This is a genomic window from Mycobacterium sp. 852013-51886_SCH5428379 (genome assembly GCF_001665575.1).
In the GTDB taxonomy this organism is placed as follows: Bacteria; Actinomycetota; Actinomycetes; order Mycobacteriales; family Mycobacteriaceae; genus Mycobacterium.
Genome location: NZ_LZSU01000032.1, coordinates 1 through 55,762, shown reverse-complemented (window position 1 = coordinate 55,762; position 55,762 = coordinate 1). Strand labels below are relative to the sequence as shown.

The window sequence follows — 55,762 nt, the reverse complement described above, 5'->3', positions numbered from 1 at the left end:
ACCCCCGAAGCGTGGGCGGTGTGGGAGGTCATCTTCGCCAAGTACGCCGCGCCGGGGATGTGCAATCCCGACGACCCGGAGCCCTGCACTTCAGGAACACCGTCACAAGCGCAGATCGACAACGACCACCGCAGCCTGGCCCAACGTCAACACGACGCGATGCTCGCCGTCGGGCGGATCGCGCTGATGAGCGGCGAACTCGGACACCTCAACGGACTGCCGGTCTCGGTCATCATCCGCACCACTCTGCAGGACCTGGAGTCCCGCGCCGGTGTCGGCACCACCGGCGGCGGCACCGTCATACCCATCGCCGACGTGATCCGGATGGCCGGCCACGCCAACCACTACCTCGCGGTGTTCGACGGCGCGACGGGATCGGCGCTGAACCTGTTCCGCGCCAAACGCATCGCCTCTCCGGCGCAACGGATCATGCTCATCGCGCGCGACGGCGGATGCACCAAACCGGGCTGCACCGTGGGCGCCTACGGCTGCCAAGCCCATCACGTGGACACCGACTGGTGCGACGGCGGCAACACCAATGTCGACGAACTCGGCCTGGCCTGCGGGCCCGACAACCGCAGCGTCGACCAGGACGGCGGCTGGACCACCCACATGAACGACCACCGCGAGGTCGAATGGACCCCGCCAGCCGGATTGGACACCGGTCAGGCGAGGCTCAACTACTACCACCGCCCCGAACGGCTGCTAGGCCCGGAGGACGAACAGGAACACACAGATGAACCGGGCGAACCCGGCGGACCCGCACCGCCCGAAGACCAAGCGGCCTGACGGCGGGTACAAGCTGCCGGTCACCGGGCAAGGATGCTGGCAGCCTCGACCGCTTCCTGCATTCCCCGGGTCGCCAGCTGATCGGCCAACTCGTTGTCGGCGACGCCGGAATGTCCCTTGACCCAGAACCATTCGACCTGATGCCGGGCGCAGGCCGCCTGCAGGCGCCGCCACAGGTCGGCGTTCTTCACCGGTTGCTTCGCCGACGTCATCCAGCCGTTGCGTTCCCATCCGAGAATCCACTTGGTGATGCCGTTACGGACGTAGGTGCTGTCTGTGTGCAGATGCACGACCACAGGTCGGGTCAGCGCCTCCAGCGCCATGATGGGTGCGGTCAACTCCATCCGGTTGTTGCTCGTCGCGCCGGGCTCCCCGCCGCACATCTCGCGGACGTGTTGACGCTGGCGCAGCACCGCACCCCAGCCACCGGGGCCCGGGTTGGGCCGGCATCCGCCGTCGGTGTGGATGACGACGACGTCTTCGGTCATGCGGTGAGGATATGCGGCGAGATCAGCGCGGTGGGGACCGACATTCCGTAGGCGCGGTGCCGCAGCGTGGTGATCCGCCGTCCGGGCTGCACCGCCTCCTTCACCGGCGCGATGCGGTCACCGAAGTACCGCGCCGCAGCGTCGATGTCGTCGACGACGTAGGTGATACCCCACAGCGTCGACGGCCCGTCGCCGGCGGTATCCGGCGCACCGACGACCTCGAGGATCACCTCGCCGAGCCGAAAGAAGATCTGACGGATCGGTCGTCCGCCGAGCCGGGCGTCGCGCTCTCGCCGCGGCTCCAGCCCCACGCCGGCGAGCGCCTCGACGGTGCGCGACAGATCCGCTGACATCAAGACGAGGTGATCGATCGCGGTGACGCCGTTCGGATGCACCGTCGGCGCCGGTGGATCCGCATCCGAACGCATGGTCGGGATGCCGTCCAGCGAACCGTCTCTCGGAAGACCCCGCAGCGACCATCCGACGATGCCGGCGCCGGGCGCACCGCGCAGCCGGATACGGACACCGCCGACGCGGCACACCGCATCCGCATCGACGTGGAAACCCGCCCGCTCCCAGCTGTCGGGTGCGTCGGCGACCTCGATCTCGACGACGGAGACGGTCCCTTGTGTCGGCAACGGTTGGTCCATGCCTCGAATGTCCCATCCTCGGGCTGGTTCGGCGACGGACCCGCCGAGTACGGTTCCCCCGTGCTCGCCGTCCTCGAAGCGTTCGCCGTCATCGGTGTGGTGATCGGCGTCGGCGCCATCGTCGGACGCACCGGCGTTCTCGGCGACAACGCCCGCGTGGTGCTCAACCGGGTCGCCTTCCACGTCGGCGTTCCCGCCCTGCTGCTGCTGACGTTGTCTCGGGCCACGCTCGACCAGATCTTCTCGCTGCCGCTGCTGGTGTCCGCGCTGGCCACCGTCTCGTCTTTCGGATTGTGCTTCGCGGTCTTCGCCCTGGTGCGTCGCCGCAGCAGGGGCGATGCCACCATCGCGTCCTGGACCGGTTCCTATGTCAACGCGGGCAACCTCGGTATTCCGTTGAGCGCCTACGTCTTCGGCGACACCACGACCGTCTCGGCGATCCTGCTGTTCCAGGCGGTGCTGATGGCGCCCGTCGGGATCGCGATCCTCACCTCCGACATCACGCCGCGGCCGTCGGCCGGTCGTCAGGTCCGCGAGTTGGTCACCAACCCGATCATCGCGGGCAGCGCCATCGGCCTGGTGCTCGCCGCCGCGAACCTGGAGATCCCCCGTCCGTTGGTCGGTCCGTTCGAACTCCTTGCCGATCTGGCGATCCCGACCGTGCTGCTGGCGTTCGGTATCTCGCTGACCGCGGGCATCGGCGACAAGGCGCGGGCCGATCGGGTCGACGTCGGCATCGCCTCGGCGGCGAAACTTCTCGTCATGCCCGCGTTGGCCTTTGTGCTCGCCCGCTGGGTGTTCGGTGTCGACGACGATCAGGTGCTGTTGGTGACGGTGCTGGCGGCGCTGCCCTCCGCGCAGAACATCAACGCCTACGCGTCGGTGTACCGGCGCGGTGAGTCGCTGGCCCGCGAGGTCACCCTCATCACCACCGCGGCGTCGGTGCCGGTGATCGTCGCCGTGGTGGCCGTACTGGGTTAGCCCGGAAGGTGGCGCCGATCGTTGGGCGCTGTGCGCGGCACTCGGCCCAGCGCCACTCCGAGCGCGACCATCCCGACCCCCAGCCCGAGATGCAGCCAGTTGTCGGCGGTGTTGACGGGCACGAAGTTCGCCGGCGAATCGTGGTCGATGAGCATTCCGTACAGGAACAGCAGCAGATAGGTGACGCCGCCGCCGATCAGGAAGAACCGCGCTCCGTTGAACGTCCCGTGTAGGGCCAGCCCGAGCACCCCGAACAGCAGGTGCACCGCGTTGTGCAGTCCGGAAACCTCGAAGAGCCCGAGCAACTTCGCCTCCGAGTGATGGCCCGCGAACGTCAGCGTGTCGTAGTTCGTGGTGATGCCCGGGATGAAGCCCAGGATGCCGACCAGCAGGAACACCGCACCGACCGCCGCGGACGCCTTCTGTACGGTCGCCTTGCCCGCCGTCGGGGCGGCTGCCGGTGTGCCTTGGGTGCCTGGAGTGGCCATTCAGATTCCTTCCCTCGTGTGCTGACGGAGTCCGCTACTCCGGTTTGAGTACCCGGGCCAGCCCCTCGCAGTCGGCGACCGTCACCGTGAGGTTGGGGTGGCGTACCCGTCCGGTCGGCTCGATGCCGGGCACCGGCACCTCGAACAGCACGCACACCCCGCGATCGCCGTTGGTGGCCAGCGTGATGCCGCGGTCGGCCATCGACATCCGCGCGCCACCGGCGGTGCGGACGAACGAGAACGGGCCGGTGACGCGCACGGCGACGATGTTCTCCAGCGACGACTCCACGTGCCACGGACCGAAGAAGCAGATCAGCCTGCCGTCGTGGACCACCACCTCCGAGGTCGACGGGTGGATCCCGAACGGTGCGGCAGCGAGCTGATAGGACCGGGTGAACGCGAAGGGGAAGGTCTGATCGGTCACGCCACCGGCTACCCGCGTCGATCCCGCCGTAACCGGTTCAGTTGATGGTGACGCCGCCGTCGACGACGACGGTCTGCCCGGTCACGTAACCGCCGGCGTCCGAGACCAGCCACACCAACGTCGCCGCCAGTTCCTCCGGATCGCCCATCCGGCCCAGCACCACCCGCGGCATCATGCTGTCGAGGTAGCCCGGCCGGTACTGCTCGGTCATCTCGCTCTCGAAGAAGCCCGGCGCGATGGCGTTGACCCGGATGCCCTTACGGGATCCCCACTGCTGTGCCAGATCTCGCGTCAGCCCGGCGATCGCGGCTTTGCTCGCGCTGTAGGCGGCCTGGGGCAGCGCCGCGGTCGTGATGCCGAGGATGCTGGAGATGTTGACCACCGAACTGCCGGGCTGCATCACCCGGCCGCAGGCCTGGGCCGCCCAGTAGGACCCGTTGAGGTTGACATCGACGACGGCCCGGAACTCCTCGGGCGTCTCGCGCGAGGCCGGCACCGCGGTGCCGACGCCCGCGTTGTTGATTAGCACGTCGACCCGGCCGAACTCGGTCATCGCGGCATCCACCATGGCCTGGCACTGCGCCGGGTCCGAGACGTCGGTGGCCACGGTCAGCGCGCGGCGGCCGGTCGCGCGGACCAACTCCGCGGTCCCCGCCAGTTTGTCGGCGCGACGCGCGGCGAGCACCACGTCGGCGCCGGCCTCGGCGCACCCCTTGGCGAACGCCACTCCCAGACCCGAGGAGGCGCCGGTGACGATGACGACCCGGTCGTCGAGACGGAACTTGTCCAGAACAGCCATGACGTCATCCCACCACACGGGTGTTGACGGCTGTCAACGCCTCTGGGATCGACCCGTACCCGGCCGGTCAGACCTTGGAGATCACGTTCTCGGCGAACCACTCGAGGTTGCGGATCTTGGCGTCGAGGGGTTCGGTGTCCGGGCCGGTGATGTAGGGGATGCGGAAACCGACGATCACATCGGTGACGCCCTTGTCCTCCAGGCGTTTGACGCCGTCGACGGTGAAGGCGTCGACCGAGATCACGTGGATCTCGAACGGGCCGGTCTGGCCCTGTTCCTCACGGAACCTGTTGAGCTTGGCGATCAGCGCGTCGAGTTCCTCCGGATCGCCGCCGCCGTGCATCCAGCCGTCGCACCGCGCCGCCCGCCGCAACGCGGCGTCGGCGTGGCCGCCGACCAGAATCGGCACCGGCTTCGTGGGGGCAGGTGTCATCTTCGTCTTTGGGATGTCGTAGAACTCGCCGTGGAACTCGAAGTACTCGCCGGTGGTCAGGCCGCGGATGATCTCGATGCACTCGTCCATCCGCTTGCCGCGCTTGGCGAACGGCACGTTCATCAGCTCGTAGTCCTCCTTCCACGGGCTGGTGCCGACGCCGAGTCCGAGCCGGTTGTCGAACAGCGCGGCCAGCGACCCGGCCTGCTTGGCCACCAGGGCGGGCGGCCGGATCGGCAGCTTGAGGACGAAGAAGTTGAACTTCAGCGTGGAGGTCACCGCGCACAGAGCCCCCGCGAGGACGAAGGACTCGATGAACGCCTTGCCGTCGAGGAACTCCCGGCTGCCATCGGGGGTGTACGGATACGTCGAATCGGATTCGTACGGATAGGCGACGCTGTCGGGAATCGTCATCGCGTGGTAGCCGGCCGCTTCGGCAGCCTTGGCCAACGGGATGTAGTAGGTCGGGTCGGTCATCGCCTCGGCATAGGTGAACCGCACAGCGCCTCCTCTTGTCGTTGCCCCGAATACTAGAACCTGTTCTAGTTCCATGTTTGAAGATTCGGCCCGAGGGAACGAGACCGGCGTGAGTGCCGCGAAGCAGTTGTACAAGCCCCTGTCCGTCGCCAGCAGCGTCCTCGGCGGTCTGCTCGCCGGCAAGATCTTCACCGAGGTCTACCACCGGGTGAACCCGTCCGGCGGGGAGCCGCCGGATCCCACCGACCTGTCGACCTCGACCCGCGACATCTTCATCGCCGCCGCGGTCCAGGGTCTGATCGTCGGGGTGGTTCGCGCCGCGCTGGCTCGCGGGCAGGCCAAGGGCTTCCATGCCATCACCAAAGAGGACCCTGAGGTCTGAGTGTCCGATCTGGTCGCCGACGCGCTCGTCGCCCGACTGCGCGACTGGGACGTCGAACGGGTCTTCGGATACGCCGGTGACGGCATCAACACCCTCCTCGGGGCCATCCAGCGCGCCGGCGCACCCGAGTTCGTCTCCACCCGGCACGAGGAACTCGCCGCGTTCGCCGCCTGCGGCCACGCCAAGTACACCGGCAAGGTCGGCGTCTGCACGGCCACCCAGGGACCCGGCGCCATCCACCTGCTGGCGGGTCTCTACGACGCCAAGCTGGACCGGCGGCCGGTCGTCGCCATCGTCGGCCAGGTGGTCTCGACCGCACTGGGCAGCGGTTACCTCCAGGAGGTCGACCTGCACGCGCTGTTCAAGGACGTGTGCGGGCAGTACGTGCAGACGGTTTTCGCGCCCGAGCAGGCGCTGATGGCCCTGGACAACGCCATGCGCACCGCGATCGCCACCTCGACGCCGACCTGCCTGATCATCCCGCACGACGTTCAGCAGGCGGAGATGCCCGACGAGTTGCAGCACAGCCACGGTGTGGTGCCGTCGTCGGCGGTGTCCGCACGGGGCCACCTGACGCCCGCCGAGGAGCAGCTGCGCCGGGCCGCGGAGGTGCTCGAAGCCGGCGAGAAGGTGGCGCTGCTCGTCGGCCGGGGTGCGGCAGGCGCCACCGAGGAGATCGCGCGGCTGGTCGAGCATCTCGGTGCGGGAGTGACGGTTTCGCTATTGGGCAAACCGGTCCTCGATGAGGGCGAGCCCTGGCACACCGGCGTGATGGGGCATCTCGGCACCACCGCGAGCGCCCATCTCATGGCCGAATGCGACACGCTGCTGATGGTGGGCTGCAACGACCCGTGGACAGAGTTCTATCCGGCGCCCGGTCAGGCCAGGGCCGTGCAGATCGACATCGAACCGAGAGTGGTCGGAGCGAAGTATCCTGTCGAGGCACCCGTGATCGGCGATGCGGCACTTGCCCTTTCGGCCCTGCTGCCGATGCTGGCGGAGAAGAAGCGCGGCTGGCAGCAGCAGGTGCGCGAGTGGACGCGGCGCTGGCACGACGAAGCCGCCGCCCGCGCTCTCGTACAGACCTCCGACGCCAACCCCGAAGCCGTGGTGCGGGCACTGTCGGACCACCTGCCTGCCGACGCGCGGGTCGCCGTCGATGTCGGATCATCGGTCTACTGGTACGCCCGGCACGTGCGGCTGCCGCGGGGCGTGCCCGCCCACGTCTCCGGCTACCTCGCCTCGATGGGCTGCGCGCTGCCGTACGGTCTGGCCGCGAAATACGATGCACCGCAACGGCCGGTGGTCGCCCTGATCGGCGACGGCGCAATGCAGATGAGCGGTCTGCTCGAACTGGTCACCATCGCCGACCGGTGGCGGTCGTGGGACGATCCGCGCTTCGCGATCCTCGTCCTGCACAACCAGGACCTCACCGAGGTGTCGTGGGAGCAGCGCGAGATGGAGGGCAATCCGCGCTTCGACGCTTCCCAGGACGTCCCGTCGTTCCCGTACGCCGACTACGCCGAACTGCTCGGCCTGCACGGGATCCGGATCACGTCGTCCGACCAGGCCGACGACGCCTGGCGGCGCGCGCTGAGCGCCGACCGGCCGACCGTGATCGAGGCGATCGTCGACTCCACACCGCTGCTGCCTCCGCTGATGCCGGAAAGCAAGATGGAGAAGGTGATCGGCGCGCTGGCGCGGGAGGACGGCGCCTGACCGTTTCGGCGCCGGGCGGCCCGGGTATCGACCGGTATGGCCGAGACCGAAACCGTGGACCGGGAACGCATGCCCGATCCCGACGACCCACGGAAACCCGATTCGCCGGCCGATCTGACCAAACGATCGTGGCTCTACATCCTGCGCAAGACCGCCCGCGAGTTCACCCAGGACCAGTGCACCGATCTGGCGGCGGCGCTGACCTACTACGCCGTGCTCTCGCTGTTCCCGGCGCTGCTGGTCGTCGTGTCGCTGCTCGGCGTGTTCGGGCAGGGCCGGCGCACCACTGACGCCGTGCTCGAACTGGTCGGCGATGTCGCCCCCGCCTCGACGGTGGACACCCTGCGGCCGACGATCGAGCAGCTGGTCGCCGCGCCGTCGGCCGGCGTCGCCCTGGTGATCGGCATCGTGGGCGCCCTGTGGTCGGCGTCGGGTTACGTCGGGGCGTTCGGCCGCGCGATGAACCGGATGTACGAGATCGACGAGGGCAGACCGTTCTGGAAACTGCGCCCGCTGCAGTTGGTGCTCACCCTGGTGGCGCTCGTGCTGGCCGCCGCAGTGGCGTTCATGCTGGCGGTCAGCGGACCGATCGCCGAGGCGGTCGGCAACGTGATCGGGCTGGGCAGTCAGGCGGTGACGGTGTGGAACATCGTCAAGTGGCCGGTGATCCTGCTGTTCGTGGTCGCCGTCGTGGCCGTGCTCTACTACGCGACGCCCAACGTCAAGCAGCCGAAGTTCCGCTGGATCAGCATCGGCGCCGCGGTGGCGATCGTCTGCTGGGTCGTCGCCTCGATCGGGTTCGGTCTCTACGTCTCGAACTTCGCCAGCTACAACAAGACCTACGGCACGCTGGCCGGCGTCGTCGTGTTCCTGCTGTGGCTGTGGATCACCAACCTGGTGCTGCTGTTCGGCGCCGAACTCGACGCCGAACTCGAACGCGGCCGCCAGCTGCAGGCGGGTATGCCCGCCGAACGGGAACTGCTGCTGCCGCCCCGGGACGACCGCAACGTGAAGAAGATGGCAGAAGCGGAGGAGAAGGACGTCAAGATGGGCCGGACCCTGCGCCGCAGCAGGGGCCGCGACAGCTAGCCGGCGCACCCCGTCGCGCATACTCGCTTGCGTGACCCGACGGATTCACGTCATCGGTATCGGCGCCGGCGACCCGGACTACGTGACCGCCCAGGCCGTCTCGGCGCTCAACGACACCGACGTCTTCTTCGCCATGGACAAGGGCGAGACCAAAGACGACCTGGTGGCGCTGCGCCGCGACATCTGCGCGCGGTTCATCGACGAGCCCACCTACCGCTTCGTGGAGCTGCCCGACCCGAAGCGCGCCACGGACGGCGAGTACCGCACGGTCGTCGCCGACTGGCACGCCGAGCGGGCCCGGCGGTGGGCAGCGGCCATCGAATCCGAACTCGCGCCGGACGGCGTCGGCGCCTTCCTCGCCTGGGGCGATCCGTCCCTCTACGACAGCACCCTGCGCATCCTGGACCTGGTGGCAGAGCACGTGCCGTTCGAGTTCGACGTGATCCCCGGCATCACCGCGATCCAAGCGCTGACCGCGCGTCACCGCATTCCGCTCAACGACGTCGGCGAACCCGTGCTGGTGACGACCGGCCGGCGGCTGCGCGAACAGGGGCTGACCGGCTCCGCAGTGGTCATGCTCGACGCGGACTGCTCGTTTCGCACCTGTGCACCGGAGACCCGGATCTGGTGGGGCGCCTACCTCGGCACCCCCGACGAACTGCTCGTCGCCGGCACCGTCGGCCGCGACGGCGCGCACATCGCGGAGTTGCGGGCTCGCGCGCGGGAGCAACACGGCTGGATCATGGACACCTACCTGCTGCGGGCCTGAACCTGGCAGGATCAGTCGGTATGGCCTTCTTGCTGCGCGCCGCGCTGACCGGCGTCGCACTGTGGATCGTCACCCAACTGATGTCGGGTATCGAATTCGTAGGCGGCGACTCGACGTGGGCGCGCGTCGGCATCATCTTGGTCGTCGCCGTGGTGTTCGGCCTGGTCAACGCCGTCATCAAGCCCATCGTGCAGATCGTGTCGATTCCGCTGTACATCCTCACGCTCGGCCTGTTCCACGTCGTGGTGAACGCGCTGATGCTGTGGCTGACCGCCTGGATCACCGAGCACACCACGCACTGGGGGCTCTACATCGACGACTTCTGGTGGACCGCGATCTGGGCGGCCATCCTGCTCTCGATCGTCAGCTGGCTGCTGTCCGTCGTCACAGGCGGCCTCACCGCCGACCGATGACCGGCACACTGGAACCATGCCCGAACTGCCCGAGGTCGAAGCTCTGGCCGACCACCTGCGCCGCCACGCCGTCGGCCTGACGATAGGACGCATCGACGTCTCGGCGTTCTCGGTCCTCAAGACGTTCGACCCGCCCATCACCGCCCTGCAGGGCCGCGAGGTGACCGACGCCCACCGCTGGGGGAAGTACCTCGGCCTGGCCGCGGGGGAGCTGCTGCTCATCACGCATCTGTCGCGGGCCGGCTGGCTGCGTTGGTCGGACAAGCTCGCGCCGGGGCCGCTCAAACCGGGTAAGGGGCCGATCGCGCTGCGGGTACACCTGGGCACGCCGGGGGAGTCCCTACGGCCGGATGTCGCCGCCGGGGCGGCTCCGGGTTTCGACCTGACCGAGGCAGGCACCCAGAAACGGCTGGCGGTCTGGCTGGTGGACGATCCGGCGAAGGTGCCCGGCATCGCCGCCCTCGGCCCCGACGCCCTGGAGCTGACCGCCGAGGACCTCGGCCGCGTCCTGGCCGGGCAGACCGGAAGGATCAAGACCGTCATCACCGACCAGAAGGTGATCGCCGGTATCGGCAATGCCTACAGCGACGAGATCCTGCACGTGGCCCGGCTGTCGCCGTTCGCCACTGCGGGCAAGCTGACAGACGCGCAGCTGGCCGCCCTGCACGACGCGATGATCTCGCTGCTGACCGATGCGGTGTCGCGGTCGGTCGGACAGCAGGCCGCGACGCTGAAGGGGGAGAAGCGTTCCGGGCTGCGCGTCCACGCCCGTACGGGGCTGCCGTGTCCGGTGTGCGGCGACACCGTCCGCGAGATCTCGTTCGCCGACAAATCGTTCCAGTACTGCCCGACATGTCAGACCGGAGGCAAGGTGCTGGCCGACCGGCGGATGTCCCGACTGCTCAAGTGAGAGCTTGCCGATACGCGGGCTGGGTATCCAGCACGCCATGACGACCTTCTCAACCGCACATCCCCGGGTCGAGCCGCTGCTCACCGAGTTGGCGCAGCGCGTCCCGGCGGCCGACACCAGCCGCCACCGCGACATCGTCGACGCGATGACCGGACAGCAGCTCGGTCAGGTACCGCACTGCACCGCCGACGACGTGGTCGCCGCCGCCGCACGGGCCCGCGCCGTGCAGGCCGAGTGGGCGGCGCGCCCGGTGTCCGAACGCGCCGCGGTCATGCTGCGGCTGCACGATCTGGTGCTCGAACACCAGGACGAGGTGCTCGACCTGATCCAGCTCGAGAACGGGAAGGCCCGCAGGCACGCCTTCGAAGAGGTCATCGACGTCGCGCTGACCGCCCGCTACTACGCCCATATCGCGGAGGAGGCGCTGCGGCCGAAGCGCCGCCAGGGTGTGCAGCTGATGCTGACCGAGGTGTGGGAGCACTACCACCCCAAAGGCATCGTCGGCATCATCTCGCCGTGGAACTATCCACTGACCCTCGGCATCAGCGATGCCCTACCCGCGATCGTCGCCGGAAACGCTGTGCTCGCGAAACCCGATGACCGGACCCCGTTTTCGCACCTGTGGGCGGTGCGGCTACTGGAGCGGGCCGGTATGCCGCACGGGCTGGTGCAGAGCCTCACGGGGCCGGGCCGCGAACTCGGCACATCGATCATCGAGCAGTCGGACTACCTGATGTTCACCGGGTCGACGAGCAGCGGCCGCGTCGTCGCCCAGCAGGCCGCCGAACGGCTCATCGACTACTCGATGGAACTCGGCGGCAAGAACGCCCTGCTGGTCCTCGACGACGCCGACGTCGACAAGGCGGCCCGCGGCGCAGTGAAGGCGGCGTTCTCCAACGCCGGCCAGCTGTGCATCTCCATCGAGCGGATCTACGTCCCCGGCGCCCTGTGGGACCAGTTCATCGACCGTTTCGTCCGATACACGAACGAACTCAAATTGTGTGCGGCGCTGGACTATTCAGCCGACATGGGCACCCTGATCAACCAGACACAGCTCGATACCGTGATCGGGCACGTTGACGACGCGGCGAACAAGGGCGCCACCGTCCTGGCCGGCGGCCGCGCCCGGCCGGAGATCGGTCCGTTCTTCTACGAGCCGACGATCCTGTCCGGGGTGACCGACGGTATGGACGCCTACCTCGACGAGACCTTCGGCCCGGTGGTCTCGGTGTACCGCGTCGACTCCGAGGAGGAGGCGATCGCCAAGGCCAACGACAGCCGCTTCGGCCTGAATTTCAGTGTCTGGACGACCAATCCGCAGCGCGGTCGCGAGGTTGCGGCGAAACTGCAGGCGGGCACCGTCAACGTCAACGAGGCCTACGCCGCGGCATGGGCGTCGGTGGACGCGCCGATGGGCGGCATGAAGGACTCCGGGGTGGGGCGCCGCCACGGCGAACACGGGATGCTCAAATACACCGAGGCGCAGACGATCGCCGTCGAACGCGGTCTACCCGTGGGCGTTCCGCCGTGGCTGCGCGCCGACCGCTACGCCAAGGTGATGACCGTCGGCCTGAAAGCGCTGCGCCGCATACCCGGCGTCAAGTAGATCGCTGCCTAGGCGGTGCGTCCGCGCTCTGCTCGGTAGTGCCGCACCAGCGCGTCGGTCGAGGTGTCGGACTGCTCGGCCGGCGACGCGTCGTCGGTGAGCACCGGCAGCAGCGCCTTGGCCTGGGTCTTGCCGAGCTCGACGCCCCATTGATCGAAGGAGTCGATCCCCCAGATCACGCCTTCGGTGAATACCTGGTGTTCGTACAGCGCGATCAGCTGCCCGACGACCGACGGAGTCAGCTTGGTCGCGAGAATGCTTGTCGTAGGCCGGTTTCCGGGCATGACCTTGTGCGGGACGACGTCGGCGGGGGTATTCTCTGCAGCGATCTCCTCGGCGGTCTTGCCGAACGCCAGTACCTGGGTCTGGGCGAAGAAGTTGCTCATCAACAGGTCGTGCATGCTGCCGGTGCCGTCGGCGGTCGGGAGATCGTCGGTCGGCTGGGAGAAGCCGATGAAGTCGGCGGGGACCAGCCGAGTCCCTTGATGCAGCAGCTGGTAGAAGGCGTGCTGGCCGTTGGTTCCCGGCTCGCCCCAGAAGATCTCCCCGGTGCCGGTGCCGACCGGCGTACCGTCTGCGCGCACCGACTTACCGTTGGACTCCATCGTCAGCTGCTGCAGGTAGGCCGCGAACCGCGACAGGTCGTTGGAGTAGGGCAGCACCGCCCGCGACTGTGCGCCGAAGAAGTTCGAGTACCACAGGCCGACCAGACCCAGCAGCGCCGGCGCGTTGGATTCCAGTGGGGCCGTGCGGAAGTGCTGGTCGACGAGGTGGAAGCCCGCCAGGAACTCGGCGAACCGTTCCTTGCCGATCGCGGCCATCACGCTCAGCCCGATCGCGCTGTCCACCGAATACCGGCCGCCCACCCAATCCCAGAAACCGAACATGTTGGCGGTGTCGATGCCGAATTCGTCGACCAGCTTCTTGTTGGTCGACACCGCGACGAAGTGCTTGCTCACCGCATCCCGTCCTGCAGCGTCTCCCAGTCCTTCAATCAGCCAGCGCCGGGCGGCGGTCGCGTTGGTCAGGGTCTCGAGCGTGGAGAACGTCTTGGACGCCACGATGAACAGCGTGGTCGCCGGATCCAGCCCGTCGAGTGTGGCGACCAGATCGGCCGGATCGACGTTGGAGACGAAGCGCGCCGAGACACCCGCGTCGGCGTAGTGGCGCAGCGCGTCGTAGACCATCACCGGGCCGAGGTCCGAGCCGCCGATGCCGATGTTGACCACCGTGCTGATCCGCTCGCCGGTCGCGCCGGTCCACTCGCCGCTGCGCAGCCGGTCGGTGAAATCACCCATCCGGTCCAGCACCTCGTGCACGTCGGCGACGACGTCCTGACCGTCCACCTCCAACGTCGCGCCGCGCGGCAGCCGCAGCGCGGTGTGCAACACCGCCCGGTCCTCGGAGGTGTTGATGTGCGCGCCGGCGAACATCGCGTCCCGCCGCTCCTCCAGACCGGCGGCGCGGGCCAGGTCGACGAGCAACCCCAGCGTCTCGCGGGTGATGCGGTGCTTGCTGTAGTCGATGTACAGGTCGCCGACAGACACCGTCAGCTCCGTACCCCGGGCCGGGTCCTCGTCGAACAGCTCCCGAAGATGCGTCCCGGCGATCTGTTCGTGGTGGCTCTGCAGGGCCCGCCACGCCGGGGTCGCCGCAATGTCGGGAATCTCTCGGGACTCGGAATCCATGCCCAAACCCTAGTGCGGAGACCGGAAAATCGGCGTAGAGAATGAACGTATGGACACCACCGCGCTGCTGAACTCCGTCCCCACCGGTCTGTGGATCGGCGGTGAGGAACGCCAGGGGAAATCGACGTTCAACGTGCTCGATCCCAGCGACGATCAGGTGCTCGTCGCGGTCGCCGATGCGACGGCCGACGACGCCATCGCCGCACTCGACGCCGCGGTGGCCGTGCAGGACGAGTGGGCCGCCACGCCGGCACGTAAACGCGGCGAGATCCTGCGATCGGTGTTCGAGACCATCACCGAGCGCGCCGACGACATCGCCGCGCTGATGACGCTGGAGATGGGCAAGGTCGTCGCGGAGAGCAAGGGTGAGGTGACCTACGGCGCGGAGTTCTTCCGGTGGTTCGCCGAGGAGGCCGTCCGGATCGGCGGCCGCTACACCCCGAGCCCGGCCGGGACCGGGCGGATCATCGTGACCAAGCAGCCCGTCGGCCCCTGTTACGCGATCACGCCGTGGAACTTCCCGCTCGCGATGGGCACCCGCAAGATGGGGCCCGCGTTCGCCGCCGGCTGCACGATGATCGTCAAGCCGGCCCAGGAGACGCCGCTGACCATGCTCTACCTGGCCAAGCTGTGCGACGACGCCGGTCTGCCCAAGGGTGTGCTGTCGGTGCTGCCCACCAGCGACCCGGGCGCGGTGACCAGCGCGCTGATCGACGACGGCCGGCTGCGCAAGCTGACGTTCACCGGCTCGACCGGTGTAGGGAAGGCCCTGGTGAAGCAGTCGTCGGACAAACTGCTGCGCACGTCGATGGAGCTGGGCGGGAACGCACCGTTCATCGTGTTCGACGACGCCGATGTCGACGCCGCCGTCGAGGGCGCGATTCTGGCCAAGATGCGCAACGGCGGCGAAGCCTGCACGGCGGCCAACCGCTTCCACGTCGCCAACGCGGTGCGCGAGGAGTTCACCGAGAAGCTGGTGAAGCGGATGAGCGACTTCCCCCTCGGCAAGGGGCTCGACGAATCGTCGAAACTCGGCCCGCTGATCAACTCCAAGCAGCTCGACAAGGTCACCGAGTTGGTGTCCGACGCGGTGTCGCGTGGCGCGACCGTGGCCGTCGGTGGCGTCGCCCCCGGCGGTCCGGGCAACTTCTACCCGGCCACCGTGCTCGCCGATGTCCCCGCCGACGCGCGGATCCTCAAAGAGGAGGTGTTCGGGCCGGTCGCGCCGATCATCGGCTTCGACACCGAGGAAGAGGGCATCGCGGCGGCCAACGACACCGAATACGGGCTGGCAGCCTACGTCTACACCCAGTCGCTGGACCGCGCGCTGCGCGTGGCCGAGGCCATCCAGTCCGGCATGGTCGGCGTCAACCGGGGCGTCATCTCCGACGCCGCCGCACCGTTCGGCGGGATCAAGGAGTCCGGCTTCGGCCGGGAGGGCGGCACCGAGGGGATCGAGGAGTACCTCGACACGAAGTACATTGCGCTGACGCGTTAGCGCGGGCGGACATCGCGCTACGACCAACTAGCGCCCGGTCCGGAGCGCCTTCCCGATCGGCCGCCGCCGCGGCCATAGACTCCCGTCCTCGGAAGCGATTGGTGGAGGGCCTTCTCAGACGTGACTGCCGTGACTGCGGCGCCGGTGCGCGTCACCGGGCGATCCCGGTGGGTGGCGGCTCCGGCGACCCCTGCGCGCCGGGGGGCCGCGCGGCGGGACATCCCGGCGCTCGACGGGATTCGCGCCGTCGCCGTCCTGCTGGTGCTCGCCGACCACGGTGGGCTGCCGGGTGTCAGCGGCGGATTCCTGGGCGTCGACGTGTTCTTCGTCCTCAGCGGCTTCCTCATCACCTCGCTGCTGATCGACGAACTCGGTCGCACCGGCCGGATCGATTTGCGCGGCTTCTGGATCCGCCGCGCCCGCAGGCTGCTGCCCGCGCTGCTGGTTGTCGTCCTCGGTGTGGTGGCGCTGCGCGAACTGTTCCCGCCCGACGCCGTCACCGCACTGCGGGAAGATGCCGTCGCCGCCTTCTTCTGGGTGGCGAACTGGGCGTTCGTCGCCCAACACACCGACTACTTCGCGCACGGCAGCCCGCCGTCGCCGCTGCAGCACACCTGGTCGCTCGGCGTCGAAGAGCAGTACTACCTGGTGTGGCCGCTGCTGATCGTCGCGGTCGTCGGGATCCTGGCCTATCGGCGCAGCGCGCCCTCGCTGCGCGCGGTGCGGTTCTCGGTGTTCGGATTGGCCGTCGCGGGCGCCGCGGCCAGTGCGACCGCCGCGGTGCTGCTCACCTCGGACGCCACCGCCAACCGGGTGTACTTCGGCACCGACACCCGCGTCCAGGCGCTGCTGCTCGGCGCGGCCGCGGCGGCGCTGCTGGTGCGGGACTGGTCGAGCGTCACCATGGACACCCCGATCCGCCCGCGCTGGGGACGCTGGCTGGCCCGGGTCCTCTCCGTCGTCGGCGTGGCCGGCATCGCCGCGCTGGCGCATCTGGCGACCGGTACCCCCGACGAATACCGCGCCGGCCTGTTCACCGCGGCGGCGGTGGCCTCCGTGCTGGTCGTCGCGACCGTCGCCCTGGATCAGGGCGGCCCGGTCGCGCGGCTGCTCGCATGCCCGCCGCTGGTGCGGCTCGGCACCATCTCCTACGGCGTCTACCTGTGGCACTGGCCGATCTTCCTGCTGCTCAATGGTGAACGGACGGGCTGGTCGGGCTGGTCGTTGTTCGCCGCCAGGTGCGGGTTGACCCTCGTCGTCGCGATCGCGTCCTACTGGGTGCTCGAACGGCCGATCCGGCAGTGGCGGCCGGTCACCGTGCCGATGCTCCCGCTCGCGGTGGCCACCGCAGCGACGGCCGCGGTGGTGACCCTGACCGTCGTCCCCGTGGGCGGACTCCCGTCCGAGGACACCGGCACCGGCGATTCCTTCGACATCGCCTCGGCCGCGGCGGTGATGCCCGAGATCCCGGTCCATGTCGGCGGCACCGCGCGCACGGAGCCGGGCACCCAGACGGTCGCGGTGTTCGGTGACTCGATCGCGTGGACCCTGATGCGCTATCTGCCCGCTACGCCGGGCCTGCAGTTCGCGAACTACACGACGATCGGCTGCGGCATCGCCCGGGGCGGGCCCTACCGGACCACCGGGGAGACGCTGAACCAGAAGCCGGAATGCGACACCTGGCCGACGCGCTGGGCCCAACGCATCGGGTACGACCGGCCCGACGTGGTGCTGCTGATGATCGGACGCTGGGAGATGGTCGACCGCCTCAGCGGGGGTAAGTGGACCCACGTCGGCGACGATCGGTACGACGCCTATCTGCGCACGGAATTGAATCGGGCGTTCGACGTCCTCAGCTCGACGGGCGCGCGGATCGTGGCGACGACGGCCCCCTACAACCGACGTGCCGAACAGGCCGACGGGACTCTGTACCCCGAGGACGAGCCCGAACGCGCCGACGACTGGAACGAGCTGCTGCGCGAGGTCGCGAAGCCGCGCCGGAACGTCACCGTCCTCGACCTCAACGAGAAGATGTCGCCGCGCGGTTACTACACCACCCGCACCGACGGCATCCGGATGCGCAGCGACGGCGTGCATCCCACGCCCGAGGCCGTTGAATGGTTGACACCGTGGCTCACCGAGGCGCTCACGAAACCCGCGAAATAGCATTCCGGGCGGTCAAGACGGTCGCTTCGCAACCGGGAATGCTGTTTCGCGACCGGAGGGGGCCTAGTGGCCGAGGCGGCCGCGGCCGAGGCGCAGCAGCAGCATGGCGAGGTCTTTGCCCTCGGGGCCCAGCGCGCTGTAGCGCTCGATGACCTTCATCTCCCGGCTGTGCACCAGTCGGGTGCCGCCGGAGGCCATCCGCGCCTTGCCGATCAGCCGGGACACCTCGGTGCGGCGCTGGACCGCGGCGAGGATGGCGGCGTCGAGTTCGTCGATCTCCTTGCGCAGATCGTCGATATCCGGCACTGCTTCTGTGTCGACACTCATCTCGGACTCCTTGTTCTCGTGGTGGGGCGGTTGCGGTGTCATCCGGTCACGGGCCTCACACAAGAGAAGAGCCCCGGATCCGGAAGCGGACCGCGGGGCTGAAGGAAGCAGCTAGACCACGGGCACCGCGGGCCGGTACCCGTAGAAAAATCGCTGCTTGTTGAGCACGGTTGTCAGTGTGCCACCAACGGCGGCGCCGACGCAAAGAATGTCGTATCCCGGCGGTAAGTTGGGTCCGGACATGAGTGTTCACGTGACCGAACCGAGATCCGGCCTGGACGAGGCGCCAGAGCGGCTGCTCGACGGCCTCAATCCACAGCAGCGTCAGGCAGTCCTGCACGAGGGCACACCCCTGCTGATCGTCGCCGGCGCCGGGTCCGGCAAGACCGCGGTGCTGACCCGCCGGATCGCCTACCTGCTGGCCGCGCGCGACGTCGGGGTCGGGCAGGTGCTGGCCATCACCTTCACCAACAAGGCCGCCGCGGAGATGCGTGAGCGGGTGGCCGCACTGGTGGGCCCGCGGGCCAGGTCGATGTGGGTGTCGACGTTCCACTCCACCTGCGTGCGGATCCTGCGTAACCAGGCGTCATTGCTGCCCGGCCTGAACTCCAACTTCTCGATCTACGACGCCGACGACTCGCGGCGACTGCTGTTGATGATCGGTAAGGACATGGGGCTGGACACCAAGCGGTACTCGCCGCGGCTGCTGTCCAACGGCATCTCCAACCTCAAGAACGAACTCATCGGTCCGGAACAGGCGGCGGCCGAGGCGTCGGAGGCCGAAGAGGATCTGGCCCGGATCATCGCCGACGTCTACGCCGAATACCAGAAGCGGCTGCGCGCGGCGAACGCGCTGGACTTCGACGACCTGATCGGTGAGACGGTCGCGGTCCTGCAGCGGTTCCCGCAGATCGCACAGTATTACCGCCGGCGGTTCCGCCACATCCTGGTCGACGAGTACCAGGACACCAACCACGCCCAGTACATGCTGGTGCGTGAACTCGTGGGACACGACCTGCCCGAGGACGACGGCGTCCCGCCCGCGGAGTTGTGCGTGGTGGGCGACGCCGACCAGTCCATCTACGCGTTCCGCGGTGCGACCATCCGCAACATCGAGGATTTCGAACGCGACTACCCGAACGCGACGACGATCCTGCTCGAACAGAACTACCGCTCCACCCAGACGATCCTCAACGCCGCCAACTCCGTCATCGCCCGCAACAGCGGCCGACGCGAGAAGCGGCTGTGGACGGACTCGGGTCAGGGTGAGCTGATCGTCGGCTACGTCGCCGACAACGAACACGACGAGGCGCGCTTCGTCGCTCAGGAGATCGACCGCCTGGCCGATAGTCGGGACAGCTCCGCGTTCAACTATTCAGATTTCGCGGTTTTCTACCGCACCAACAACAGCTCCCGTGCGCTGGAAGAGGTGTTCATCCGCGCCGGCATTCCCTACAAGGTCGTCGGCGGCGTCCGCTTCTACGAGCGCAGGGAGATTCGCGACATCGTCGCTTACCTGCGGGTGCTCGACAACCCCGGTGACTCGGTGAGCATGCGGCGCATCCTGAACACCCCGCGCCGCGGTATCGGCGACCGCGCCGAGGCCTGCGTGGCCGTCTACGCCGAGAACACCGGCGGCAGCTTCAACGACGCCCTGCAGGCCGCCGCCGAGGGCAAGGTGCCGATGCTCAACACGCGCTCCGAGAAATGCATCAAGAGCTTCGTGGACATGCTCGACGATCTGCGCGGCAAGTTGGGCGACGAGCTCGGCGAGCTGGTCGAGGCCGTGCTGGACCGCACCGGCTACCGGACCGAACTCGAGGCCTCCAGCGATCCTCAGGACCTCGCGCGGCTCGACAACCTCAACGAATTGGTCAGCGTCGCACACGAATTCAGCATCGATCGGGCCAACGCCGCGGCGCTGGCCGAAGAACTCGACGAGCCGGTCGACGAGGACGTCCCCGACACCGGTGTGCTCGCCCAGTTCCTGGAGCGGGTCTCGCTGGTGGCCGACGCCGACGACATCCCCGAGCACGGCTCGGGTGTGGTGACGATGATGACCCTGCACACCGCGAAAGGCCTGGAGTTTCCCGTCGTGTTCGTCACCGGCTGGGAGGACGGCATGTTCCCGCACATGCGGGCCCTGGGCGACCCCACCGAGCTGTCGGAGGAACGGCGGTTGGCCTACGTCGGCATCACCCGGGCGCGGCAGCGGCTCTACCTCAGCCGCGCGAAGGTGCGCTCGTCGTGGGGGCAGCCGATGCTCAACCCGGAATCCCGGTTCCTGCGCGAGATCCCGCAGGAGCTCATCGACTGGCGCCGCACCGACCCCACCCCGTCCTACAGCGCGCCCGTGAGCGGGGCAGGCCGATTCGGTACGCCGCGGCCGTCGCCCGCGCGGGCCAGCGCCGGCAAGCGGCCGCTGATCGTGCTCGAACCCGGCGACCGCGTCACCCACGACAAGTACGGGCTCGGCCGGGTCGAGGAGGTGTCGGGCGTCGGCGAATCGGCGATGTCGCTCATCGACTTCGGCAGCGCCGGGCGGGTCAAACTCATGCACAACCATGCGCCGGTGCAGAAGCTCTGATCGCCGAGACTGCGCACAGATCGCGTTTTCGCGCAATTTCGTGATCTGAGAGCAGTCTCAACGGTGCGATGCCGGTCGCTACGCCGACTGCACCCAACGCCCCGTGCTGGGCAGTGCGGTGGCCACGATGGCCGCCAGCGGTAGTACGGGAATCGCGTAGACGAGCCAAGGGAACTTGGCCGACGCCACGAACAGGCTGGCGAAGATCAGCAGCCCGATCACGCAACCCACCACGATGAGCAGCCGCCCCATGCGGCGGCGCAGCAGCAGCATGATCAACCCGCCGATGGTCGCAGCCGCGGAGATCGCGGTGAGGAAACCGATCGCGACGCAGAACAACCGGTCGGTCCGCCACCACCCGGTGATCAGGTCGGTGGCGATGACGGCGGTGGCCCACCCCGACAGCACACCGAGGACCGCTGCGGCGATCGCGCTGCGTGCGTCGAGGCCTGGCGCGGCCGGCGGGATCTCCAGCGGCCGTGGACGGGGGATGTAGGACGTCTGCGGTTCGCTCGGCGGTACCGGGATCGCGCCCGTGGGGTGTCTGCGGATGATGCCGGTCGGCGGATCGTGACCCGCTAAGGGAATCGCACCGGTCGGATGCCTGCGGATGATGCCGGTGCGGGTGTCGTCCTGAGTGGGCGGCGGATCGGCAGCGCTCACTCAGCCAACATAGCTGCCGGTGGACAGGCCGCGCTTGGCCAGCCACCCGACCGGGTCCACCCGGTTCGAGCCGTCCTCCATGACCTCGAAATGCAGGTGCGGGCCCGTCGAATTGCCGCGGTTGCCCATCGTGGCGATCTGGTCGCCCGCCATCACGCGCTCGCCGAGCGAGACGTTCCAGGTGTTCAGGTGGCCGTAGAGCGTGACCGTGCCGTCGACGTGGCGCAGCTTGACCCAGGCGCCGTAGCCGGCGGTCGGGCCGACGTCGATCACCACGCCGTCCGCGGCGGCCAGAATCGGGGTGCCGATGGGGCCGGCGATGTCGATGCCGGCGTGCAGCACACCCCAGCGGTAGCCGAATCCCGACGTCCACACACCCCGGGTCGGCATCACGAACAGCGGTCGCAGCTGGCGCGCCTCGCGTTCGGCCCGCTCCTGGGCGAAGGCGGCGGCCTTGGTGACCTCCTCGGCGTGCACCGCCGAGTTCGTCTTCGACGCCACGGTGACGATCTGCATTCCGTCGACCGAACCGGTGATCGAGGCGCCTTCGACGGGCGTCTCGCCGGCGGCGAGCACCGTCTCGGCCGATGCCGGAGCGGGGGCGGAGTTGGCCATTGTGTAGGCGCCGGCGGCGGTGGCGCCTGCGGCCATCGCAGCGATCATCAGGCGGCTCTTGACCGGCCCCTCGGCGTCCTTGCGGTGCGCCCCGGTGCGGGCGCGCAGATCGATGATGTCGGTGGCGGCGCCGCCGTCGCTCACATCGGTGTGGCTGTCGCGGTAGGCGTGCGAGCTGCCCTTGCCCGACGGTCCGGCGTCGCCGGCCCTGGCGCGGAACTCGGCGGGCACGGCGAGGCGGACCGGGATCAGGTCGTCGGTGTCGTGCAGGTCGTCCAGCTCGGGGGCATGGATCACCTGAGCTTCGCGGTCGAACGTCGAGTTGTCCCGGAAGCCGAGGTCAGCCGCGGTGTCGACGAGTTCGCCGAACTCGTTGAACGGGATGATGTCGGTGACTTCGGCGGGTGTCTCCGCCGGTCGCGCAACGGTTTTCCGGTAGCGGGCGTCCGTCGTCGCTCCCGTGTGGGATCGGGACGAACGATGCGCTGCCAACTGAGAGGAATCCTTGCGTCGTGACCAGAACGTGACCTGTCGAGACCAGATGGCACGTTAACCAAATCCCAATGTTGGTGGCAACCTGTGGCGCTATTCCTGCCCATATTGTGAGGTGTATCACTTTGGGGGCGCGGTGAGATCTACCACAACGAAGGTGGGCGGTGCGAGACGCTGCGGGCCGTGTAGCTAAGGTTCCCCCAGCCCCTTGGGCGCAAACGTTCGGAGCTTCGATCGTCTCGTCCTACGGGCCCAGAGCCGTGCGACCTGGGAATCAACGACAGAAGACAGTGAGTCAATGGATCTTTTCGAATACCAGGCGAAAGAGCTGTTCGCCAAGCACAACGTTCCGACCACGCCCGGCCGGGTGACCGACACCGCCGAGGACGCCAAGGCGATCGCCGAGGAGATCGGCAAGCCGGTCATGGTCAAGGCGCAGGTCAAGGTCGGGGGCCGCGGTAAGGCCGGTGGCGTGAAGTACGCCGCCACCCCCGACGACGCGTTCACCCACGCGCAGAACATCCTCGGCCTCGACATCAAGGGCCACGTCGTCAAGAAGCTGTTGGTGGCCGAGGCCAGCGACATCGCCGAGGAGTACTACATCTCGTTCCTGCTCGACCGTGCGAACCGCACCTACCTGGCCATGTGCTCGGTCGAGGGCGGTATGGAGATCGAAGAGGTCGCCGCCACCAAACCCGACCGCCTCGCGCGCATCCCCGTCGACGCCGTGAAGGGTGTCGACGAGGCCTTCGCCCGTGAGATCGCCGAGAAGGGTCACCTGCCCGCCGAGGTGCTCGACGCCGCCGCGGTCACGATCGCCAAGCTGTGGGAGGTCTTCGTCAAGGAGGACGCCACGCTGGTCGAGGTCAATCCGCTGGTGCGCACGCCCGACGACCAGATCCTGGCGCTGGACGGCAAGGTCACCCTCGACGCGAACGCCGACTTCCGCCAGGAAGGGCACGCGGAGTTCGAGGACAAGGACGCCACCGATCCGCTCGAGCTCAAGGCCAAGGAGAACGACCTCAACTACGTCAAGCTCGACGGTCAGGTCGGCATCATCGGCAACGGCGCGGGTCTGGTCATGTCGACGCTCGACGTGGTCGCCTACGCGGGCGAGAAGCACGGCGGTGTGAAGCCCGCCAACTTCCTCGACATCGGCGGCGGCGCCTCGGCTGAGGTGATGGCCAACGGGCTCGACGTCATCCTGGGTGACGATCAGGTCAAGAGCGTGTTCGTCAACGTGTTCGGCGGCATCACCGCGTGCGACGCGGTCGCCAACGGCATCGTCAAGGCGCTGGAGATCCTCGGCGAGGAGGCCAACAAGCCCCTCGTCGTCCGCCTGGACGGCAACCGCGTCGAGGAGGGCCGCAAGATCCTCGCCGACGCCAACCACCCGCTGGTGGTCCTCGCCCAGACCATGGACGAAGGCGCCGACAAGGCCGCCGAGCTGGCCGCGAAGTAGAACGGAACGAATGACATATGTCTATTTTTCTTAACGCGGACTCCAAGGTCATCGTCCAGGGCATCACCGGCGGTGAAGGCACCAAGCACACTGCGCTGATGCTCAAGGCCGGCACCCAGATCGTGGGCGGCGTCAATGCGCGCAAGGCGGGCACCACAGTGTCCCACCAGGACAAAGACGGTAACGACGTCGAGATCCCGGTGTTCGGCAGTGTCGCCGAGGCGATGAAGGAGACCGGCGCCGACGTGTCGATCGCCTTCGTGCCGCCGAAGTTCGCCAAGGACGCGATCATCGAGGCCATCGACGCCGAGATCCCGCTGCTGGTCGTCATCACCGAGGGAATCCCGGTGCAGGACAGCGCTTATACGTGGGCCTATAACGTCGACAAGGGTGAGAAGACCCGCATCATCGGGCCCAACTGCCCCGGCATCATCACCCCGGGTGAGGCGCTGGTCGGCATCACGCCGAACAACATCACCGGCAAGGGCCCGATCGGCCTGGTGTCAAAGTCGGGCACGCTGACCTACCAGATGATGTATGAGCTGCGCGATCTCGGATTCTCCACCGCCATCGGCATCGGCGGCGATCCGGTCATCGGCACCACCCACATCGACGCCATCGAGGCGTTCGAGAAGGATCCCGAGACCAAGATCATCGTGATGATCGGCGAGATCGGCGGTGACGCCGAGGAGCGTGCGGCCGACTACATCAAGGCCAACGTCAGCAAGCCCGTCGTCGGCTACGTCGCCGGCTTCACCGCGCCCGAGGGTAAGACCATGGGCCACGCCGGCGCCATCGTGTCCGGTTCGTCGGGCACCGCGTCGGCCAAGAAGGAGGCCCTCGAGGCCGCGGGCGTGAAGGTCGGCAAGACGCCGTCAGAGACCGCCACGCTGGCCCGGGAGCTGCTCGAGAGCAAGTAGGCCCGAAACGCTCGAAGGTCCCCCGCACGCCCGGCGTGCGGGGGACTTCGCGTCTGAGGTGCCGGGCCCACGGGACGGGCGATTGGAACGCGTTCTAGTTTTCGGTTAGCCTGTCGAATTAACAGTTGCGAGGAGGTCTGTCATGGCGTTATCGGGGTCCTCGCGCGAGCGCACGTCCGTCGACCCGCGGACCCCGGTCCTCGTCGGTGTCGGACAGTTCACCGAACGCATCGACGACCCCGGCTACCGCGGCATGTCGGCCGTCGAACTGGCCACCGAGGCCGTGCGGGCGGCGCTCGCCGACACCGGCGCCGACGTCGACGCCGTGGCCCAGGCAGTGCACACGGTCGTCGGACTGCGGCAGTTCGAGATCTCCGGACCCATGCCGGCCACGCTCGGCAAGTCGAACAACTATCCCCGATCGGTGATGAAGCGCTTCGGCGCCGACCCGATGCGGGTCATCCTCGAACCCGTCGGCGGGCAGGGCTCGCAGAAGGTGGTCACCGAATTCGCCGGGGAGATCGCCGCGGGCCGGATCGAGATCGCGATGATCATCGGTTCCGAACCCGGATCCACCGCGAAATACTTCGCGAACCGGGACGACAAACCGGACTTCACCGAGCACATCGAGGGCCAACTCGAGGACCGCGGACACGGAATCTTCGACTACATCGACGAATACACCGTCAAACACGGACTGACCGGCGCGCCCGTCCAGTACGCGCTGCTGGACAACGCACGTCGAGCCCGCCTCGGACTCAGCGTCGCCGACTACCGCCGGTCGATGGCCGAACTCTTCGCGCCGATGTCGAAAATCGCTGCGAAGAACCCCTTCTCGTCATCGCCGGTGGAACGCTCGGTCGAAGAGATCGAGACCGTCACCGACGAGAACCGGATGATCTGCGATCCGTACACGCGGCTCCTCGTCGCCCGCGACACCGTGAACCAGGGCGCGGCCGTCATCCTGATGTCGGTGGCCGCAGCGCGCAAACTCGGTGTGCCCGAAGAGAAGTGGGTGTACCTGCACGGACACGCCGACATGGTGGAACAGGCCCTGCTCGACCGGCCCGACCTCGGCGCGAGCCCCGCATCGGTGCACGCCGTGCGCGAGGGGCTGCGGATGGCGGGCGTCGGCGCCGACGACATCGCGACGTTCGACCTGTACAGCTGCTTCCCCTTCCCCGTGTACGTCGCCGCCGAAGCGCTCGGGATCGACGGTGACGATCCGCGCGGGCTGACGCTGACCGGCGGGCTGCCCTACTTCGGCGGACCCGGCAACAGCTACTCGCTGCACGGTATCGCCGAGACTGTCGCCCAGATGCGGGACCGCCCAGGGGCTTTCGGCTTCGTCGGCGCCAACGGCGGCATCATGAGCAAGTACTCGGTGGGCGTCTACTCCACCCAGCCCACGGAGTGGAAGCCGTCGACCAGCGTGCCGCTGCGTAAAGAGGTCGAGACCTGGCCCACCGTGCCGGTGACCAAGGATCCCGCCGGTACGGGCACCATCGAGACGTATTCGGTGCGCTACGACTGGCCGGTGCGCACCGGGATCATCGTGGGCCGGTTGGATTCCGACAATTCGCGGTTCATGGCCACCACCGAGGACGAGGAGCTGGTGGCGTTGCTCAGCGACGGCGATCCGCTCGGCGTGCGGATCGCGGTGACCTCGACCGAGGACGGGAACCGGGCCACGCTGGCGTAGCGCGCCTCAGAAGGTCCGGCTTCCGGACGGCTGCAGAACGAAGCCGTGCCCGTCGCCGCGGATGCAGGCGACCATGTCATCCGCGTCATCCGCGTCATCCGCGTCATCCGCGTCATCCGCGCCGACCGCGCACACGATGTCGTAGGTGTCGTTGGTCAGCTTTTCGCCAACGTTCAGGACGGCGGGGGAGCCCGGAACGCACGGCGTACGCGTCGTCCGGATCTGGAACCCGCCGCCGTCGGCATCGACGGACCCACAACCGCCCGGCGGCACGGGAACACCCGGAAGGGGGCCCGTGCACCAGGTCGCCGCGCCGGCGGCGCAGTTGACACCGCCCGGCGTCTGGAAGAACAGATAACCCGTGGCCCAGCGTTCGGCAGGGGAGAACGGCCGCATGTACGCCGTCGGGTCGGCGCTGCTGAACCGCCCGAGATCCGGGAAGTCGGCGGGGCGAGCACCGGCCGGCGGGGTCAGTGCGGTGCCGACCGCGAGCGCGATCACGGCGGCGACGGCCGCTGATGGCGCTCGCATCGAGACGCTCACACCAGTGCGGCGAGCTTTCCTGCCAGCCGTTCCACGTACGCCGCGACCTCGGCCTCGGATTTGTCGGGCAGCCCGAACAGCACCTCGGTCACCCCGAGTTCGCGCCAGCGTGCGAGCTTGTCGGCGTCGGGTTTGAAGTCCAGCGCAACGATCTGCGGTGCGCCGTCCCGGCCGGCGGCCGCCCAGGTGTCCTGCAGCAGCTTGACCGGCGCGTCGATGTCGAAGTCCCGGGGTGTGGTGATCCAGCCGTCCGCGGAACGTGCGATCCACTTGAAGTTCTTCTCTGTGCCCGCGGCGCCGACCAGCACCGGGATGTGGGCCTGCACCGGCTTGGGCCAGGCCCAACTGGGCCCGAAGTTCACGAATTCGCCCTCGTAGGACGCCTCCTCCTGCGTCCAGAGCGCGCGCATCGCCTCCAGATACTCGCGCAGCATCGTGCGGCGACGCCCGGGCGGCACGTTGTGGTCGGCGAGTTCGTCGGTGTTCCAGCCGAACCCGACACCCAGGCTGACCCGGCCGCCCGACAGGTGGTCGAGCGTCGCGATCGATTTGGCCAGCGTGATCGGGTCGTGCTCGACCGGCAGTGCCACCGCCGTGGACAACCGCACCCGCGACGTCACCGCACACGCCGTGCCCAGCGAGACCCACGGGTCCAGGGTCCGCATGTAGCGGTCGTCGGGGAGCGTCTCGTCGCCGGTGGTCGGATGCGCCGCCGCGCGCTTGATCGGGATGTGGGTGTGCTCGGGCACGTAGAACGTGCGGAAGCCGTGGTCGTCGGCCAGTTTGGCGGCGGTGGCCGGGGCGATGCCGCGGTCGCTGGTGAAAAGCACGAGCCCGTAGTCCATGGCGAGAATTAGAACGTGTTTCAGTCGTCGAGCGCAAGGCGTTGCGCTGGTGAACCGGCACAGCGGGGTGAAAACCTGGACGCGGACGGCCACGCCGAACGCCGTTCGACGCGCCTTACATTCCCTCAGATCCTTAATCGTGACCGGCGCCGTCGCGGTTGCTGTGATGAGGCCATGACGACCGAACGCATCGCCGACCACGTCAAGTTCGCCTACTGGGTGCCCAATGTCAGCGGCGGCCTGGTCACCAGCGACATCGAACAGCGCACCGACTGGAACTACGACTACAACCGCAGGCTCGCGCAGACCGCCGAGAAGAACGGATTCGAATACGCGCTGAGCCAGGTCCGCTACGAAGCCAGCTACGGCGCGGAGTATCAGCACGAGTCGACGAGTTTCTCGCTTGCGCTGCTGTTGGCCACCGAACGCCTCAAGGTGATCGCCGCGGTGCATCCGGGTCTGTGGCAGCCCGGGGTGCTGGCCAAATTGGGCGCCACCGCCGATCAGCTGTCCGGCGGCCGGTTCGCCGTCAACGTGGTGTCGGGCTGGTTCAAAGACGAGTTCACCCATCTCGGCGAACCCTGGCTCGAACACGACGAGCGCTACCGGCGCAGCGCGGAGTTCCTGCAGGTGCTGCGCAAGATCTGGACCGAGGACGACGTGGACTTCCGGGGCGACTTCTACCGCATCCACGACTTCACGCTGAAACCGAAACCGCTCAACACCCCGCAGCGACCCAACCCGGAGATCTTCCAGGGCGGCAACTCGACCGCTGCACGGCGTAACGGCGGCCGCCACGCCGACTGGTACTTCTCCAACGGGAAGGATTTCGACGGCGTCACCGAGCAGATCGTCGAGGTCCGCGACCACGCCCGCGAGGTCAACCGGGAGGTGCGGTTCGGCCTCAACGGCTTCATCATCGCCAGGGACACAGAAAAAGAGGCGAAGGACGTCCTCAAAGAAATCATCGCCAAGGCCAACCGGCCCGCCGTCGACGGATTCCACGCCGCCGTCCAGCAGGCCGGAAACTCCACCGCCGACAAGAAGGGGATGTGGGCGGACTCGTCGTTCGAGGACCTCGTGCAGTACAACGACGGCTTCCGCACCCAGCTGATCGGCACGCCCGAACAGATCGCCGAACGCATCGCGGCCTACCGCAAACGCGGCGTCGACCTGATTCTCGGCGGCTTCCTGCACTTCCAGGAGGAGATCGAGTACTTCGGGGCCCGGGTGCTGCCGCTGGTGCGCGAGATCGAGGCGGCCGAGCAACAGAACGCCGACAGGCCCGTGCTCGTGGGTGCCTGAGCGCGCCGAGTTTGCCGCTTGCCGCCTGTGGCGGCCGGGTACTGATAGCCGTGCGATAGCGTGGGTGGTCGCCTCGCTCAGGCGGTCCGCGCACACATCGCGTCTAACCAAGCGTGTGCCCACGTCCGACGCCCGAAACAGCACAGGAGAGGTTCATGACCTACTCACAAGGCAGCCCCGGCTATCCGCCGGCCAACCAGCCGACCACCAACTTTTCCGCCCCGACCCAGCACTTCGGCAGGCCCGACGCCGGTCCGGGCACCGACGGGCCGAGCAAACTGCCCGCGTACCTGCTCATCGCCTCCGCAGTCCTCGGCCTGCTGATCTACCTGGTGAACTTCGGTCCGATCTTCCAGGTCACCACTCCCAACATCCTCGGTCAAGGCGGCACCACCAGCGGTTCGACGCTGGGGATCGGCATCGCCGTCATCGCCGCCCTGCTCGCCGGATTGCTGGCCGCGGTGAGCTTGCTGCCCAAGCAGCGCAACTACGTCGCCGTCGTCGCCGCGGTCTCGGTGCTGGCCTTCCTGCTGGTGATCGCCGAACTCGTGCAGAAGCCGTCGGAGGCGGCGATCGGCTGGGCGCTCTACGCGCTCATCGTGCTGTCGCTGCTGCAGGCCGGCGCGTCCGTCGCCTCCCTGCTGTACGACGCGGGCATCCTCAACCCGCCGACCCCGCGGCCCAAGTACGACCAGCAGCAGCAGTACGGCCAGTACGGTGGCCCGTCGACCTACTACGGCCAGCCGCCGAGCCAGTCCCACCAGCCGCAGCACCACCTCGGCCAGCAGGGTGGCCAGCAGGGTGGCCAGCAGCACCAGCAGAGCTCCCAGCAGCGGCCGGGATATCCGTCGCAGTACGGCAGCTACCCCGGCGGCCCGAACACCGGTGGCTTCCCGGCGGCCGGCCAGCAGGGCGGTCCGCCCACCCCGCCCACCGGTTTCCCCACCTACGGTCAGCCGCAGCAGCCGCAGCAGTCGGGCTCGGGTCAGAGCACCCAGGCCCAGCAGCCGCAGTCGTCGTCGCAGCAGTCTCCGCCGTCCTCCACGTCGTAAGCTGACCCGCGCGTGCGTGGCCAGCGCGCGCGCCAGCCTGCGCGAGGGGGCCAGTTAGTGGATCGGCCAGTCGGCACGCGCCAAGCGCGTGAGCTGCTGCGGGTGGCCTTCGGGCCGTCCGTGGTGGCGCTGGTGATCATCGCCGCGGTCACGCTGCTGCAACTGCTCATCGCCAACAGCGACATGACCGGTGCGTTCGGCGCCGTCGCGAGTATGTGGCTGGGCGTGCACCAGGTGCCGATCTCGATCGGCGGCCGGGAACTCGGCGTCATGCCGCTGCTACCGGTGCTGTTGATGGTGTGGGGCACCGCGCGGACGACGTCGGCGGCCACGCCACCGCGCGGTTCGTGGTTCGTCACCCGCTGGGTGGTGGCCTCGGCGCTGGGCGGTCCGCTGCTGATCGCCGCGATCGCGCTGGCGGTCATCCACGACGCGGCGTCGGTGCTCACCGAATTGCAGACGCCCTCCGCGCTGCGGGCGTTCGGCGGGGTGCTGGCCGTCCACGCGATCGGCGCCGTGCTCGGCGTCGGGTCACGGGTCGGCCGCACACTCGTGCGGACGACGTTCCTGCCGAACTGGCTGCCCGACGCGTTACGGGCGGCCACGGCGGGCGTCCTCGCGCTGGCCGGGCTGTCGGGGCTGGTCGCCGCCGGTTCGCTGATAGTGCACTGGTCGACGATGCACGAACTGTTCGGCATCACCGAATCTGCGTTCGGGCAGTTCAGTCTGACCGTGCTGTCGCTGCTGTATCTGCCGAACGTCATCGTCGGCACCGCCGCGGTAGCGGTCGGGTCCAGCGCACACATCGGGCTGGCCACCTTCAGCTCGTTCACTGTTCTGGGCGGTGACGTCCCCGCGGTGCCGATCCTGGCCGCAATGCCGACGCCGCCGCTCGGACCGGTCTGGGTGGCGCTGCTCATCGTCGCCGCCGCCGCCGCGGTAGCGGTCGGCCAGCAGGTGTCACGGCGCCGCGCGGTGCTGCCCGTCGCCGCGGCGAAGCTGGTGGTGGCGTCCGCGCTGGCCGCCGTCACCATGGCGCTGCTCGGGGAGGCCGGCGGCGGGCGGCTCGGCAACTTCGGCGAGGTGGGCGTCGACCAGACGACGTTCGGGCCCGCGGTGTTTCTGTGGTTCGTCTCGATCGGCGGACTCACGGTCGTGATGGCCGGCGGTATCGCCCGCCGACCGAAACCCGTCCGAGTGGCCGAACCCGACCCCGATCCCGACCCCGATCCCGAGGATGCGTTCGAGGAGGATCCGGACCCGGCCACCACGCCCATCCTCGACGCGGATACCGGACCGATCCCCAGCTCCGACGCCGCCGAGGAGCCGGTGCCACCGCCACCTGCACCGGAACCTCCGGAGCCCGCCGCCGGGCCGATTCCCGAACCGGAGTTCGGCCATGATCCGGAAGACCACTTCATCACCGACGCCGCCGACGACCCACGCCGTCCAGCCGACTAAGCTGCTGCAAGTGCAGCAACCGCTTCATGTGCCCCCGAGCGCACCTGCGCGGCTGGTGGTGCTGGCGTCGGGCACCGGTTCGCTGCTGGCCTCGCTGCTCGACGCGGCGGTCGGCGACTACCCCGCGCGCGTCGTCGCCGTCGGAACCGATCGGCAGTGCGCGGCACTCGACATCGCCGCCGCGGCCGACGTCCCCTCCTACACCGTGCGCCTCGGCCACCACCCCGACCGCACCGCCTGGGACGCCGCGATCACCGAGGCCACCGCTGAGTATCAGCCCGACCTCGTGGTATCGGCGGGCTTCATGAAAATCCTTGGCACACAGTTCCTGTCGCGGTTCGAAGGCCGGGTGGTCAACACCCATCCGGCGTTGTTGCCCGCGTTTCCCGGCGCGCACGCCGTTCCGGACACGCTGGCCTACGGCGTGCGCGTGACCGGATGCACCGTGCACCTGGTGGACGCAGGCACGGACACCGGGCCGATCCTGGCCCAGGAGGCCGTCACCGTCCGCGACGACGACGACGAGGCGACCCTGCACGAGCGGATCAAGGTGGTCGAACGGCGACTGCTGGTGGATGTCCTGGCCGCGGTGGCGACCCGCGGGGTGACCTGGACCGGACGAAAGGCGACCATAGGATGAGCACGACCGAGGGGCATCCCGGATCGAAGAAGCCGATCCGCCGCGCGCTGATCAGCGTCTACGACAAGACCGGACTGGCCGATCTGGCGCGGGGTCTGCACGAGGCGGGCGTCGCGATCGTGTCGACCGGATCCACTGCGAAAACCATTGCCGAGGCCGGTGTTCCGGTCACCCCCGTGGAGGACGTCACCGGTTTCCCCGAGGTCCTCGACGGGCGCGTCAAGACGCTGCACCCGCACGTGCACGCCGGCCTGCTCGCCGATCTGCGCAAACCCGAACATGTTTCGGCGCTCGAGCGGCTCGGTGTCGCACCGTTCGACCTGGTGGTGGTCAACCTCTACCCGTTCAGCGAGACGGTCGAGTCGGGTGCGTCGGTCGACGAGTGCGTCGAGCAGATCGACATCGGGGGACCGTCGATGGTGCGCGCAGCGGCCAAGAACCATCCCAGCGTTGCGGTGGTCGTCGAACCGAACGGGTACGACGGCGTGCTGGCCGCGGTCCGCTCCGGCGGCTTCACCCTTGCCGAACGAAAGATCCTGGCGTCGCTGGCATTCCGGCACACCGCGGAGTACGACGTGGCGGTCGCGACCTGGATGGGCTCGACCCTGGCTCCCGAGGAGCCGGCGCAGCAGCTGCCCGCGTGGGTGGGCGGCACCTGGCGGCGCGCCGCGGTCCTGCGCTACGGCGAGAATCCGCACCAGCAGGCCGCGCTCTACCGCGACAACACCGCGTGGCCGGGTCTGGCGCAGGCCGAGCAGCTGCACGGTAAGGAGATGTCCTACAACAACTACACCGACGCCGACGCGGCCTGGCGGGCGGCGTTCGACCACGAGGACATCTGCGTCGCAATCATCAAGCACGCCAATCCCTGCGGTATCGCGGTGTCGGCGGTGTCGGTGGCCGACGCGCACCGCAAGGCCCACGAATGCGATCCGCTGTCTGCGTTCGGCGGGGTGATCGCCACCAACACCGCGGTCAGCGTGGAGATGGCCGAGACCGTCGCCGACATCTTCACCGAGGTGATCATCGCGCCGGCCTACGAGCCCGGCGCGGTCGAGGTGCTGGCCCGCAAGAAGAACATCCGCATCCTGGTGTGCGCCCAGCCGCCCGAGACCGGGCTCGATTTCCGTCAGATCAGCGGCGGTCTGCTGCTGCAGCAGCGCGATGCACTCGACGCTGCCGGGGACGATTCCGTCAACTGGACGCTGGCCACCGGTGAACCCGCCGACCCGGCCACGCTCGCCGATCTGGTGTTCGCCTGGAAGGCCTGCCGCGCCGTGAAGTCCAACGCGATCGTGGTGGCCTCCGGTGGCGCGACCGTCGGCGTCGGCATGGGTCAGGTCAACCGCGTCGACGCGGCCCGGCTGGCCGTCGCCCGCGCCGGGGACCGCGTGCGCGGGGCCGTCGCCGCCTCCGACGCCTTCTTCCCGTTCCCCGACGGCCTGGAGACGCTGACGGATGCGGGGGTGCGGGCCGTGGTGCATCCGGGCGGATCGATGCGCGACGACGTCGTCACCGAAGCCGCCGCGACGGCCGGCGTCACGCTCTACCTGACAGGCGCGCGGCACTTCGCGCACTGAGGCGCCCGCAGCTACAGCAGCGGTTCGTCGTCCTCGAGCGGGGTCAGCGGCGGGCACTCGACGTGGTGCGCCCGGTTGCCGCCCTTGCTGCGCGCGATGATCACCGCGTTACGGGCGATGTTGAGCAACTCGTCGAGCACCTCGTACGGCGGCCGCTGCGCCAGGCCGCGCATCGGCGTGCTGACCACCCCGATACTCGCCGACGTCCGCGGCGGCGTCGACTTGATGGCGCTGCGGACCCGTTCGACCAGCGGTGAGCTGTCCGTCGTGGCGAAACTGTCGGCGATCAGGAACTCCGCCTGCGGGATGTGCGCGACGACGGCGCCCCGGCGGGTCGTCTCCCGCAGGGTCTGCGCGGTCGCCACGCGCGCCCGCTCACCGGCCCGGCGACCCTTGCTCTGCACCAGCAGGGCGAAGTTGTCGAGTTCGATGACGACCAGTACCAGGAAGCGGTCGTCGTCGCGGCTGCGGCCGGCGATCGACGCAGCCACCGCCCGCTGGAACGCCTCGCGATTGAAGAGACCGGTGAGCGGTTCGATGTCGCTGTTGAGGACATCGATGCCGAGGACGTGCACCAGCGTCTGACACACCAGCGGGGTGGCCAGGTTCACCACAATGAGGAACAGCAGCGTCGAGATCGCGAGGGCCAGATCGCCGTCGACGGCGATGGCCACGGCCATCACGGATGCGGTCACCGTGGCGATCGCGAAGTTGGCCGCCGCCAGGCGCGGGGTGTGGAAGAACGCGATGTACACGGCGAGGACGGCGAACGCCATCGCCCCGAACATGCCGTTGAGCGGATCGGCCTTGACCAGCGTCGCGGCACTGATCAGGATCGACGCGGTCACGGCGAAGACGACCGACTGCCGCTGGGTGAGCCAGCCCTTCCGTACCCACATCACCGCCATCACGGCACACCACCCGGAGACGAGGAGTGTGACCGCGGTGCCGACAGTTCCCGACGGCCCGGCCGGGCTGGGCAGGGAGATGAGCAGTGCGGCGGCGAAACCGACGAGCGCTACCGCGATGAGCCGGCACGTGGCGCGCTGCGCCCCTCGCGTTGCCAGGAACGCGGTCAGCCAGTAATAGTGATCCGGTTGGCGCCACCATTCGCGGACCGCGCTCAGCATCCTGTCCCCCAGACGTCGTCACCCGGTCGCGTGGCCTGGCCAGCAAACCGGTCGACTGTGCCGCACCATTGCACCACGGGCACCGGTCAGGGTGCCACGGCGGTCTGGCCGTCGACCGCCACACCCTCGTCCAGGCCCGGTGCCGACATTCCGGTGGTCGCGTCGTCCTCGGGGCCGGTGGTGACGACGGCGACGACAGAGCCGGCGACCAGCGCCACCACCGCGAGCACTATCGCGATGACCAGCAGCGCCCGGCGGCGCGGCCGCCGGGGTGGCGCGGCCGGGGCGAACTGGCCGCCCGGCATCGGCGCCCCCGACGGACTCCACGGCGAGAACAGCACCGGCGGCCCCTGCGTCGGGGACGTCGGGGGTTGCCCGCCGCCGCTCACGATCGGCGGGCCCGGATACGAGACGCCCGGAGGTGGGCCCGTCGGGGCGAGGGCGGGCGGCGGCGCGGCACTCTGCGGCGCGGCACCGGCCGCGGCCAGCGCCGCAGCGAACTCGTGGCAGGTGGCGAACCGCGCGGCCGGATCCTTGGCCAGTGCGCGGGCCATCGCCGCGTCGAATGCGCGCAATTCCGGTCTGCTGTCGCCGAGCCGGGGAGCCGGGGTGTTGAGGTGGTGGCTGATGATCACCGCCGGATTGCTGTGCGGGAACGGCGGCGCCCCGGTGAACAGCCGGTAGGCCGTCGCCGCCAGCGAGTACTGGTCGGCCCGGCCGTCGATGGGGTGTCCCATCAGCTGTTCGGGGGCGCTGTAGCTCATCGACCCGACCGCGATGTTCGACGACGTCAGCCCGGTGTTGTCGTCGGCGTGGCGGGCGATGCCGAAGTCGGCCAACAGGATCCGGCGCCGTCCCCGGTCGGGTCCGGTGATCAGGATGTTGGCGGGTTTGACGTCGCGGTGCAGCAGATGACGCTGGTGGGCGTAGTCGAGGGCGTCGGCGACCGCGAGCACGATCTCCAGCACGTCGGCCGGCGGAAGCCCGTTCGGATACCGCTCGACGAGCAACCGGGCGGCGTCGTGCCCGTCGACGAAGTCCATCGAGATCCACAGCCGGCCGTCGTACTCACCGCGGTCGTGCACCCCGACGATGTGCGGATGCCACAGCCCCGCCGCGTGGTCGGCTTCCCGGCTGAACCGCTGCCGGTACTCCTCGTCGGCGCTCACCGACGCCGGGAGCACCTTGAGCGCGTCCTGGCGGGGCAGCCGCGGATGCTGCGCGAGGTAGACCTCACCCATGCCGCCGGTGCCCACCAGTCGCACGATGGTGTAGCCCGCGAAGACCTCGCCGGTTTCGAACGGCATGGCCGCAGACTACCGGCGTCATTGTTCGCTCACGGGGGAAGCGGTGCCGCATCCGGCGCGCAGTCGTAGCGTGGTGTGGTGACCCAACCTCAGGATCTGCCCCGCACCGTCGGCGAACTACGTGCCTCCGGCCACCGCGAGCGGGGTGTGAAGCAGGAAATCCAGGAGAACCTGCTGGCCGGATTGTCCGAGGGCCGCGACATGTGGCCCGGCATCCTGGGTTTCGAGGACACCGTCGTCCCGCAGCTCGAACGGGCACTGATCGCCGGTCACGACATCGTGCTGCTCGGTGAACGCGGCCAGGGCAAAACCCGGCTGCTGCGGGCGCTCACCGGTCTGCTCGACGAGTGGACGCCGGTGATCGCCGGCTCCGAGCTGGGCGAGCACCCGTTCAGCCCCATCACCCCGGAGTCGATCCGCCGCGCTGCCGACTCGGGCGACGACCTGCCCGTGGCGTGGCGGCACCGCAGCGAGCGTTACACCGAGAAGCTCGCCACCCCCGACACCAGCGTGGCCGACCTGGTCGGTGACATCGACCCCATCAAGGTGGCCGAGGGCCGCAGTCTCGGCGATCCGGAGACCATCGCCTACGGCCTGATCCCGCGGGCGCACCGCGGCATCGTCGCGGTCAACGAGCTGCCCGACCTCGCCGAGCGCATCCAGGTGTCGATGCTCAACGTGATGGAGGAGCGCGACATCCAGGTCCGCGGCTACACGTTGCGTCTGCCGCTCGACGTGCTCGTTGTGGCCAGCGCGAACCCGGAGGACTACACCAACCGCGGCCGCATCATCACCCCGCTCAAGGACCGGTTCGGCGCCGAGATCCGGACCCACTACCCGCTGGCCCTGTCCGCGGAGGTCGGCGTCATCTCCCAGGAGGCGCAGCTGGCGGCCGACGTACCGGAGTACCTGCTGCAGGTGCTGGCCCGGTTCGCCCGCAACCTGCGCGAGTCCAGCTCGATCGACCAGCGCTCCGGAGTCTCGGCGCGGTTCGCGATCGCCGCCGCCGAGACGGTCGCGGCCTCGGCGCGGCACCGCTCGGCGATCCTCGGCGAGCAGGAGCCCGTCGCCCGGGTCTGCGATCTGGCCACCGTCGTCGACGTGCTGCGCGGCAAGCTGGAATTCGAGTCCGGCGAGGAGGGCCGCGAGCAGGCGGTGCTGGAGCATCTGTTGCGCCGCGCCACCGCCGACACCGCGCAGCGACTGCTCGGCGGCCTCGATGTCGGACCGCTGGTCGCGGCCGTCGAGGACGGGTCGCCGGTGACGACCGGTGAGCGGGTCTCCGCCAAGGACGTGCTGGCCGCCCTGCCCGATCTGCCGGTCATCGAGGAGATCGCCACCCGGTTGGGCGCCCAGTCCGATGGCGAACGCGCCGCGGCCGTCGAGTTGGCGCTCGAGGCGCTGTATCTGGCCAAGCGCATCGACAAGGTGTCCGGCGAAGGCGAAACCGTCTATGGCTAGCCACACGACGATCAAGCGGCGAGGGACGAGCCGCGTTGAGGAGTGCGGCCATGTCGCCTAGCCACACGACGATCAAGCGGCGAGGGACGAGCCGCGTTGAGGAGTGCGGCCATGTCGCCTAGCCGGTCGTCCCGGTATTCGCGCTACACCGGCGGGCCCGATCCGCTGGCCCCGCCGGTCGATCTGCGCGACGCGCTCGAGCAGATCGGCGAGGACGTCATGGAGGGCAGTTCGCCCCGGCGCGCTCTGTCGGAGCTGTTGCGGCGCGGCACCAAGAACATGCGCGGCGCCGACCGGCTCGCGGCCGAGGCCAACCGGCGACGTCGTGAGCTGCTCAAACGCAACAACCTCGACGGCACCCTGCAGGAGATCAAGAAGCTGCTCGACGAGGCCGTGCTGGCCGAACGCAAGGAGCTGGCCCGCGCGCTCGACGATGACGCCCGCTTCTCCGAGCTGCAGATCGAGTCGCTGTCGCCGTCGCCGGCGAAGGCCGTCGAGGAACTGTCCGACTATCAGTGGCGCAGCGAGGAGGCGCGGCAGAAGTACGACCAGATCAAGGATCTGCTCGGCCGCGAGATGCTCGACCAGCGGTTCGCCGGGATGAAGCAGGCGCTGGAGAACGCCACCGACGAGGACCGCCAGCGGGTCAACGACATGCTCGACGACCTCAACGACCTGCTTGACAAGAACGCCAAAGGGCAGGACACGCAGCAGGATTTTCAGGACTTCATGGCCAAGCACGGCGAGTTCTTCCCGGAGAACCCGCGCGACGTCGACGAGCTGCTCGACGCGCTGGCCAAGCGGGCCGCCGCCGCGCAGCGGTTTCGCAACAGCCTGTCCGCCGATCAGCGGGCCGAACTGGACGCGCTGGCCCAACAGGCGTTCGGATCACCGTCGCTGATGAACGCGCTCAACCGGCTGGACTCGCATCTGCAGGCGGCGCGGCCGGGGGAGGACTGGAACGGCTCGTCGGAGTTCTCCGGCGACAACCCGCTCGGTATGGGTGAGGGCGCGCAGGCGCTGGCCGACATCGGCGAACTCGAACAGCTCGCCGAACAGCTCTCGCAGAGCTACGCGGGCGCGTCGATGGACGACGTGGATCTCGACGCGCTGGCCCGCCAACTCGGCGACGACGCCGCGGTCGACGCCCGCACCCTCGCCGAACTCGAACGGGCGCTGATGAACCAGGGCTTCATGGACCGCGGCTCCGACGGCAAGTGGCGGTTGTCGCCGAAGGCCATGCGTCAGCTCGGTCAGGCCGCGCTGCGCGACGTCGCCCAGCAGCTGTCGGGGCGGCACGGCGAGCGCGACACCCGGCGGGCGGGCGCGGCCGGTGAGCTGACCGGCGCGACACGGCCCTGGCAGTTCGGCGACACCGAGCCGTGGAACGTCACCCGGACGTTGACCAACGCGGTGCTCCGGGCGGCCGGCGGTCAAGAGCGAAGCGTGCCGATGAGCATCACCGTCGACGACGTCGAGATCTCCGAGACCGAGACCCGCACCCAGGCCGCGGTGGCGCTGCTGGTCGACACCTCGTTCTCGATGGTGATGGAGAACCGGTGGCTGCCGATGAAGCGGACAGCGCTGGCGCTCAACCACCTCGTGAGCACCCGGTTCCGGTCGGATGCGCTGCAGATCGTCGCATTCGGCCGCTACGCACGGACGGTGACCGCCGCGGAGCTGACCGGTCTGGAGGGCGTCTACGAGCAGGGCACCAACCTGCACCACGCGCTGGCCCTGGCCACCCGGCACCTACGTCGGCACCCGAACGCCCAGCCCGTCATCCTGGTGGTCACCGACGGGGAGCCGACCGCCCACCTCGAGGACTTCGGCGACGGCGAGGGTTCTGCAGTGTTCTTCGATTACCCACCGCATCCGCGGACCGTCGCGCACACTGTCCGCGGCTTCGACGAAGTGGCCCGGCTCGGGGCGCAGGTGACGATCTTCCGGCTCGGCAGCGATCCGGGGCTGGCACGGTTCATCGACCAGGTGGCGCGGCGGGTGGGCGGCCGGGTGGTGGTACCCGATCTCGACGGTCTGGGGGCCGCGGTCGTCGGCGACTATCTGTCGTCGCGCCGGCGTCGCTGACACGCGCGACGCAAACGAGCGTCACCGATGTGGCGCGCCATGCGTTACGGTTTGCTGAATTCATCGCGTCCGGGGGTGGAATGCAGCGGGGAGGCTGTGGACGCGGGCTGTGTCGTTTCGTGCCCGGAGGGAAGAAGCTTGTCTGCGCCGTTGATGGGACGTGCCCGCCGGGCGTTGGTTCCCGCGCTGATCGGCGGTGCCGCGGTGGCCACCGTGGCCGCGGTCGGCGGCGTGGCGGTGATCAGCCCGGAGATCGTCGCCTCGACGATGAACGACTGGACGGCGCCGATCGCGGCGCGCGGTTCGACGGATGACCACGGCGACTTCTACCGCAGCGCGCTCGCCGACAGGCGCGGACCCGTCTCCGTCGACTTCCACGCCGGTCCATCCGGTCTCGGGCCGACGCCCGGCCACGCCATCCGCGACGAGGTGGTGGTGGCCTCCGGCTGGGGGACCGCCGATACCAGCCTGTTGCTGAACTACCTGGCCGATGCCGGTGACCCGGTGACGGGTACCGCGGTCTACGTCCTCGACAACAACGTCGCGCGGCCGAACGGCGGATTCGGCACCCGGTACCCGACTTTCGGACTCTTGGGAGCAGACCCGGCGCCCACGCCCGCGTCTCCGGGGGCCGAGGTCGTCGACGTCGGCTATGAGTACGACATGGACGGCAACGCGCCGGCGTACCTCCTCAACGGCGTCTCGCTGGTCAACTCACTGATGGCCCACCTCGACGCCAGATCGCAGCGCGACGCGGTGGACCTCCCGGTCTCCATCGGGGCAGACGGCACCGTCGTGGTGAGGGACGGGTGCGAAAAGGGCTGTCGAACGGCCGATGGTTTCGCGCGCATCGAACGCGTCGGAGAGACCACCTATGTGTCGTACGAAAGCGAGGATCTGCCGCTCACCCGTCCGTTGCGCCGCCTGGGTGGGGTGGCCGGCGCCCGCATCGCCGACGCGATCGATCCCGCGCTGCGCACTGTGGTGGACTTCGGCTATCCCGACAACGATCCGCTGGCGAATCCGGGTCGGTACACCTCCGCGCGGCTGGTGCCGACCGCGCGGCAGACGCGGGCGTTCGTCGACGACTTCTCCGTTGCTGTCCGCACCGGACTGAACACGATGTCCGCGCGCGGCGAGCCGGAACGCGAATCCGGTACCGGGCGGAGCCGCGCCACCCCGCGCGGTGCGGACACGCCGGGTCCGACCGGCGCGGCGCCTGCGCGGGGTCCGACCTCGAAGGGCGGCGTCGCGGGCGGTTAGGTGCTCTTGCGATGCTTGCGTTTGACGGCGACGCGGCCCCACAGGGCGAAGCCGCGGATGCGCACGTGCGGCGCTCCTGGCAAACCCTCGCCGGGCACGCTGTGGTCGAACGCGCCCATGACGCCGACACCGTTCAGATCGACGTTCACCTCCGGCGGCACCAGGATGGTCTGTCCGCCGAACACCGAGTAGGTCCGGACGTCGACCACCGGTGCGGTGAAGTCGGCGTACCGCAGGTCGACGACGCCGCTGCCCAGGAAGGCGACGGTGGTGAGCCGCCGGGGGACGTTCCACCGGCCGCGGCGTTCGAAGCCGCTCATGATGGCCAGGAGCAGGGTCGACGGGGCCGGACGGCACGGTCCGTTGCCCCGCAGGTTGGTCATGGCGCCGGGGAGATCGGCGCTGACGGAAGCCAACTCATCGTAGGTCTTGGCGGCGTACGCCTTGGTCAGCCGATCCTCGTACTCGTTCATCTGGAGGCGGCCCTGCGCGGCGGCATCGGTGAGGAACTGCGCGATCTGGATCCGATCGGTATCGGCAGCGCGCTGTGCTCCGTTCCGCGGCGTTGCAGGTGTGCTCATCGCCTACGAGGGTACGACGATCACTGGTACATGCAAGAGCGTTCATGAAACTGCTGCCGTGCCGCGTCGGCGAAGCTGCTAGCCGAGCGAAGCTTTGTCGGATCGACCTCGGTTGCCCACCCGAATTCCTCCGGAAATGCCGCTGCGGTGCGTGCTATCGGCGACTCGGGGGCGGCGGATGTGATGTTCAGCGCGGGGTCTGGTGGGCCGACCAGTTCGGCGCTCGCTTCTGCAGAAACGCCGTCATCCCCTCACGGGCTTCCTCGGAGACGAACAGCGCCGCGGACTGGGCCGCGAGGTCGTCGGCCGCCCGGTCGAACGTCTCCAGCACTGCCGCGGTGGTCAGGGCCTTCGATGCCGCGAGCCCCTGTGGTGAGCCACGGCCGACCTCGGCGGCGAGCGCGGCGACGTCGGCCTCGACGTCGGCGGAGGCGATGCTGATCAGCCCGATCGCAGCGGCCTCGGCGGCGCCGAACTTCTCCCCGGTGACGAAATAGCGACCCGCCGCGCGGGCCGTCATCTTCGGCAGCAGGGTCAGCGAGATGATCGACGGGGCGACACCGATGCGGGCCTCGGTCAGAGCGAACGTGCTGTTCGTCCCTGCGACCACGATGTCGCAGGCGCCGACCAGCCCCATTCCACCCGCGCGGACGTGCCCGTCGATCGCGCCGATCACCGGCACCGGCAGGTCCAGGATCGCCCGCAGCGCCGCCGTCATCTCTTGCGCCCGGTCCAGCGCCGCCGCGGCCGGGTCCGCACCGGAGGATTCGGACAGGTCCGCGCCGGCGCAGAACGTGCCGCCGGTGTGGCCGAGCACCACGCAGCGCACGTTCGGATCGGCGGCGGCCGCGCGTAGACCGGCATGCAACTGCTCGACCAGCGCGGTCGACAGTGCGTTGCGGTTGTGCGGGGAGTCCAGTGTCAGCCGGGCCACCGCGCCCTCGACGCGGTAGTGGACGCGAGCGCTCATCAGTAGGACTTCGGGAGGCCCAGCGACGTCTGTGCGACGAAGTTGAGGATCATCTCCCGGCTCACCGGGGCGATCCGCGCCAGCCGGGACGCCACCAGCGACGCCGCGACACCGTACTCCTTCGTCAGGCCGTTGCCGCCCATGGACTGCACGGCCTGATCCACCGCCCGCACCGACGCCTCACCGGCGGCGTACTTGGCCATGTTCGCCGCCTCGGCTGCGCCGACGTCGTCGCCGTGGTCGTACAGCGCCGCCGCCTTCTGCATCATCAGCTTCGCCAGCTCGAGCTCGATGTGGTTCTGCGCCAACGGATGCGAGATGCCCTGATGCGCGCCGATCGGGGTCTTCCACACCTGGCGGGTCTTGACGTAGTCGACCGCTCGGCCGACCGCGAAGCGGCCGATGCCCACCGCGTTCGCCGCACCCATGATCCGCTCGGGGTTGAGCCCGGCGAACAGCTGCGCGATCGCGGCGTCCTCCGAACCGACCAGCGCGTCGGCGGGTAACCGCACGTCGTCGATGAACAGCTGGAATTGGTTCTCCGGACTGATGATCTCCATGTCGATCTTCGTCCAGTGCAGCCCCGGAGTATCGGTCGGCACGACGAACAGCGCCGGTTTGAGGTTCCCCGTGCGGTGGTCGGCCATCCGGCCGACCACGAGCACCGCCTGGGCCTGGTCCACGCCGGAGATGTAGGTCTTCTGACCGGTCAGGATCCAATCGTCACCGTCGCGGCGGGCGGTGGTGGTGATCCGGTGCGAATTCGAGCCGGCATCGGGTTCGGTGATGGCGAACGCCATCGTGATCGAGCCGTCGGCGATACCCGGCAGCCAGCGCTGCTTCTGGTCCTCGGTGCCGAACCTGCTGATGATGGTGCCGTTGATGGCGGGGGAGACCACCATCATCAGCAGTGCCGATCCGGCGGTCGCCATCTCCTCCATCACCAGCGCAAGCTCGTACATGCCGGCGCCGCCGCCACCGTACTGCTCGGGCAGGTTCACCCCGATGAAGCCGAGGCGGCCTGCCTCCTCCCACAGCTCGGTGGTGTGCTCGCCGGCCCGCGCCTTCTCCAGGTAGTAGTCCTGCCCATAGCCGCCGGCCATCGCGGCGACCGCCTTGCGCAGCGCCTGCTGTTCGTCGGTCTCGACGAATCCGGTCATGGTTCTCCTCCAGGGTTGTCCACACGGGCGAGGATCGCCCCGACCTCGACCTGCTGGCCGGGTGTGACGTTCAGTTCGGCGAGGACGCCGTCGCCGGGGGCGGCCAGCGTGTGCTCCATCTTCATGGCTTCGAGCCAGATCAGCGGCTGGCCTGCGGTGACGGTGTCGCCGACGGCGGCGCCGACGCGGACCACGGCGCCGGGCATCGGCGCGACGAGGGAGCCCTGCGCGACGGCGGCGTCCGGGTCGGGGAAGCGCGGCATCGCCGTCAGCTGCACGGCGCCCAGCGGTGAGTCGACGAACACCTCGGTGCCGTACCGGCAGACGTCGAACCGGGACTCGACCGCACCGACGCGCAGCACCGTGTGGTCGGGTGCCGTCGTGACCACCGTGACGTCGGAATGGCCGGCGATGTCCACACCGCGGCGGGTGAACCGGTACTGCACCTCGAGATCGCCGCCGTCGGCGTCGCCGAAGCGTTTGACCTGGTGGCCGGAGGCGAGGTTGCGCCAGCCGCTGGGAGCGGCGGCGAACACGGTCGCCGCGGCACGGTTGCGGGCGGCGTCGGCGAGTGCGGCGGCGACGGCCGAGAGGTCGGCCGCGCGGGCGTGCCGGGCGGGCGCGCTGAGTGCGGACAGGCCGTGGGTGTCGAAGAACGCGGTGTCGGTGGCGCCGTCGAGGAAGGCCGGATGACGCAGCACGTTGACCAGCAGATCGCGGTTGGTGCGCACGCCGTGCACCCGGGTGCGGGCCAGCGCGTCGCTGAGCCGGGCCGCGGCCTGCCGCCGGGTGGGCGCATACGAGATCACCTTCGCCAGCATCGGATCGTAGAAGATCGACACCACGGAGCCGTCGACGATGCCGGTGTCCACCCGCGGGCCCGCGGGCACCTCGAAGCGGTGCACCGTCCCGGCCTGGGGCTGCCAGTTCTTCGCCGGATCCTCCGCGTACAGCCGGGCCTCGATGGCATGGCCGCGCGACGGCGGTGGTGCGGGATCAAGGCTGCCGCCCTCGGCGACCAGCAGCTGCAGTTCGACGAGGTCGAGGCCCGTGGTCTCCTCGGTGACCGGATGTTCGACCTGCAGACGGGTGTTCATCTCCAGGAAGAAGAACTCGCCCCGACGGTCGGCCATGAACTCCACGGTGCCCGCGCCCGTGTAGCCGATCGCGGTCGCGGCCAGCCGCGCCGCCTCGAACAGCCGCTCGCGCATCCCGGGCGTGCGTTCGACCAGCGGTGAGGGCGCCTCCTCGATGATCTTCTGGTGCCTGCGCTGGATCGAGCACTCGCGTTCGCCGACCGCCCACACCGTGCCGTGCTGGTCGGCCATCACCTGGACCTCGACGTGGTGGCCGGCCGCGAGGTACCGCTCGCAGAACACCGTCGGGTCGCCGAACGCAGACTGCGCCTCGCGTTGCGCGGCCTCGACCTCGCCCGTCAACGCGTCGAGGTCGCGGACGACCCGCATCCCGCGCCCGCCGCCCCCGGCCGACGCCTTGACCAGCACCGGCAGCTGGTCGGCGGTCACGGTGGCCGGATCGAGTTCGTCGAGGACCGGTACGCCGGCGGCGGCCATCAGCTTCTTCGCCTCGATCTTGCTGCCCATGGCGGCGACCGCGGCGGGTGGTGGCCCGATCCACGTCAGTCCGGCGTCCTGTACGGCCCCCGCGAAATCGGCGTTCTCCGAAAGGAATCCGTATCCGGGATGGACGGCGTCCGCACCGGCCGCGTGGGCGGCCGCGATGAGTTGGGCGGTGTCGAGGTAGCCGTCAACCCGCACCCGCGCGTCGGCCTCCGCGACGTGCGGGGAACCGGCGTCCGGATCGGTGTAGACGGCGACCGTGCCGATACCGAGGCGACGGCAGGTGGCGAACACCCGGCGGGCGATCTCGCCGCGGTTGGCGACCAGCACTCTGTTGATCATGGCGCTCACATCCGGAAGACGCCGAAGTTCGACGTCCCCTCGATCGGGCCGTTCGCGATGGCCGACAGGCACATTCCCAACACCGTCCGGGTGTCGCGCGGATCGATGACGCCGTCGTCGTAGAGCCTGCCGGACAGGAACATCGGCAGGGACTCCGCGTCGATCTGGGCCTCGATCGCGGCCCGCAGGGAAGCATCAGCGGCGTCGTCGACTTCCTGGCCACGCGACTCGGCGGCGGCCCGGCTGACGATCGAGATCACTCCTGCGAGTTGGGTGCCGCCCATCACCGCGGCCTTCGCGCTCGGCCACGCGAACAGGAACCGGGGGTCGTAGGCCCGCCCGCACATCCCGTAGTGACCGGCGCCGTAGGAGGCGCCGATCAGCAGTGAGAGGTGCGGCACGGTCGAATTGGACACGGCGTTGATCATCATCGAGCCGTGTTTGATCATGCCGCCCTCCTCGTACTGCCTCCCGACCATGTAGCCGGTCGTGTTGTGCAGGAACAGAAGTGGTGTGTCGGCGCGGTTGGCCAGCTGGATGAACTGGGTGGCCTTCTGGGCCTCCTCGCTGAACAGCACACCGCGTGCATTCGCGAGGATGCCGATCGGATAGCCGTGCAGGGTGGCCCACCCCGTCACCAGGGATGACCCGTAAAGCGCCTTGAACTCGTCGAACTCCGAGCCGTCGACGATGCGGGCGATCACCTCGCGGGGGTCGAACGGGATGCGCAGGTCGGCCGGGACGATGCCGAGCAGTTCCTCGCCGTCGTAGCGCGGTTCGGTCACCGGACCGGGCGGCGGACCGTGTTTACGCCAGTTCAGCCGGGCGACGATACGCCTGCCGATGCGCAGCGCATCGAGTTCGTCGACGGCGAAGTAGTCACCGAGACCAGATGTGCGGGAGTGCATCTCGGCGCCGCCGAGCGATTCGTCGTCGGCTTCCTCGCCGGTGGCCATCTTCACCAGCGGTGGTCCGGCGAGGAACACCTTGGAGCGTTCTTTGATCATGACCACGTGATCGGACAGGCCCGGGACGTACGCGCCACCGGCCGTCGAGTTGCCGAAGACCAGCGCGACGGTCGGGATGCCGGCGGCCGAGAGCCGCGTCAGGTCGCGGAACATCCGTCCGCCGGGGATGAAGACCTCTTTCTGCGTCGGCAGATCCGCCCCGCCCGATTCGACCAGAGAGATGACCGGAAGCCGATTCTCCATCGCGATCTGGTTGGCGCGCAGGATCTTCCGCAGCGTCCACGGGTTGCTGGTGCCGCCCTTGACCGTGGGGTCGTTGGCGATCAGCACGCATTCGACGCCGCTCACCGCGCCGATACCGGTGACTACGCTCGCGCCGACCGCGAACTCGCTGCCCCAGGCGGCCAGGGGGCTGAGTTCGAGAAACGGCGAATCGGGGTCGAGCAGCAGCTCGATGCGTTCGCGTGCGGTGAGTTTGCCGCGGGCGTGGTGGCGCTCGACGTACTTCGCCCCGCCACCGGCAAGCGCCTTGGCGTGCTCGACGTCGAGCTCCTCGAGTCTGGCGGTCATGGCGGACGCCGCCTCGGCGTAGGCGGGTGAGCGCGGATCGACCGCGGAGGTGAGGGTCACGCCTGATATCCCATCGTCTTGGCCGCCAGCGAGGTGAGGATCTCGGTGGTGCCGCCGCCGATCCCCAGGATCCGCATATCGCGGTACTGGCGTTCGACCTCTGATTCGGCCATGTAGCCCATCCCTCCGAACAGTTGCACGGCCTGGTTGGCGACCCATTCGCCGGCCTCGACGGCGGTGTTCTTGGCGAAGCAGACCTGGGCGATCAGGTCAGGGTCGCCGGAGAGCTGCCGTTCTACGACGTGACGGGTGTAGACACGGGCGATGTCGATGCGGCGGGCCATCTCGGCGAGGGTGTTCTGCACCGACTGCCGGGAGATCAGCGGCCTGCCGAAGGTCTGCCGGTCGCGGCACCACTGCACGGTGAGGTCCAGACAACGTTGCGCGCCGGCGTAGGCCTGCCCGGCCAGCCCGACCCGCTCGCTGACGAAAGCGCCTGCGATCTGGGCGAATCCGCTGTTCTCGGCGCCGACGAGGTTGGCGGCCGGCACCCGGACGTCGGTATAGGACAGTTCGGCGGTGTCCGAGGAGCGCCAGCCCATCTTGTCGAGTTTGCGGGTGACCGCAAATCCCGGGGTGCCCTTGTCGACGACGAGCAGCGAGATGCCCGCTGCGCCCGGCCCGCCGGTGCGGACAGCGGTGACCACGTAGTCGGCGCGGACCCCGGAGGTGATGTAGGTCTTGGCGCCGTTGACGAGGTAGTACGGCCCGTCGGCGCCCGAGACCAACTCGGCCCGGGTGGTGAGGTGCCCGACGTCCGAACCGCCGCCCGGTTCGGTGATGGCCAGGGCGCCGATCAGCTCACCGCGCAGGGTCGGCCGCACGTAGGCGTCGATCAGCCGGGCGTCGCCGGAGGCGGCCATGTGGGGTGTGGAGATGCCGGAGGTGAACAGCGATGCGAATACGCCGCCCGGTGCGCCGGCGTAGTGCATCTCTTCGCAGATCACCAGGGCGTCGGCGCCGTCGCCGCCCTCGCCCCCGACGGCCTCGGGCAGTCCGGCGCCCAGCAGCCCGGTCTCGGCGGCGCTGCGATGCAGCGCGCGGGGCAGCTCACCGGTGCGCTCCCACTCGGCGACGTTCGGAAGTATTTCGCGTTCGACGAACGCGCGCACCGACTTTCGCAACTGCTCCCGCTCCGGGGTGTGCCAGATACTCATACGAGGAACTCCTCCGGGATGTCGAGGTGCCGGCTGCGCAGCCATTCGCCGAGTCCTTTGGCCTGCGGATCGAAGCGCGCCTGGTACGCCACCCCCTGCCCGAGGATGCCTTCGATGACGAAGTTGACCGCCCGCAGGTTCGGCAGCAGATGCCGGGTGACGGGTAGATCCCCGGTCTCGGGCAGCAGTTCTCGCAGCCGGTCGACGGTGAGGGTGTGCACGAGCCACCGCCACTGCGCGTCGGTTCTGCACCAGACCCCGACGTTGGCGTCGCCGCCCTTGTCGCCGCTGCGCGCCCCGGCGATCAGCCCCAGCGGCGCCCGCCGGGTCGGCCCGGGCGACAACGGTGGCGGCAGCGGCGGTTCGGCCACCGGTTCCAGCACGGCCGTCTCGGCGGCCGCGGGGATGTCGGTGCGGTCGCCGTCGGCGTGCACCGCGACGTGCGGAACCTCGGTCGCGTCGACGTGGGCTGCGGTGAACACGCCGTAGACCTGACCGTCAGCCGGCGGGGCGACGGTGGTGAATCCGGGATAACTGGCGAGTGCCAGTTCGACTGCGGCAGATGAGAATCGGCGTCCCACGACAGCGGGGTCGGGATCGCGGACCACGCAGCGCAGCAGCGCGCTGGCGGTCTCCTCGGTGTCGGCGTCGACGCGATCCGTGCGCGCCAGCGTCCACTCGAGTTCGGCCGGTCTCGTCGTCAGCGCCGCCTCGAGCTGCCGACGCGCCAGAGCCGCCTTGGCGTCCACGTCGAGACCGGTGAGCACGAACGTCATCGCGTTGCGGAAGCCGCCGAGGCTGTTGAGGGAGACCTTCGCCGTCGGCGGCGGCGGCTCCCCCCGGGCTCCGGAGATGCGGACCCGGTCGGAGCCGTCGGCGTCCAGTGTCAGCGCATCGAGACGCAGGGTGACGTCGGGGTTCGGATACCGTGCGCCGGCGATCTCGTAGAGCAGTTGCGCGGTGACCGTGTCCACGGTGACCGCCCCGCCGGTGCCCGGATGTTTGGTGATCACCGAGGAGCCGTCGGCGTGGATCTCGGCCACCGGGAAGCCCGCGTGCAGCAGATCGGCGATCTCGGTGAAGAAGGCGAAGTTCCCGCCGGTGGCCTGGGCGCCGCATTCGATGACGTGGCCGGCGGCGACGGCCCCCGCGAGCGCGTCGTAGTCGGTGCGCTGCCAGCCGAAGTGCGCGGCGGCCGGCCCGACGGTCACCGAGGCGTCGGTGACCCGGCCGGTGACGACGACGTGCGCGCCACGGTTCAGGCAGTCCGCGATGCCCCAGGCGCCCAGATAGGCGTTGGCGGCCAGCGGACTGCCCGAGCCAGTGGGTTGGATGCCGCCGACGGTCAGGTCGCCGGCACGGCCGATCAGGTCGTCGCCCTCCACATGCGCGACCGTGACGGACAGCCCGAGCCGGTCGGCCAGCGCGCGGACCGCGGCGGCGAGGCCTGCGGGATTGAGGCCGCCGGCGTTGGCGACGATGCGGACCCCGCGATCCATCGCGACGCCGAGGCAGTTCTCGAGTTGCCGCAGGAACGTGTGGGCGTAGCCGCGCTCCGGATTCTTCGCCCGGTCGCGGGCCAGGATGAGCATGGTCAGCTCGGCGAGATAGTCGCCGGTCAGAAAGTCCAGGTCACCGCCGACGAGCATCTCGTGCATCGCCGCCAGCCGGTCGCCGTAGAACCCCGAGCAGTTGCCGATACGAACCGGGTTCGTCAACCAGAACTCCCATACGTCGAGGGCCAACCAACCGGTAGGTTAGCCGTAACCCGCGGTTCTGTTCGCGAAATCACCACACGTCCGCGGCCGGTCCCTCGCGAACTGTTTTGGAGGCGGTGCTGCTCACCGGTTATCCTGGGTGGCACTTGCCTGCGCCCGCGTCCTGCGGATACCCGCGCGGCACCACCCGCACGAGGAGAAGCTTCAACATGGCTGTGCCCAAGCGCAGAATGTCGCGCTCGAACACCCGTAGCCGCCGCGCGCAGTGGAAGGCCACGCCCACCGAGCTCGTCGGTGTGACCGTCGCCGGCCAGCAGCACAAGGTGCCCCGCCGCCTGCTCAAGGCTGCCCGCCTCGGCCTGCTGAACCTCGACCGCCGCTGAAACAGGTCGACGTCATAACGGCGCGTCTCTCAGCCGCGTCTCAGGCGTTGGGTTGAAACTGGGACTGTGCGCATACTTGTCGTCGACGACGATCGTGCCGTGCGCGAATCCCTGCGCCGGTCCCTGTCCTTCAACGGTTACTCGGTAGAGCTCGCTCAAGACGGCGTCGAAGCGCTGGATCTAATCGCCAACGACCGCCCCGACGCGGTCGTGCTGGACGTGATGATGCCGCGACTGGACGGCCTGGAGGTCTGTCGACAGCTGCGCAGCACCGGCGACGATCTGCCGATTCTCGTCCTGACCGCGCGCGACTCGGTGTCCGAACGCGTCGCCGGTCTCGACGCCGGCGCGGACGACTACCTGCCCAAACCGTTCGCGCTCGAAGAACTGCTCGCGCGGATGCGGGCGCTGCTGCGTCGCACCGCCCCGGACGACGCCGGTGAATCGCCGGCCATGACGTTCCTCGACCTCACGCTGGATCCGGTCACCCGCGAGGTCACCCGAGGATCCCGGCAGATCAGCCTCACCCGCACCGAGTTCGCGCTGCTGGAGATGCTGATCGCGAATCCCCGTCGGGTGCTGACGCGCAGCCGCATCCTCGAGGAGGTGTGGGGGTTCGACTTCCCGACGTCGGGTAATGCTCTCGAGGTGTACATCGGCTACCTGCGGCGCAAGACGGAGGCCTCGGGTGAGCCGCGGCTGATCCACACTGTTCGCGGGGTGGGCTACGTACTCCGCGAGACACCGCCCTGATGTCGGTCGCCCCACCACCTGCACCCCCCGGCGAGCCCAGCCGCTCGAAACCGCCGCGCACCAGTTCCTTGTCGCTGCGGTGGCGGGTGATGCTGCTGGCGATGTCGATGGTGGCGCTGGTGGTGGTGCTGATGTCGGTCGCGGTGTACGCGGTGGTGTCGCGGGCGCTCTACGACGACATCGACAACCAATTGCACAGCCGGGCCCGGCTGCTCATCGAGAGCGGATCGCTGGCCGCCGACCCCGGCAAGGCGATCGAAGGCACCGCATACTCCGACGTCAACGCGATGCTGGTCAACCCGGGCCGGTCCATCTACACCGCCAACCAGCAGGGCCAGACGCTGCCGCTCGGTGAGGCCGAGAAGCAGGTGATCGACGGAGAGCTGCTGCTGTCGCTGCGCACGGCCAACCACCAGCGCGTGCTCGCCGTTCACCTCACCAACGGCAGCACGCTGCTGATCTCCAAGAGTCTGGCGCCGACCAGCCAGGTGCTCGGCAGCCTCGGCACGGTGCTGCTCATCGTCGGCGGGATCGGGGTGACGGTCGCCGCGGTCGCCGGTGGCATGGTCGCCCGCACGGGTCTGCGTCCGGTCGCGCGCCTGCGGAAGGCGGCCGAGCGTGTCGCGCGCACCGATGATCTGCGGCCGATACCGGTGTATGGCAGCGATGAACTCGCCCGGCTCACCGAGACGTTCAACATGATGCTGCGGGCGCTCACCGAATCCCGCGAGCGGCAGGCCCGGCTGGTGTCCGACGCCGGCCACGAGCTGCGCACCCCGTTGACGTCGCTGCGCACCAACGTGGAGCTGCTCATGGCCTCGCAGGCGCCCGGTGCGCCGCGGCTGCCGGAGGAGGAGATGGCCGATCTGCGTGCCGACGTCATCGCCCAGATCGAGGAACTGTCCACGCTGGTGGGCGATCTCGTCGACCTCACCCGTGACGATGCGGGCGGGGTGACCTACGAACCCGTCGACGTGGCCGAGGTCGTCGACCGCAGCCTCGAGCGGGTTCGGCGTCGCCGCAACGACATCGAGTTCGACGTCCGCCTCATCGGTTGGCAGGTCTACGGCGATGCGGCCGGGCTGTCCCGCGCGGTGCTGAACCTCCTCGACAACGCCGCGAAATGGAGTCCCCCCGGCGGTCGAGTGAGAGTCGTTCTGACCCAGACGGATCCGGTGCACGCCGAACTGGTCGTCTCCGACGAGGGTCCGGGCATTCCCGAACAGGAGCGCCGCCTGGTCTTCGAGCGCTTCTACCGGTCGACCGCGGCCCGCGCCATGCCGGGATCCGGACTGGGTCTGGCGATCGTCAAACAGGTCGTCCTCAAACACGGTGGGGCGCTGCGGATCGAGGAGACCGTTCCCGGTGGGGAACCGCCGGGCACGAGCATCTACATGATGTTGCCCGGTCGGCCCGTCGACAGCCGCAACGACGATATGGACGACGACCCGGACACCCACAACGGCGAATCGCCGATGCGCCAGTCGAACCGGGATCCTGCGTGGTCACGCGCAGAGAATGGATGACGAACTCTAAGTCGATTCTCAGCCCAGATGGGCACTGTGAAGCTGCGCCCGACGTTGAACCGTTGTCGGACCACTTACGAGGGAGAGCACCGAAGCGACATGACCAACTACCCGAGGTATTCACCGCCGCCGCAGCAACCCGGGCCCCGGCCGGGTGGCCACGACTCCGGATACCCGGGTGCGCCGCGGCAGGACGGCTATCCACAACAGCAGCCGTACGACTGGCGCTACGCCACCGCCGGACAGCCGCAGCAGCCGAACCCACAGCAGCCGAACCCGCAACAGCAGTTCCGGCCGCCTTATGACCCGTACCGCGGCGCCGCGCAACCCACGATGGTCGTCGGCGCTCCGCCGCGACCGGTCCGGAAACAGTCGCGCGCAAGCTCACTCGCGATCGGCGCACTCGCGATCGCGATCGTCTCGGCCGGTATCGGTGGCGGTGTTGCGACACTCGCCCAGCAGGACCGGCCCGCGATCAGCAGCTCACTCGGCGCCGCACCGAGTCAGCCCGCCGCCGCGCTGCCCGCCGGCAGTGTGGAGGAGGTCGCGGCGAAGGTGGTCCCGAGCGTGGTCAAACTCGAGACCAACCTGGGCCGGGCCTCGGAAGAGGGGTCGGGAATCGTCCTCACTTCCGACGGTCTGATCCTGACCAACAACCACGTCGTCGCCGCGGCGGGCCCCACGCCCAACGCGCCCAGCGGGCCGCCCGCCGAGACCAAGGTGACGTTCTTCGACGGTAAGACCGCCAAGTTCACCGTCGTGGGCACCGACCCGAGCAGCGACATCGCCGTCGTGCGCGCCGAGAACGTCTCGGGGCTGACGCCGATCTCGCTCGGATCGTCGGCCGATCTGCGCGTCGGACAGGACGTCGTGGCCATCGGCTCACCGCTCGGTCTGGAGGGCACTGTCACCACCGGCATCATCAGCGCGCTGAACCGTCCCGTCGCCGCGGGTGGTGACACCAGGAACCAGAACACGGTGCTCGACGCCATCCAGACGGATGCGGCGATCAACCCCGGCAACTCCGGTGGCGCGCTCGTCAACATGAACGGCGAACTGGTCGGCGTGAACTCCGCGATCGCGACCATGGGCGGCGACTCGCCGCAGGCACAGAGCGGGTCCATCGGCCTGGGCTTCGCGATCCCGGTCGACCAGGCCAAGCGGATAGCCGACGAACTGATCCAGAACGGCAGCGCCTCCCACGCCTCGCTGGGGGTGCAGGTCAGCAACGACACCACCAGCGACGGCGCCAAGATCGTCGAGGTCACCAAGGGTGGAGCCGCCGCGGCAGCGGGGCTGCCCAGCGGCGTCGTGGTCACCAAGGTCGACGACCGCGTCATCAACAGCGCCGACGCGCTGGTGGCGGCCGTCCGCTCGAAGGCCCCCGGCGACACGGTGACGCTGACGTTCCTGGATCCGGCGGGCAAGCCGCAGAATCTGACGGTCACGCTCGGCAAGGCGCAGCAGTGACCACCGTCGTCTCGCCTTGGGGTGCACCGCCGCAGGTGCCCACATATACGGTTGAGGTCATGGAACAGCCTGGGGAGTTGGTGGGCCGCGCGCTCGTCGTCATCGTCGACGACCGCACCGCGCACGGTGACGCGCAGGACCACAGCGGTCCATTGGTCACCGAGCTGCTCGGTGAAGCGGGATTCGTCGTCGACGGCGTCGTCGTGGTGTCCGCCGACGAGGTGGAGATCCGCAACGCCCTGAACACCGCCGTCATCGGCGGCGTCGACCTGGTGGTGTCGGTCGGTGGCACCGGTGTGACGCCACGCGACGTCACCCCCGAGGCAACGCGCGACATCCTCGACCGCGAACTGCTCGGCATCTCCGAGGCGCTGCGCTCCTCCGGGCTGTCGGCCGGCATCGTCGACGCCGGGGTGTCCCGCGGCCTGGCCGGGGTCTCGGGCAGCACGCTGGTCGTCAATATCGCCGGATCTCGCGCCGCCGTCCGCGACGGCATGGCGACGCTGGGCCCGCTGGCCGTCCAGATCATCGGTCAGCTGTCCAGCCTGGAAATTTGACGGTTCCGGAAAAGAGCGCCGTCACGACGGGATATCCCGTCGTGACGGCGCTCTTTCCCGTGGTGGATGCGCCTCTACTGTTAACGCGAGATGAACGCGCATCCAACGGAAAAGTGATCTTGGCCACACCGGGGGTATCGAAGTGACAGAGCGGAAACGCCGCGTGTCCGACACAGTTAACAAGGTGTTCGGCGAGGTCCTACCCGATACCACCGCCGACGAGCGTGACAGCGACTCGTCGTCGGCCGACGCCGACCACGATCGTTGGTTACGGGACAACGTTCCGCCCCACCACGACTGACTTCGGCTCTTCGCGATCCGAAACGAATCCGCTGGCCACCGGTCTGACACTGGATGCCGCCGCAGCCGGAGGGGCAACCCGCGACGTGCCGGCCGGTCGATTCCACGTCAGGCTCTGACGATTGATCAATACGGCTGACAGCACATTCACAGCAAATGCCGGGCGCTGGTTCAGCGCAATACCGGACAATTGTCGCCCGCGTTGCCGCCCGCATAGGCCCCCGATATGTTCCTCGTGTCGTAGTGGATGAGACAGGCGTAAGAGCGGCGTGTGGGCTTTCTAATCCCCATCGCACGTTGACCTTGCGAGGTGCTCGGCTGGGTGTGGCCGGACACTCCACCAATTGAGTCGGTGATCGAAAGTCACCGTGGCAGCTAGGGAGATCATGAAGGCAATCAGTCGGGTGTTGATCGCGATGGTGGCGGCCGTCGCGGCTCTGTTCACGAGCACGGGC

General features: G+C 69.0%; 50 protein-coding genes and 2 pseudogenes. 31 read left to right on the top strand and 21 right to left on the bottom strand.

Annotated features, from left to right (window positions below; genetic code table 11):
- Nucleotides 1-789: HNH endonuclease signature motif containing protein (locus tag A5757_RS13615; protein ID WP_156618385.1), on the top strand; the 789-nt coding region annotated here is incomplete at its 5' end.
- A 20-nt stretch (nucleotides 790-809) separates the two neighbouring features.
- Here A5757_RS13615 and rnhA read toward each other — a convergent pair.
- Nucleotides 810-1,277, bottom strand: a complete 468-nt coding sequence (gene rnhA, locus A5757_RS13610) for a ribonuclease HI (RefSeq protein ID WP_066834974.1) — start codon at nucleotides 1,275-1,277, stop codon at nucleotides 810-812.
- Nucleotides 1,274-1,927 carry a glyoxalase gene (locus tag A5757_RS13605; RefSeq protein WP_066834973.1) on the bottom strand — a complete coding sequence of 218 codons (654 nt, stop codon included), beginning with the start codon at nucleotides 1,925-1,927 and terminating at the stop codon, nucleotides 1,274-1,276. Before A5757_RS13605 ends, rnhA begins: the two co-directional genes overlap by 4 nt.
- Nucleotides 1,928-1,987: 60 nt before the next feature.
- Between A5757_RS13605 and A5757_RS13600 the strand changes: the two genes are divergently transcribed.
- Nucleotides 1,988-2,908 (top strand): AEC family transporter, encoded by a 921-nt coding sequence (locus A5757_RS13600; RefSeq protein WP_066834972.1) that lies wholly within the window; start codon nucleotides 1,988-1,990, stop codon nucleotides 2,906-2,908.
- On the opposite strand, the gene A5757_RS13595 is transcribed toward A5757_RS13600, so the two are convergent.
- The 4 genes from A5757_RS13595 to A5757_RS13580 all read right to left on the bottom strand — a co-directional run bounded on the left by A5757_RS13595 (nucleotide 2,905) and on the right by A5757_RS13580 (nucleotide 5,553).
- Nucleotides 2,905-3,396: a DUF4383 domain-containing protein gene (locus A5757_RS13595; protein ID WP_066834971.1), complete on the bottom strand. Its 492-nt coding sequence runs from the start codon at nucleotides 3,394-3,396 to the stop codon at nucleotides 2,905-2,907. The genes A5757_RS13600 and A5757_RS13595 overlap by 4 nt on opposite strands.
- A gap of 34 nt (nucleotides 3,397-3,430) precedes the next feature.
- A complete protein-coding gene (locus A5757_RS13590; protein ID WP_082929463.1) occupies nucleotides 3,431-3,820 on the bottom strand; it encodes a hypothetical protein in 390 nt (129 codons plus the stop codon).
- 37 nt (nucleotides 3,821-3,857) lie between these two features.
- Nucleotides 3,858-4,619 (bottom strand): SDR family NAD(P)-dependent oxidoreductase, encoded by a 762-nt coding sequence (locus A5757_RS13585; RefSeq protein WP_066834980.1) that lies wholly within the window; start codon nucleotides 4,617-4,619, stop codon nucleotides 3,858-3,860.
- Nucleotides 4,620-4,686: 67 nt separating this feature from the next.
- Nucleotides 4,687-5,553: an LLM class flavin-dependent oxidoreductase gene (locus A5757_RS13580; RefSeq protein WP_066834965.1), complete on the bottom strand. Its 867-nt coding sequence runs from the start codon at nucleotides 5,551-5,553 to the stop codon at nucleotides 4,687-4,689.
- 85 nt (nucleotides 5,554-5,638) lie between these two features.
- Here A5757_RS13580 and A5757_RS13575 point away from each other — a divergent pair, with 85 nt between their 5' ends.
- The 8 genes and pseudogenes from A5757_RS13575 (at nucleotide 5,639) to A5757_RS13545 (ending at nucleotide 12,417) form a co-directional block, all read left to right on the top strand.
- The gene (locus tag A5757_RS13575) at nucleotides 5,639-5,911 is read left to right on the top strand and encodes a DUF4235 domain-containing protein (RefSeq protein ID WP_066834979.1); all 273 of its coding nucleotides are present in this window, start codon (nucleotides 5,639-5,641) and stop codon (nucleotides 5,909-5,911) included.
- A complete protein-coding gene (locus A5757_RS13570; protein WP_066834963.1) occupies nucleotides 5,912-7,630 on the top strand; it encodes a thiamine pyrophosphate-requiring protein in 1,719 nt (572 codons plus the stop codon).
- A 36-nt stretch (nucleotides 7,631-7,666) separates the two neighbouring features.
- Nucleotides 7,667-8,719, top strand: a complete 1,053-nt coding sequence (locus A5757_RS13565) for a YihY/virulence factor BrkB family protein (protein ID WP_066834962.1) — start codon at nucleotides 7,667-7,669, stop codon at nucleotides 8,717-8,719.
- A gap of 31 nt (nucleotides 8,720-8,750) precedes the next feature.
- Nucleotides 8,751-9,488, top strand: coding sequence for a precorrin-6A synthase (deacetylating) (gene cobF, locus A5757_RS13560; protein WP_066834961.1), 738 nt, complete (start codon nucleotides 8,751-8,753; stop codon nucleotides 9,486-9,488).
- A gap of 20 nt (nucleotides 9,489-9,508) precedes the next feature.
- Nucleotides 9,509-9,901, top strand: a complete 393-nt coding sequence (locus A5757_RS13555; protein WP_066834960.1) for a phage holin family protein — start codon at nucleotides 9,509-9,511, stop codon at nucleotides 9,899-9,901.
- 16 nt (nucleotides 9,902-9,917) lie between these two features.
- Nucleotides 9,918-10,163 (top strand): annotated as a pseudogene (locus A5757_RS23680) (DNA-formamidopyrimidine glycosylase family protein); the annotation flags it as partial.
- A gap of 180 nt (nucleotides 10,164-10,343) precedes the next feature.
- Nucleotides 10,344-10,811, top strand: coding sequence for a zinc finger domain-containing protein (locus tag A5757_RS23675; RefSeq protein WP_231983981.1), 468 nt, complete (start codon nucleotides 10,344-10,346; stop codon nucleotides 10,809-10,811).
- Between the two features lie 37 nt (nucleotides 10,812-10,848).
- Nucleotides 10,849-12,417, top strand: coding sequence for a succinic semialdehyde dehydrogenase (locus A5757_RS13545; RefSeq protein ID WP_066834958.1), 1,569 nt, complete (start codon nucleotides 10,849-10,851; stop codon nucleotides 12,415-12,417).
- Nucleotides 12,418-12,425: 8 nt separating this feature from the next.
- On the opposite strand, the gene pgi is transcribed toward A5757_RS13545, so the two are convergent.
- Nucleotides 12,426-14,105 (bottom strand): glucose-6-phosphate isomerase, encoded by a 1,680-nt coding sequence (pgi, locus tag A5757_RS13540; RefSeq protein WP_066834956.1) that lies wholly within the window; start codon nucleotides 14,103-14,105, stop codon nucleotides 12,426-12,428.
- Nucleotides 14,106-14,154: 49 nt separating this feature from the next.
- Between pgi and A5757_RS13535 the strand changes: the two genes are divergently transcribed.
- Nucleotides 14,155-15,603, top strand: coding sequence for an NAD-dependent succinate-semialdehyde dehydrogenase (locus A5757_RS13535; RefSeq protein WP_066834955.1), 1,449 nt, complete (start codon nucleotides 14,155-14,157; stop codon nucleotides 15,601-15,603).
- 120 nt (nucleotides 15,604-15,723) lie between these two features.
- A complete protein-coding gene (locus A5757_RS13530; protein WP_082929462.1) occupies nucleotides 15,724-17,769 on the top strand; it encodes an acyltransferase family protein in 2,046 nt (681 codons plus the stop codon).
- Between the two features lie 63 nt (nucleotides 17,770-17,832).
- Here the strand turns inward: A5757_RS13530 and A5757_RS13525 are convergent, their stop codons facing one another.
- Complete coding sequence (locus tag A5757_RS13525; protein ID WP_066834953.1) at nucleotides 17,833-18,138, bottom strand: chorismate mutase; 306 nt, start codon at nucleotides 18,136-18,138, stop codon at nucleotides 17,833-17,835.
- 199 nt (nucleotides 18,139-18,337) lie between these two features.
- Here A5757_RS13525 and pcrA point away from each other — a divergent pair, with 199 nt between their 5' ends.
- Nucleotides 18,338-20,683 carry a DNA helicase PcrA gene (pcrA, locus tag A5757_RS13520; protein WP_066834978.1) on the top strand — a complete coding sequence of 782 codons (2,346 nt, stop codon included), beginning with the start codon at nucleotides 18,338-18,340 and terminating at the stop codon, nucleotides 20,681-20,683.
- Between the two features lie 78 nt (nucleotides 20,684-20,761).
- On the opposite strand, the gene A5757_RS13515 is transcribed toward pcrA, so the two are convergent.
- Both A5757_RS13515 and A5757_RS13510 read right to left on the bottom strand, forming a co-directional pair.
- On the bottom strand, nucleotides 20,762-21,346 hold the full coding sequence (locus A5757_RS13515; protein WP_066834952.1) for a hypothetical protein: 585 nt from the start codon (nucleotides 21,344-21,346) through the stop codon (nucleotides 20,762-20,764).
- The gene (locus A5757_RS13510) at nucleotides 21,347-22,453 is read right to left on the bottom strand and encodes a M23 family metallopeptidase (RefSeq protein WP_066834951.1); all 1,107 of its coding nucleotides are present in this window, start codon (nucleotides 22,451-22,453) and stop codon (nucleotides 21,347-21,349) included. It abuts the gene before it with no gap.
- A gap of 298 nt (nucleotides 22,454-22,751) precedes the next feature.
- Here A5757_RS13510 and sucC point away from each other — a divergent pair, with 298 nt between their 5' ends.
- From sucC to A5757_RS13495, 3 genes are all read left to right on the top strand, one after another.
- Nucleotides 22,752-23,915 carry an ADP-forming succinate--CoA ligase subunit beta gene (sucC, locus tag A5757_RS13505; protein WP_066834950.1) on the top strand — a complete coding sequence of 388 codons (1,164 nt, stop codon included), beginning with the start codon at nucleotides 22,752-22,754 and terminating at the stop codon, nucleotides 23,913-23,915.
- 17 nt (nucleotides 23,916-23,932) lie between these two features.
- Complete coding sequence (gene sucD, locus A5757_RS13500; RefSeq protein WP_066834949.1) at nucleotides 23,933-24,835, top strand: succinate--CoA ligase subunit alpha; 903 nt, start codon at nucleotides 23,933-23,935, stop codon at nucleotides 24,833-24,835.
- A 142-nt stretch (nucleotides 24,836-24,977) separates the two neighbouring features.
- Nucleotides 24,978-26,537, top strand: coding sequence for an acetyl-CoA acetyltransferase (locus tag A5757_RS13495; RefSeq protein ID WP_066834948.1), 1,560 nt, complete (start codon nucleotides 24,978-24,980; stop codon nucleotides 26,535-26,537).
- 6 nt (nucleotides 26,538-26,543) lie between these two features.
- On the opposite strand, the gene A5757_RS13490 is transcribed toward A5757_RS13495, so the two are convergent.
- Together A5757_RS13490 and A5757_RS13485 are read right to left on the bottom strand one after the other, a co-directional pair.
- The gene (locus tag A5757_RS13490; RefSeq protein WP_066834947.1) at nucleotides 26,544-27,038 is read right to left on the bottom strand and encodes a hypothetical protein; all 495 of its coding nucleotides are present in this window, start codon (nucleotides 27,036-27,038) and stop codon (nucleotides 26,544-26,546) included.
- 38 nt (nucleotides 27,039-27,076) lie between these two features.
- Nucleotides 27,077-27,925, bottom strand: coding sequence for an LLM class F420-dependent oxidoreductase (locus tag A5757_RS13485; RefSeq protein ID WP_066834945.1), 849 nt, complete (start codon nucleotides 27,923-27,925; stop codon nucleotides 27,077-27,079).
- 174 nt (nucleotides 27,926-28,099) lie between these two features.
- On the opposite strand from A5757_RS13485, the gene sfnG reads away from it, so the two are divergent.
- The 5 genes from sfnG to purH all read left to right on the top strand — a co-directional run bounded on the left by sfnG (nucleotide 28,100) and on the right by purH (nucleotide 33,963).
- Nucleotides 28,100-29,230, top strand: coding sequence for a dimethylsulfone monooxygenase SfnG (sfnG, locus tag A5757_RS13480; RefSeq protein WP_066834943.1), 1,131 nt, complete (start codon nucleotides 28,100-28,102; stop codon nucleotides 29,228-29,230).
- A gap of 155 nt (nucleotides 29,231-29,385) precedes the next feature.
- Nucleotides 29,386-30,282 (top strand): DUF5336 domain-containing protein, encoded by an 897-nt coding sequence (locus A5757_RS13475; RefSeq protein WP_066834941.1) that lies wholly within the window; start codon nucleotides 29,386-29,388, stop codon nucleotides 30,280-30,282.
- Nucleotides 30,283-30,339: 57 nt separating this feature from the next.
- On the top strand, nucleotides 30,340-31,743 hold the full coding sequence (locus A5757_RS13470; protein WP_231983978.1) for a DUF6350 family protein: 1,404 nt from the start codon (nucleotides 30,340-30,342) through the stop codon (nucleotides 31,741-31,743).
- Nucleotides 31,744-31,753: 10 nt separating this feature from the next.
- Nucleotides 31,754-32,383 carry a phosphoribosylglycinamide formyltransferase gene (purN, locus tag A5757_RS13465; RefSeq protein WP_066834938.1) on the top strand — a complete coding sequence of 210 codons (630 nt, stop codon included), beginning with the start codon at nucleotides 31,754-31,756 and terminating at the stop codon, nucleotides 32,381-32,383.
- Entirely contained in the window at nucleotides 32,380-33,963 is a 1,584-nt protein-coding gene (gene purH / locus A5757_RS13460) for a bifunctional phosphoribosylaminoimidazolecarboxamide formyltransferase/IMP cyclohydrolase (RefSeq protein WP_066834936.1), read from the top strand. The genes purN and purH overlap by 4 nt, the downstream gene beginning before the upstream one ends.
- An 11-nt stretch (nucleotides 33,964-33,974) precedes the next feature.
- On the opposite strand, the gene A5757_RS13455 is transcribed toward purH, so the two are convergent.
- On the bottom strand, nucleotides 33,975-35,093 hold the full coding sequence (locus A5757_RS13455) for a GGDEF domain-containing protein (RefSeq protein ID WP_066834934.1): 1,119 nt from the start codon (nucleotides 35,091-35,093) through the stop codon (nucleotides 33,975-33,977).
- A gap of 86 nt (nucleotides 35,094-35,179) precedes the next feature.
- Complete coding sequence (locus A5757_RS13450) at nucleotides 35,180-36,400, bottom strand: serine/threonine-protein kinase (RefSeq protein ID WP_281497910.1); 1,221 nt, start codon at nucleotides 36,398-36,400, stop codon at nucleotides 35,180-35,182.
- A 78-nt stretch (nucleotides 36,401-36,478) separates the two neighbouring features.
- Here A5757_RS13450 and A5757_RS13445 point away from each other — a divergent pair, with 78 nt between their 5' ends.
- The 3 genes from A5757_RS13445 (at nucleotide 36,479) to A5757_RS13435 (ending at nucleotide 41,212) form a co-directional block, all read left to right on the top strand.
- A complete protein-coding gene (locus A5757_RS13445; RefSeq protein ID WP_066834977.1) occupies nucleotides 36,479-37,861 on the top strand; it encodes a sigma 54-interacting transcriptional regulator in 1,383 nt (460 codons plus the stop codon).
- Nucleotides 37,862-37,972: 111 nt separating this feature from the next.
- Complete coding sequence (locus A5757_RS13440; RefSeq protein WP_066834932.1) at nucleotides 37,973-39,949, top strand: VWA domain-containing protein; 1,977 nt, start codon at nucleotides 37,973-37,975, stop codon at nucleotides 39,947-39,949.
- 138 nt (nucleotides 39,950-40,087) lie between these two features.
- Nucleotides 40,088-41,212 carry a PE-PPE domain-containing protein gene (locus tag A5757_RS13435; protein ID WP_197497338.1) on the top strand — a complete coding sequence of 375 codons (1,125 nt, stop codon included), beginning with the start codon at nucleotides 40,088-40,090 and terminating at the stop codon, nucleotides 41,210-41,212.
- Here the strand turns inward: A5757_RS13435 and A5757_RS13430 are convergent.
- From A5757_RS13430 to A5757_RS13400, 7 genes are all read right to left on the bottom strand, one after another.
- Complete coding sequence (locus tag A5757_RS13430; protein ID WP_066834928.1) at nucleotides 41,209-41,793, bottom strand: DUF1707 domain-containing protein; 585 nt, start codon at nucleotides 41,791-41,793, stop codon at nucleotides 41,209-41,211. The two genes, A5757_RS13435 and A5757_RS13430, sit on opposite strands and share 4 nt — an antisense overlap.
- 187 nt (nucleotides 41,794-41,980) lie before the next feature.
- Nucleotides 41,981-42,763 carry an enoyl-CoA hydratase family protein gene (locus A5757_RS13425; protein ID WP_066834926.1) on the bottom strand — a complete coding sequence of 261 codons (783 nt, stop codon included), beginning with the start codon at nucleotides 42,761-42,763 and terminating at the stop codon, nucleotides 41,981-41,983.
- On the bottom strand, nucleotides 42,763-43,923 hold the full coding sequence (locus A5757_RS13420) for an acyl-CoA dehydrogenase family protein (protein ID WP_066834924.1): 1,161 nt from the start codon (nucleotides 43,921-43,923) through the stop codon (nucleotides 42,763-42,765). The genes A5757_RS13425 and A5757_RS13420 overlap by 1 nt, the downstream gene beginning before the upstream one ends.
- Nucleotides 43,920-45,845, bottom strand: coding sequence for a biotin carboxylase N-terminal domain-containing protein (locus A5757_RS13415; RefSeq protein ID WP_066834976.1), 1,926 nt, complete (start codon nucleotides 45,843-45,845; stop codon nucleotides 43,920-43,922). Before A5757_RS13415 ends, A5757_RS13420 begins: the two co-directional genes overlap by 4 nt.
- Nucleotides 45,846-45,850: 5 nt before the next feature.
- Nucleotides 45,851-47,383: an acyl-CoA carboxylase subunit beta gene (locus tag A5757_RS13410; protein WP_197497339.1), complete on the bottom strand. Its 1,533-nt coding sequence runs from the start codon at nucleotides 47,381-47,383 to the stop codon at nucleotides 45,851-45,853.
- A gap of 56 nt (nucleotides 47,384-47,439) precedes the next feature.
- Nucleotides 47,440-48,600, bottom strand: coding sequence for an acyl-CoA dehydrogenase family protein (locus A5757_RS13405; protein ID WP_066834920.1), 1,161 nt, complete (start codon nucleotides 48,598-48,600; stop codon nucleotides 47,440-47,442).
- Nucleotides 48,597-50,318 (bottom strand): acyclic terpene utilization AtuA family protein, encoded by a 1,722-nt coding sequence (locus A5757_RS13400; RefSeq protein WP_066834975.1) that lies wholly within the window; start codon nucleotides 50,316-50,318, stop codon nucleotides 48,597-48,599. Before A5757_RS13400 ends, A5757_RS13405 begins: the two co-directional genes overlap by 4 nt.
- Nucleotides 50,319-50,527: 209 nt before the next feature.
- Here A5757_RS13400 and rpmF point away from each other — a divergent pair, with 209 nt between their 5' ends.
- The 7 genes and pseudogenes from rpmF to A5757_RS23180 all read left to right on the top strand — a co-directional run.
- On the top strand, nucleotides 50,528-50,701 hold the full coding sequence (gene rpmF, locus A5757_RS13395) for a 50S ribosomal protein L32 (RefSeq protein ID WP_066834918.1): 174 nt from the start codon (nucleotides 50,528-50,530) through the stop codon (nucleotides 50,699-50,701).
- A gap of 66 nt (nucleotides 50,702-50,767) precedes the next feature.
- A complete protein-coding gene (locus A5757_RS13390; RefSeq protein WP_066834916.1) occupies nucleotides 50,768-51,454 on the top strand; it encodes a response regulator transcription factor in 687 nt (228 codons plus the stop codon).
- Nucleotides 51,454-52,980, top strand: coding sequence for a HAMP domain-containing sensor histidine kinase (locus A5757_RS13385; RefSeq protein ID WP_066834914.1), 1,527 nt, complete (start codon nucleotides 51,454-51,456; stop codon nucleotides 52,978-52,980). Before A5757_RS13390 ends, A5757_RS13385 begins: the two co-directional genes overlap by 1 nt.
- Nucleotides 52,981-53,079: 99 nt before the next feature.
- Nucleotides 53,080-54,450 carry a S1C family serine protease gene (locus A5757_RS13380; RefSeq protein ID WP_066834912.1) on the top strand — a complete coding sequence of 457 codons (1,371 nt, stop codon included), beginning with the start codon at nucleotides 53,080-53,082 and terminating at the stop codon, nucleotides 54,448-54,450.
- 59 nt (nucleotides 54,451-54,509) lie between these two features.
- Nucleotides 54,510-55,007: a molybdenum cofactor biosynthesis protein B gene (locus A5757_RS13375; RefSeq protein WP_066834910.1), complete on the top strand. Its 498-nt coding sequence runs from the start codon at nucleotides 54,510-54,512 to the stop codon at nucleotides 55,005-55,007.
- Nucleotides 55,008-55,170: 163 nt separating this feature from the next.
- The gene (locus tag A5757_RS23440; protein ID WP_197497340.1) at nucleotides 55,171-55,308 is read left to right on the top strand and encodes a hypothetical protein; all 138 of its coding nucleotides are present in this window, start codon (nucleotides 55,171-55,173) and stop codon (nucleotides 55,306-55,308) included.
- A 385-nt stretch (nucleotides 55,309-55,693) separates the two neighbouring features.
- Nucleotides 55,694-55,762, top strand: a pseudogene (locus A5757_RS23180) (porin); the annotation flags it as partial.

Excerpts from the sequence above, each read along its gene's own strand:
- A5757_RS13565 (WP_066834962.1), top strand. The coding sequence starts at position 7,667 with ATGGCCGAGACCGAAACCGTGGACCGGGAACGCATGCCCGATCCCGAC.
- purH (WP_066834936.1), top strand. The coding sequence starts at position 32,380 with ATGAGCACGACCGAGGGGCATCCCGGATCGAAGAAGCCGATCCGCCGC.
- A5757_RS13595 (WP_066834971.1), bottom strand. The coding sequence starts at position 3,396 with ATGGCCACTCCAGGCACCCAAGGCACACCGGCAGCCGCCCCGACGGCG.
- A5757_RS13485 (WP_066834945.1), bottom strand. The coding sequence starts at position 27,925 with ATGGACTACGGGCTCGTGCTTTTCACCAGCGACCGCGGCATCGCCCCG.
- A5757_RS13420 (WP_066834924.1), bottom strand. The coding sequence starts at position 43,923 with ATGACCGGATTCGTCGAGACCGACGAACAGCAGGCGCTGCGCAAGGCG.
- A5757_RS13475 (WP_066834941.1), top strand. The coding sequence starts at position 29,386 with ATGACCTACTCACAAGGCAGCCCCGGCTATCCGCCGGCCAACCAGCCG.
- A5757_RS13385 (WP_066834914.1), top strand. The coding sequence starts at position 51,454 with ATGTCGGTCGCCCCACCACCTGCACCCCCCGGCGAGCCCAGCCGCTCG.
- A5757_RS13380 (WP_066834912.1), top strand. The coding sequence starts at position 53,080 with ATGACCAACTACCCGAGGTATTCACCGCCGCCGCAGCAACCCGGGCCC.
- A5757_RS13430 (WP_066834928.1), bottom strand. The coding sequence starts at position 41,793 with ATGAGCACACCTGCAACGCCGCGGAACGGAGCACAGCGCGCTGCCGAT.
- A5757_RS13555 (WP_066834960.1), top strand. The coding sequence starts at position 9,509 with ATGGCCTTCTTGCTGCGCGCCGCGCTGACCGGCGTCGCACTGTGGATC.
- rpmF (WP_066834918.1), top strand. The coding sequence starts at position 50,528 with ATGGCTGTGCCCAAGCGCAGAATGTCGCGCTCGAACACCCGTAGCCGC.
- pcrA (WP_066834978.1), top strand. The coding sequence starts at position 18,338 with ATGAGTGTTCACGTGACCGAACCGAGATCCGGCCTGGACGAGGCGCCA.
- A5757_RS13605 (WP_066834973.1), bottom strand. The coding sequence starts at position 1,927 with ATGGACCAACCGTTGCCGACACAAGGGACCGTCTCCGTCGTCGAGATC.
- sucD (WP_066834949.1), top strand. The coding sequence starts at position 23,933 with ATGTCTATTTTTCTTAACGCGGACTCCAAGGTCATCGTCCAGGGCATC.
- A5757_RS13535 (WP_066834955.1), top strand. The coding sequence starts at position 14,155 with ATGGACACCACCGCGCTGCTGAACTCCGTCCCCACCGGTCTGTGGATC.
- A5757_RS13440 (WP_066834932.1), top strand. The coding sequence starts at position 37,973 with ATGTCGCCTAGCCGGTCGTCCCGGTATTCGCGCTACACCGGCGGGCCC.
- A5757_RS13425 (WP_066834926.1), bottom strand. The coding sequence starts at position 42,763 with ATGAGCGCTCGCGTCCACTACCGCGTCGAGGGCGCGGTGGCCCGGCTG.
- A5757_RS13450 (WP_281497910.1), bottom strand. The coding sequence starts at position 36,400 with ATGCCGTTCGAAACCGGCGAGGTCTTCGCGGGCTACACCATCGTGCGA.
- A5757_RS13585 (WP_066834980.1), bottom strand. The coding sequence starts at position 4,619 with ATGGCTGTTCTGGACAAGTTCCGTCTCGACGACCGGGTCGTCATCGTC.
- pgi (WP_066834956.1), bottom strand. The coding sequence starts at position 14,105 with ATGGATTCCGAGTCCCGAGAGATTCCCGACATTGCGGCGACCCCGGCG.
- A5757_RS13495 (WP_066834948.1), top strand. The coding sequence starts at position 24,978 with ATGGCGTTATCGGGGTCCTCGCGCGAGCGCACGTCCGTCGACCCGCGG.
- sfnG (WP_066834943.1), top strand. The coding sequence starts at position 28,100 with ATGACGACCGAACGCATCGCCGACCACGTCAAGTTCGCCTACTGGGTG.
- A5757_RS13405 (WP_066834920.1), bottom strand. The coding sequence starts at position 48,600 with ATGAGTATCTGGCACACCCCGGAGCGGGAGCAGTTGCGAAAGTCGGTG.
- A5757_RS13455 (WP_066834934.1), bottom strand. The coding sequence starts at position 35,093 with ATGCTGAGCGCGGTCCGCGAATGGTGGCGCCAACCGGATCACTATTAC.
- A5757_RS13375 (WP_066834910.1), top strand. The coding sequence starts at position 54,510 with ATGGAACAGCCTGGGGAGTTGGTGGGCCGCGCGCTCGTCGTCATCGTC.
- A5757_RS13415 (WP_066834976.1), bottom strand. The coding sequence starts at position 45,845 with ATGATCAACAGAGTGCTGGTCGCCAACCGCGGCGAGATCGCCCGCCGG.
- sucC (WP_066834950.1), top strand. The coding sequence starts at position 22,752 with ATGGATCTTTTCGAATACCAGGCGAAAGAGCTGTTCGCCAAGCACAAC.
- rnhA (WP_066834974.1), bottom strand. The coding sequence starts at position 1,277 with ATGACCGAAGACGTCGTCGTCATCCACACCGACGGCGGATGCCGGCCC.
- A5757_RS13545 (WP_066834958.1), top strand. The coding sequence starts at position 10,849 with ATGACGACCTTCTCAACCGCACATCCCCGGGTCGAGCCGCTGCTCACC.
- A5757_RS13525 (WP_066834953.1), bottom strand. The coding sequence starts at position 18,138 with ATGACACCGCAACCGCCCCACCACGAGAACAAGGAGTCCGAGATGAGT.
- A5757_RS13410 (WP_197497339.1), bottom strand. The coding sequence starts at position 47,383 with ATGACCGCCAGACTCGAGGAGCTCGACGTCGAGCACGCCAAGGCGCTT.